Annotated in this window: 64 protein-coding genes, 1 tRNA gene and 2 pseudogenes (2 of these 67 cut by a window edge); 22 read left to right on the top strand and 45 right to left on the bottom strand. The window is 65.7% G+C overall.

The features are described 5' to 3' along the window. The 4 genes and pseudogenes from PRN20_RS03385 to PRN20_RS03400 form a co-directional block, all read right to left on the bottom strand. Positions 1–35 (bottom strand): annotated as a pseudogene (locus PRN20_RS03385) (chromate resistance protein ChrB domain-containing protein) (it extends 786 nt beyond the left edge of the window). Positions 36–139: 104 nt separating this feature from the next. Then, positions 140–448 (bottom strand): hypothetical protein, encoded by a 309-nt coding sequence (locus PRN20_RS03390; protein WP_273956799.1) that lies wholly within the window; start codon positions 446–448, stop codon positions 140–142. 6 nt (positions 449–454) lie between these two features. Then, positions 455–1798 (bottom strand): sensor histidine kinase, encoded by a 1344-nt coding sequence (locus PRN20_RS03395; RefSeq protein ID WP_273955645.1) that lies wholly within the window; start codon positions 1796–1798, stop codon positions 455–457. Continuing rightward, positions 1795–2454 (bottom strand): response regulator transcription factor, encoded by a 660-nt coding sequence (locus PRN20_RS03400; RefSeq protein WP_273955646.1) that lies wholly within the window; start codon positions 2452–2454, stop codon positions 1795–1797. The genes PRN20_RS03395 and PRN20_RS03400 overlap by 4 nt, the downstream gene beginning before the upstream one ends. 148 nt (positions 2455–2602) lie before the next feature. Between PRN20_RS03400 and PRN20_RS03405 the strand changes: the two genes are divergently transcribed. Together PRN20_RS03405 and PRN20_RS03410 are read left to right on the top strand one after the other, a co-directional pair. Further along, the gene (locus tag PRN20_RS03405) at positions 2603–2869 is read left to right on the top strand and encodes a PepSY domain-containing protein (protein ID WP_273955647.1); all 267 of its coding nucleotides are present in this window, start codon (positions 2603–2605) and stop codon (positions 2867–2869) included. After that, positions 2853–3401: a cytochrome b/b6 domain-containing protein gene (locus tag PRN20_RS03410; RefSeq protein ID WP_273955648.1), complete on the top strand. Its 549-nt coding sequence runs from the start codon at positions 2853–2855 to the stop codon at positions 3399–3401. The genes PRN20_RS03405 and PRN20_RS03410 overlap by 17 nt, the downstream gene beginning before the upstream one ends. Before the next feature lie 504 nt (positions 3402–3905). Here the strand turns inward: PRN20_RS03410 and PRN20_RS22830 are convergent. The 8 genes and pseudogenes from PRN20_RS22830 to PRN20_RS03450 all read right to left on the bottom strand — a co-directional run. After that, positions 3906–4160, bottom strand: a pseudogene (locus PRN20_RS22830) (transposase); the annotation flags it as partial. Between the two features lie 261 nt (positions 4161–4421). Continuing rightward, the gene (locus PRN20_RS03420) at positions 4422–5645 is read right to left on the bottom strand and encodes an NAD(P)/FAD-dependent oxidoreductase (protein WP_273955649.1); all 1224 of its coding nucleotides are present in this window, start codon (positions 5643–5645) and stop codon (positions 4422–4424) included. Then, on the bottom strand, positions 5638–6558 hold the full coding sequence (locus tag PRN20_RS03425; protein WP_273955650.1) for a CobW family GTP-binding protein: 921 nt from the start codon (positions 6556–6558) through the stop codon (positions 5638–5640). Before PRN20_RS03425 ends, PRN20_RS03420 begins: the two co-directional genes overlap by 8 nt. Further along, complete coding sequence (locus PRN20_RS03430; protein ID WP_273955651.1) at positions 6555–8048, bottom strand: amidohydrolase family protein; 1494 nt, start codon at positions 8046–8048, stop codon at positions 6555–6557. Before PRN20_RS03430 ends, PRN20_RS03425 begins: the two co-directional genes overlap by 4 nt. Positions 8049–8131: 83 nt before the next feature. Beyond that, positions 8132–8947, bottom strand: coding sequence for a serine hydrolase (locus PRN20_RS03435; RefSeq protein WP_273955652.1), 816 nt, complete (start codon positions 8945–8947; stop codon positions 8132–8134). Between the two features lie 68 nt (positions 8948–9015). Next, a complete protein-coding gene (locus PRN20_RS03440) occupies positions 9016–10146 on the bottom strand; it encodes a sugar ABC transporter substrate-binding protein (RefSeq protein ID WP_273955653.1) in 1131 nt (376 codons plus the stop codon). A 35-nt stretch (positions 10147–10181) separates the two neighbouring features. Next, complete coding sequence (locus PRN20_RS03445; RefSeq protein ID WP_273955654.1) at positions 10182–11198, bottom strand: ABC transporter permease; 1017 nt, start codon at positions 11196–11198, stop codon at positions 10182–10184. Beyond that, positions 11195–12721 carry a sugar ABC transporter ATP-binding protein gene (locus PRN20_RS03450; RefSeq protein ID WP_273955656.1) on the bottom strand — a complete coding sequence of 509 codons (1527 nt, stop codon included), beginning with the start codon at positions 12719–12721 and terminating at the stop codon, positions 11195–11197. The genes PRN20_RS03445 and PRN20_RS03450 overlap by 4 nt, the downstream gene beginning before the upstream one ends. A gap of 104 nt (positions 12722–12825) precedes the next feature. On the opposite strand from PRN20_RS03450, the gene PRN20_RS03455 reads away from it, so the two are divergent. Then, positions 12826–13740 (top strand): LysR family transcriptional regulator, encoded by a 915-nt coding sequence (locus tag PRN20_RS03455; RefSeq protein WP_273955657.1) that lies wholly within the window; start codon positions 12826–12828, stop codon positions 13738–13740. A gap of 445 nt (positions 13741–14185) precedes the next feature. Here PRN20_RS03455 and PRN20_RS03460 read toward each other — a convergent pair whose 3' ends face one another. The 5 genes from PRN20_RS03460 to PRN20_RS03475 all read right to left on the bottom strand — a co-directional run bounded on the left by PRN20_RS03460 (position 14186) and on the right by PRN20_RS03475 (position 15971). Continuing rightward, positions 14186–14425, bottom strand: a complete 240-nt coding sequence (locus PRN20_RS03460; protein ID WP_273955658.1) for a hypothetical protein — start codon at positions 14423–14425, stop codon at positions 14186–14188. Next, complete coding sequence (locus PRN20_RS03465) at positions 14422–15045, bottom strand: hypothetical protein (protein ID WP_273955659.1); 624 nt, start codon at positions 15043–15045, stop codon at positions 14422–14424. The genes PRN20_RS03460 and PRN20_RS03465 overlap by 4 nt, the downstream gene beginning before the upstream one ends. Before the next feature lie 221 nt (positions 15046–15266). After that, on the bottom strand, positions 15267–15644 hold the full coding sequence (locus PRN20_RS03470; RefSeq protein WP_273955660.1) for a hypothetical protein: 378 nt from the start codon (positions 15642–15644) through the stop codon (positions 15267–15269). Beyond that, positions 15548–15778 carry a DUF6538 domain-containing protein gene (locus PRN20_RS22835; RefSeq protein WP_443112539.1) on the bottom strand — a complete coding sequence of 77 codons (231 nt, stop codon included), beginning with the start codon at positions 15776–15778 and terminating at the stop codon, positions 15548–15550. Before PRN20_RS22835 ends, PRN20_RS03470 begins: the two co-directional genes overlap by 97 nt. A gap of 103 nt (positions 15779–15881) precedes the next feature. After that, positions 15882–15971 (bottom strand) — tRNA-Ser (locus PRN20_RS03475). A 198-nt stretch (positions 15972–16169) separates the two neighbouring features. Between PRN20_RS03475 and PRN20_RS03480 the strand changes: the two genes are divergently transcribed. The 3 genes from PRN20_RS03480 to PRN20_RS03490 all read left to right on the top strand — a co-directional run bounded on the left by PRN20_RS03480 (position 16170) and on the right by PRN20_RS03490 (position 17169). Beyond that, a complete protein-coding gene (locus PRN20_RS03480) occupies positions 16170–16493 on the top strand; it encodes a hypothetical protein (RefSeq protein WP_273955661.1) in 324 nt (107 codons plus the stop codon). 3 nt (positions 16494–16496) lie between these two features. Then, complete coding sequence (locus PRN20_RS03485; protein ID WP_273955662.1) at positions 16497–16727, top strand: MmcQ/YjbR family DNA-binding protein; 231 nt, start codon at positions 16497–16499, stop codon at positions 16725–16727. A 175-nt stretch (positions 16728–16902) separates the two neighbouring features. Continuing rightward, positions 16903–17169 carry a hypothetical protein gene (locus PRN20_RS03490; RefSeq protein WP_273955663.1) on the top strand — a complete coding sequence of 89 codons (267 nt, stop codon included), beginning with the start codon at positions 16903–16905 and terminating at the stop codon, positions 17167–17169. A 63-nt stretch (positions 17170–17232) separates the two neighbouring features. On the opposite strand, the gene PRN20_RS03495 is transcribed toward PRN20_RS03490, so the two are convergent. The 7 genes from PRN20_RS03495 to PRN20_RS03525 all read right to left on the bottom strand — a co-directional run bounded on the left by PRN20_RS03495 (position 17233) and on the right by PRN20_RS03525 (position 21512). Then, a complete protein-coding gene (locus PRN20_RS03495) occupies positions 17233–17868 on the bottom strand; it encodes a peroxiredoxin (protein WP_273955664.1) in 636 nt (211 codons plus the stop codon). 184 nt (positions 17869–18052) lie between these two features. After that, positions 18053–18241 carry a hypothetical protein gene (locus tag PRN20_RS03500; protein ID WP_273955665.1) on the bottom strand — a complete coding sequence of 63 codons (189 nt, stop codon included), beginning with the start codon at positions 18239–18241 and terminating at the stop codon, positions 18053–18055. Positions 18242–18343: 102 nt separating this feature from the next. Continuing rightward, on the bottom strand, positions 18344–18916 hold the full coding sequence (locus PRN20_RS03505; RefSeq protein WP_273955666.1) for a CreA family protein: 573 nt from the start codon (positions 18914–18916) through the stop codon (positions 18344–18346). Between the two features lie 66 nt (positions 18917–18982). After that, positions 18983–19798, bottom strand: a complete 816-nt coding sequence (locus PRN20_RS03510; RefSeq protein WP_273955667.1) for an amino acid ABC transporter permease — start codon at positions 19796–19798, stop codon at positions 18983–18985. Between the two features lie 46 nt (positions 19799–19844). Next, entirely contained in the window at positions 19845–20636 is a 792-nt protein-coding gene (locus PRN20_RS03515) for a substrate-binding periplasmic protein (protein ID WP_443112540.1), read from the bottom strand. A 136-nt stretch (positions 20637–20772) separates the two neighbouring features. Beyond that, positions 20773–21084, bottom strand: coding sequence for a SelT/SelW/SelH family protein (locus PRN20_RS03520; RefSeq protein ID WP_273955669.1), 312 nt, complete (start codon positions 21082–21084; stop codon positions 20773–20775). Next, positions 21081–21512 carry a Crp/Fnr family transcriptional regulator gene (locus PRN20_RS03525; protein WP_273955670.1) on the bottom strand — a complete coding sequence of 144 codons (432 nt, stop codon included), beginning with the start codon at positions 21510–21512 and terminating at the stop codon, positions 21081–21083. Before PRN20_RS03525 ends, PRN20_RS03520 begins: the two co-directional genes overlap by 4 nt. A gap of 221 nt (positions 21513–21733) precedes the next feature. Here PRN20_RS03525 and PRN20_RS03530 point away from each other — a divergent pair, with 221 nt between their 5' ends. Next, the gene (locus tag PRN20_RS03530) at positions 21734–22729 is read left to right on the top strand and encodes a DUF1624 domain-containing protein (protein ID WP_273955671.1); all 996 of its coding nucleotides are present in this window, start codon (positions 21734–21736) and stop codon (positions 22727–22729) included. A gap of 23 nt (positions 22730–22752) precedes the next feature. Here PRN20_RS03530 and gnd read toward each other — a convergent pair whose 3' ends face one another. Then, positions 22753–23814 carry a phosphogluconate dehydrogenase (NAD(+)-dependent, decarboxylating) gene (gene gnd, locus PRN20_RS03535; RefSeq protein WP_273955672.1) on the bottom strand — a complete coding sequence of 354 codons (1062 nt, stop codon included), beginning with the start codon at positions 23812–23814 and terminating at the stop codon, positions 22753–22755. Positions 23815–23904: 90 nt separating this feature from the next. Here gnd and PRN20_RS03540 point away from each other — a divergent pair, with 90 nt between their 5' ends. After that, complete coding sequence (locus tag PRN20_RS03540) at positions 23905–24777, top strand: NAD-dependent epimerase/dehydratase family protein (RefSeq protein ID WP_273955673.1); 873 nt, start codon at positions 23905–23907, stop codon at positions 24775–24777. A 102-nt stretch (positions 24778–24879) separates the two neighbouring features. Continuing rightward, a complete protein-coding gene (locus PRN20_RS03545; protein WP_273955674.1) occupies positions 24880–26178 on the top strand; it encodes a PQQ-dependent sugar dehydrogenase in 1299 nt (432 codons plus the stop codon). A gap of 8 nt (positions 26179–26186) precedes the next feature. On the opposite strand, the gene PRN20_RS03550 is transcribed toward PRN20_RS03545, so the two are convergent. Beyond that, positions 26187–26657: a Crp/Fnr family transcriptional regulator gene (locus PRN20_RS03550; RefSeq protein ID WP_273955675.1), complete on the bottom strand. Its 471-nt coding sequence runs from the start codon at positions 26655–26657 to the stop codon at positions 26187–26189. 185 nt (positions 26658–26842) lie between these two features. Here PRN20_RS03550 and PRN20_RS03555 point away from each other — a divergent pair, with 185 nt between their 5' ends. After that, positions 26843–27370, top strand: coding sequence for a tetratricopeptide repeat protein (locus PRN20_RS03555; RefSeq protein WP_273955676.1), 528 nt, complete (start codon positions 26843–26845; stop codon positions 27368–27370). A 54-nt stretch (positions 27371–27424) separates the two neighbouring features. Here the strand turns inward: PRN20_RS03555 and PRN20_RS03560 are convergent, their stop codons facing one another. The 3 genes from PRN20_RS03560 to cpaB form a co-directional block, all read right to left on the bottom strand. Further along, positions 27425–27688, bottom strand: a complete 264-nt coding sequence (locus tag PRN20_RS03560) for a hypothetical protein (protein WP_273955678.1) — start codon at positions 27686–27688, stop codon at positions 27425–27427. Continuing rightward, the gene (locus tag PRN20_RS03565) at positions 27688–29037 is read right to left on the bottom strand and encodes a type II and III secretion system protein family protein (RefSeq protein WP_273955679.1); all 1350 of its coding nucleotides are present in this window, start codon (positions 29035–29037) and stop codon (positions 27688–27690) included. Before PRN20_RS03565 ends, PRN20_RS03560 begins: the two co-directional genes overlap by 1 nt. 133 nt (positions 29038–29170) lie before the next feature. Then, positions 29171–30328: a Flp pilus assembly protein CpaB gene (gene cpaB / locus PRN20_RS03570; RefSeq protein ID WP_273955680.1), complete on the bottom strand. Its 1158-nt coding sequence runs from the start codon at positions 30326–30328 to the stop codon at positions 29171–29173. A 147-nt stretch (positions 30329–30475) separates the two neighbouring features. Between cpaB and PRN20_RS03575 the strand changes: the two genes are divergently transcribed. Continuing rightward, complete coding sequence (locus PRN20_RS03575) at positions 30476–31645, top strand: THUMP domain-containing class I SAM-dependent RNA methyltransferase (protein WP_273955681.1); 1170 nt, start codon at positions 30476–30478, stop codon at positions 31643–31645. A 3-nt stretch (positions 31646–31648) separates the two neighbouring features. Here the strand turns inward: PRN20_RS03575 and PRN20_RS03580 are convergent, their stop codons facing one another. From PRN20_RS03580 to PRN20_RS03590, 3 genes are all read right to left on the bottom strand, one after another. After that, a complete protein-coding gene (locus tag PRN20_RS03580; protein WP_273955682.1) occupies positions 31649–32809 on the bottom strand; it encodes a GGDEF domain-containing protein in 1161 nt (386 codons plus the stop codon). A gap of 81 nt (positions 32810–32890) precedes the next feature. Then, positions 32891–34024 carry an NAD(P)/FAD-dependent oxidoreductase gene (locus PRN20_RS03585; protein WP_273955683.1) on the bottom strand — a complete coding sequence of 378 codons (1134 nt, stop codon included), beginning with the start codon at positions 34022–34024 and terminating at the stop codon, positions 32891–32893. A gap of 846 nt (positions 34025–34870) precedes the next feature. Continuing rightward, positions 34871–35470, bottom strand: a complete 600-nt coding sequence (locus tag PRN20_RS03590) for a hypothetical protein (protein ID WP_273955684.1) — start codon at positions 35468–35470, stop codon at positions 34871–34873. A gap of 120 nt (positions 35471–35590) precedes the next feature. Here PRN20_RS03590 and PRN20_RS03595 point away from each other — a divergent pair, with 120 nt between their 5' ends. Both PRN20_RS03595 and PRN20_RS03600 read left to right on the top strand, forming a co-directional pair. Beyond that, entirely contained in the window at positions 35591–36694 is a 1104-nt protein-coding gene (locus PRN20_RS03595; RefSeq protein WP_273955685.1) for a thymidylate synthase, read from the top strand. Further along, on the top strand, positions 36675–37613 hold the full coding sequence (locus PRN20_RS03600; protein ID WP_273955687.1) for an alpha-glutamyl/putrescinyl thymine pyrophosphorylase clade 3 protein: 939 nt from the start codon (positions 36675–36677) through the stop codon (positions 37611–37613). Before PRN20_RS03595 ends, PRN20_RS03600 begins: the two co-directional genes overlap by 20 nt. Here the strand turns inward: PRN20_RS03600 and PRN20_RS03605 are convergent. The 3 genes from PRN20_RS03605 to lepA form a co-directional block, all read right to left on the bottom strand. Then, positions 37610–38719: an ImmA/IrrE family metallo-endopeptidase gene (locus tag PRN20_RS03605; protein ID WP_273955688.1), complete on the bottom strand. Its 1110-nt coding sequence runs from the start codon at positions 38717–38719 to the stop codon at positions 37610–37612. The two genes, PRN20_RS03600 and PRN20_RS03605, sit on opposite strands and share 4 nt — an antisense overlap. Next, entirely contained in the window at positions 38716–39039 is a 324-nt protein-coding gene (locus tag PRN20_RS03610; RefSeq protein ID WP_273955689.1) for a hypothetical protein, read from the bottom strand. The genes PRN20_RS03605 and PRN20_RS03610 overlap by 4 nt, the downstream gene beginning before the upstream one ends. A gap of 173 nt (positions 39040–39212) precedes the next feature. Next, positions 39213–41018: a translation elongation factor 4 gene (gene lepA / locus PRN20_RS03615; RefSeq protein WP_273955690.1), complete on the bottom strand. Its 1806-nt coding sequence runs from the start codon at positions 41016–41018 to the stop codon at positions 39213–39215. 196 nt (positions 41019–41214) lie between these two features. Between lepA and PRN20_RS03620 the strand changes: the two genes are divergently transcribed. The 6 genes from PRN20_RS03620 to PRN20_RS03645 all read left to right on the top strand — a co-directional run bounded on the left by PRN20_RS03620 (position 41215) and on the right by PRN20_RS03645 (position 44959). Further along, a complete protein-coding gene (locus tag PRN20_RS03620) occupies positions 41215–41847 on the top strand; it encodes a DUF4389 domain-containing protein (protein ID WP_273955691.1) in 633 nt (210 codons plus the stop codon). A gap of 161 nt (positions 41848–42008) precedes the next feature. Continuing rightward, a complete protein-coding gene (locus PRN20_RS03625) occupies positions 42009–42476 on the top strand; it encodes a DUF1579 domain-containing protein (RefSeq protein ID WP_273955692.1) in 468 nt (155 codons plus the stop codon). An 84-nt stretch (positions 42477–42560) separates the two neighbouring features. Beyond that, complete coding sequence (locus PRN20_RS03630) at positions 42561–42779, top strand: hypothetical protein (RefSeq protein ID WP_273955693.1); 219 nt, start codon at positions 42561–42563, stop codon at positions 42777–42779. Between the two features lie 71 nt (positions 42780–42850). Next, a complete protein-coding gene (locus tag PRN20_RS03635) occupies positions 42851–43327 on the top strand; it encodes a DUF1203 domain-containing protein (RefSeq protein WP_273956770.1) in 477 nt (158 codons plus the stop codon). Between the two features lie 68 nt (positions 43328–43395). Beyond that, positions 43396–44130: a class I SAM-dependent methyltransferase gene (locus PRN20_RS03640; protein ID WP_273955694.1), complete on the top strand. Its 735-nt coding sequence runs from the start codon at positions 43396–43398 to the stop codon at positions 44128–44130. Positions 44131–44170: 40 nt separating this feature from the next. Beyond that, positions 44171–44959 carry an extensin-like domain-containing protein gene (locus tag PRN20_RS03645; RefSeq protein WP_273955695.1) on the top strand — a complete coding sequence of 263 codons (789 nt, stop codon included), beginning with the start codon at positions 44171–44173 and terminating at the stop codon, positions 44957–44959. Between the two features lie 7 nt (positions 44960–44966). Here PRN20_RS03645 and PRN20_RS03650 read toward each other — a convergent pair whose 3' ends face one another. From PRN20_RS03650 to PRN20_RS03660, 3 genes are all read right to left on the bottom strand, one after another. Then, complete coding sequence (locus PRN20_RS03650) at positions 44967–45509, bottom strand: GNAT family N-acetyltransferase (protein ID WP_273955696.1); 543 nt, start codon at positions 45507–45509, stop codon at positions 44967–44969. Further along, positions 45506–45649, bottom strand: a complete 144-nt coding sequence (locus PRN20_RS03655) for a hypothetical protein (protein WP_273955697.1) — start codon at positions 45647–45649, stop codon at positions 45506–45508. The genes PRN20_RS03650 and PRN20_RS03655 overlap by 4 nt, the downstream gene beginning before the upstream one ends. A 73-nt stretch (positions 45650–45722) precedes the next feature. Then, positions 45723–45875 carry a hypothetical protein gene (locus PRN20_RS03660; protein WP_273955698.1) on the bottom strand — a complete coding sequence of 51 codons (153 nt, stop codon included), beginning with the start codon at positions 45873–45875 and terminating at the stop codon, positions 45723–45725. Between the two features lie 96 nt (positions 45876–45971). Between PRN20_RS03660 and PRN20_RS03665 the strand changes: the two genes are divergently transcribed. Beyond that, positions 45972–46889 (top strand): LysR substrate-binding domain-containing protein, encoded by a 918-nt coding sequence (locus PRN20_RS03665; RefSeq protein ID WP_273955699.1) that lies wholly within the window; start codon positions 45972–45974, stop codon positions 46887–46889. 9 nt (positions 46890–46898) lie between these two features. Here PRN20_RS03665 and PRN20_RS03670 read toward each other — a convergent pair whose 3' ends face one another. Together PRN20_RS03670 and PRN20_RS03675 are read right to left on the bottom strand one after the other, a co-directional pair. Continuing rightward, positions 46899–47261 (bottom strand): hypothetical protein, encoded by a 363-nt coding sequence (locus PRN20_RS03670; protein ID WP_273955700.1) that lies wholly within the window; start codon positions 47259–47261, stop codon positions 46899–46901. A 231-nt stretch (positions 47262–47492) separates the two neighbouring features. Continuing rightward, a complete protein-coding gene (locus PRN20_RS03675; RefSeq protein ID WP_273955701.1) occupies positions 47493–48347 on the bottom strand; it encodes an ATP/GTP-binding protein in 855 nt (284 codons plus the stop codon). Positions 48348–48521: 174 nt separating this feature from the next. Between PRN20_RS03675 and mbfA the strand changes: the two genes are divergently transcribed. Beyond that, complete coding sequence (mbfA, locus tag PRN20_RS03680; RefSeq protein WP_273955702.1) at positions 48522–49505, top strand: iron exporter MbfA; 984 nt, start codon at positions 48522–48524, stop codon at positions 49503–49505. Positions 49506–49550: 45 nt separating this feature from the next. Here the strand turns inward: mbfA and PRN20_RS03685 are convergent, their stop codons facing one another. The 5 genes from PRN20_RS03685 to PRN20_RS03705 form a co-directional block, all read right to left on the bottom strand. Further along, complete coding sequence (locus PRN20_RS03685; RefSeq protein WP_273955703.1) at positions 49551–49688, bottom strand: hypothetical protein; 138 nt, start codon at positions 49686–49688, stop codon at positions 49551–49553. 70 nt (positions 49689–49758) lie between these two features. Next, the gene (locus PRN20_RS03690) at positions 49759–49890 is read right to left on the bottom strand and encodes a hypothetical protein (protein WP_273955704.1); all 132 of its coding nucleotides are present in this window, start codon (positions 49888–49890) and stop codon (positions 49759–49761) included. A gap of 48 nt (positions 49891–49938) precedes the next feature. Next, positions 49939–50577, bottom strand: coding sequence for an FMN-binding negative transcriptional regulator (locus PRN20_RS03695; protein WP_273955705.1), 639 nt, complete (start codon positions 50575–50577; stop codon positions 49939–49941). A gap of 59 nt (positions 50578–50636) precedes the next feature. Next, a complete protein-coding gene (locus PRN20_RS03700; RefSeq protein WP_273955706.1) occupies positions 50637–51080 on the bottom strand; it encodes a GyrI-like domain-containing protein in 444 nt (147 codons plus the stop codon). Further along, the gene (locus PRN20_RS03705) at positions 51077–52702 is read right to left on the bottom strand and encodes a GMC family oxidoreductase (RefSeq protein WP_273955707.1); all 1626 of its coding nucleotides are present in this window, start codon (positions 52700–52702) and stop codon (positions 51077–51079) included. The genes PRN20_RS03700 and PRN20_RS03705 overlap by 4 nt, the downstream gene beginning before the upstream one ends. 223 nt (positions 52703–52925) lie before the next feature. Here PRN20_RS03705 and PRN20_RS03710 point away from each other — a divergent pair, with 223 nt between their 5' ends. Further along, positions 52926–53260, top strand: partial view of a hypothetical protein gene (locus PRN20_RS03710; RefSeq protein ID WP_273955708.1) — the 5' portion only. The gene runs 586 nt beyond the window's last position; 335 of the gene's 921 nt are visible here — the first part of the coding sequence; it begins with the start codon at positions 52926–52928; the stop codon falls past the right edge of the window.

Consider the following 53260-nt stretch of genomic DNA (forward strand, 5'->3'; position numbering starts at 1 on the left):
AGTTTTCCCGGCGAAATAGAAGCATATGAGGGCATGGTGCGTCCTTTGAGGTGTCGTTGGACGCGAACTTCGGCGTGACGCCTCGTGGGGAGGTCGCAGTCCCCATGGCAATAGTGATGCCGTGCCGTGGCCGACTATGTCAATCGAGAGTGTCTGCTAGTGATGCGGTGGACGGCTCCTCCGCCGGCATCGCGATGTGCCACGTGGCGGTGTGTCGAGGACCGCACGAGAGGAGGCGCCCATGGAGGAGATTGGCATAATCGGATTGGACATCGCGAAGTCGCTGTTCCAGGTCCATGCCATCAGCGCTGCCGGCGAAGTGATGGTTCGCAAGAACGATCGAGCCCTTGTCGGCCGAAGCGGCGGCGATGCCGATCAGCAGTCGCAGCCCGCAACCACCCGACCGGCCGACAAAGGGCACTTCGGGATGTGTCTTGAGCCTCGACATGACGCGTTAGCCCCCTTGTTCGCGTTGGGGAAATGCGACGCGTGCGGTAAATCCGCTATCCCTGCCTATGGCCGGTGAGCGCAGCTCAAGCGTTCCCCCGACCTGCTGCAGGATGGTGTCGACGATGGCCAATCCGAGGCCTGAGCCGTCCGACGTCGCGTCGCCGCGCTCGAAGCGCCTGACCAGCATGCCAAGCCGTTCCGGACTGACGATCGGACCCTCGCTCGATATGTCCAGCACGTTCTCACCGATCGTCACGGTGATCGGGCCGCCGGTCGAACCGTGTTTGACGGCATTCTCGATCAGGTTACGCATGACGATACCCAAGGCATCCAGATCGAGCGCCCCGGCCAGATGAGCTTTCGGCCGCCGGACGACGATCAAACGGGCGCCCAGAGTGCGCGCCGCGTCGCCCAGGGTTAGATCGACCGCAGGTATCAGGTCGATCGGCGAAGGAAGTCGCGCGACGCCGGACTCGGCCCGCGACAGGGCGAGGAGCTTGGAGGCAAGAGCCGAAAGGCGATGGAGAGTGCCTTCGACATTGCGGGCGCGAGCTTGGGCAGGATGCCCATCCAGCTCCTCGACCAGGCGCTGGGTTTGCGCGAGACTACCGGCAATCGGCGTGCGCAGCTCATGGGCACTGTTCGCCGCCAGGGCACGTTCGGCTTCGAAGGCCGCACGCAGGCGCAGCAGCAGCCCGTCAATGGCCCGGATCATCGGCTTGAGTTCGGTCGGTGCGTCCGGCATGCCGACGAGTTCGAGGTTGGCGACGTCCCGCCGCCCGACCTCCTCGCCAAGCAGGCGGAGGGGTGCGAGGCCGCGGTCGACGGCATACCGGATGCCGAATATGGACGCCGGAATGAGCAGCAGAAGCGGTATCAGCAGGGCGGCAACGCTGCCCCAAAGGGCCGTGTTGCGACGATCCTCGGACTCGGCCACCTGAATGAAGAGGCCGGAGCGGGCATCGCCGGTGGTGTAGATACGCCAGGGCGGTGCAGTCACAAATCCTTCCGCGAGGGGCGCCGCAAAGGGCTGCGTGGGCGCGTCGTGTGAGCGCATCAGGACGTGTGTCGGCGAACGAACCTGATAGACGACATACTCGCCGCGTCCGGACTCCAGCATTGGCTCGTGATAGCCCTCGGCATCGCGGTCACCATCGCCGTCATCCGTGAGTCCATCGACCGCGAGAGGTAGGAGGCGTTCCGCGGTTTCGCGGAGCCCACCGTCGAGTGTGCGCTGCAGCGCATCCTGCACGAGCAGGATCGTGACCAGACTCCCGATGAGCCACAGAGCGGTGGCGCCTATGGTCAGGGTCACCACAAGTCGGCGCGTGATGCTGGTAGTGCTCACTGCGGCGCCAGCCGGTAGCCGAGGCCACGCACGGTGTGGATTACGCCGGCATCCAGCTTCTTGCGCAGGCGGCTGACGTAGACCTCGACGGCGTTGCTTTCGATCTCATCACCGAACCCGAACAGCGCCTCCTCGAGTTGCATGCGGGACACCAGTGTTCCGGGGTGTTGCGCCAGGCGCTCCAGAACCGCCCATTCCCGGGCGCTCAGGTCCAGCTTCCGGCCATTGACGGTCGCCAGCTTGTGCGGCGGATCGAGTTCCAGCGGCCCCACCACGATCAGCGGGTTGGGATTGCCGGCATAGCGACGGCCGACAGCGCCGACCCGGGCGAGCAACTCCCCGAGATCGAAAGGCTTCACCAGATAGTCGTCGGCGCCCGCGTTCAGGCCTTCGATCCGCATGGTGAGCTGGTCCATCGCGGTGACGATGATAACCGGCGTGGTGTCGCCCCGGCGCCGCAACCGCTTGAGGAACTCCATGCCCCTGCCGTCGGGCAAGTTCAGGTCGAGGAGCATCGCGTCATAGGCGACGGCGAGCTGGGCGGCGTCGGCATCGTCCAGTCTACGGGTCCAATCGGCGGCGTGGCCGTGCGCGACCAGGTGATCCCGTATCGCCTGACCCAGCATTTCGTCGTCCTCGACCAGCAGCAGGCGCACCAATTGCTCCCAAAAACTTGCTCAGTGCCAGCTTCGCCTTACACGGACCTTACGACGGCCGAGCCTGATCGTCAGCGGGCTGTAAGCGGGGGAGGCCAGTTTCGCCCTGCCGGCATCGAGCTGGCTCCCATGCAAAGGACGAACCACGATGAACTCGAAACTGATCGCTACACTGGCCCTTGCACTCGTGATCGCCAGCCCGGCGCTCGCCGCCGATACCTGCAACGTGCCAGCCGACAAGGCTCAGCCCAAGGACACCCTCAAGGCCCAGCTCGAAAAGGACGGCTGGACCGTCAAGCAGATCAAGGACGACCAAGGCTGCTACGAGGTCTACGCCAGCAAGCCGGACGGCACCCGGATGGAGAAGCTGTTCGACCCCGCTACGCTCGAGATGCTCGATGTCGAAGCTGACTGACAAGGTCACCGTGTGGGACCCGCTGGTGCGGGTCTTGCACTGGGCGCTGGCTGGCAGCATCGCGGTGGCGTGGTTCACTTCGGGCCATCCAAAGGGCCTGCATCAGTGGGCCGGCTACACCGCCGGCGCACTGATCGCCATCCGGCTGGTCTGGGGCTTCCTCGGCCCCGGCCACGCCCGCTTCACCAGCTTCGTGCGGCATCCGCGCACCGTGCTCAACTACCTTGGCGATATCTGGCGAGGCCGGGAGCGCCGGCACCTGGGACACAACCCGGCTGGTGGCGCGATGATCATCGCCCTCATGACTGCAGTCTCTGCGCAGGTGACGATAGGCTGGCTCCAGACCACTGACATGTTCTGGGGTGTCGAGTGGATCGAGGAACTGCATAGCGCTCTCGCCAAGGCGATCCTTCTGTTGATCGGCCTGCACCTGATCGGCGTACTGGTGGCGAGCATCCGCCATCGCGAGAACCTGCCGGCGGCGATGATCACCGGGTTGAAGCGCAGCGCTGAGGGTGACGACTTGAGCTAGTGTCGAAGCTATGAAGGTTGTTCATTCGAGGAGGTGCTGAGACGCTGGAGTTGCGAAGCCAACCAACCTTCAACGGAGCCCCTCGAAATCGACCCGGACAGGTTAGAGCTCGACGGTGAGGAGGACCAAGAGGAGGAGAGCGTTCAACTCCAACAGCTGTTCTTCAGCCTGGACGGGATGTCGGGGCGGATGGGGACGGCTTCGTAGTCTGGGTCGTCGACGTCGATGGGGAGACAGTGTTCATTCGAGCAAGCGAGCGGGTAGCCGGCGGCCGTCCTAGGCAACGGCCGCGATCCAATCCCGGCGCCGCCAGCCGCAGCGCCTGCGGCTCGAGGAGGGCACGAATATAGTATAGTGCTCGGCGGGCCGAACGCCCACCTCCGAAAGGAACCTCGAGGACATGAAGTGCGGTGAGCTTCGATGGAGCTCCGTTGAAGGTTGGTTGGTGTCGCAACCCCAGCTTCTCAGTCCCTCTCCGAATGAACAACCTAGCAACGACACCTAGATCAGCATCACGTAGCGTGAGTGACGCTCGACCAGCGTCGCCACATAGCTGGTCCGGGAGCCGCCGATGAGATCGCCTTCCCAGTGGCCGGGAACGGCTCGATCTTCGACGCTGGCGGGTCGTTCGCTGATCGAGACGGCGTCCTTGATCTGACCTTGGCCGCTTGCTTCATGCTGGCATGCCGGGAACGGGAGGATCGTCCGCCTCGCCCTAAAATGCTCCAGCAGTTCCTTTTTGAGCACTTCGCGGCCCTGACATGCCTGAGTGTTTCGGTAGCGGAGGTCCGCTACCGCCAATCCCCCCGACGAACAATTCCTATGCGCGTTCGGGTGTAGGAGAGGCAAACGGTCAGCTGGCTCAGCGCTCGCCTGCAGCAGAACTCGCTACCGCCACAGGACCGCGTTCGGGCCCTGTACAGGCCTCGTCAAGAGGCGGCTTCTCCTATGCGTTCGTTTATCCACGCCGTACGAATGGTCAGTACATGCGAGCATGCCCTCTGGTGCGACCGGAGGGTCTTAGTAGCGAGCGAACGCCGCGAGTGCTGCGACGGGGGACGCACCGACCATTGCATCGGCGAGCATTTGCGCCGTTGTCGGTCCGAGGGTGAACCCCTGGTGGCCGTGGCCGAAATTGAACCAGAGACCCTGGTGCCTGGACGCGGGACCGATCACTGGGAGCATTTCAGGCATGCAGGGGCGGGCGCCGCGCCAAGGTTGAGACTCAACCGCTTCGCCAAGCGGGAACAGCGTCTTGGCGACCATGGTCGCGTGCCGAATCTGCCGGAGATTGGAATTTGCGTCGAGGCGGTTGAGTTCCGCGCCGGTGAGCACCCTCACGCCGCGGTTCATCGGTGAGATCACCGTGGCATTCGCCACATCCATGAATGGCTGCAACGGCTCGGCTTCGCCCGCAAGATGCAAGTGATACCCTCGCTTCAGTACCATGGGAATTCGGTATCCGAGCGGCGCCAGGAACTGCGGCGTCCACGGGCCGAGCGCGACGACGACGTCGGGCGCATCGTGGGTTCCCGCCGAGGTCTGGACAGTCCAGCCGCCCCCTGATCGTGCGAGCGACTGGGCGTTTGCCGTTTCGATGCAGCCGCCTCGTTCAATGAACAGGCGGGCATACCGCGACACCAGTTCGCCCGGGTCGCGACAGCTCCAGGGGCTGGTAAAATGAATGGCGCCCGTCATCGGCACGCGCAGCGTCGGCTCGGCCTTCGCCAGCCCGGCGGCATCGAGTGCGATGGACGGCACTCCGAATGCACGGTTCTCCGCATCGGCCTCAGCCACCGCCGCTTCGAGGGAAGCGGCATCGCGATAGGCCTGGATGAAGCCGCGCCGCGCGATCAAGTCATCGGCGCTGGCCGCGGTGATCAGGCGGGCGTGGTCGTCGGTGGCGCGGAGGATCATTCGGGCGTATTCGGGAACGATCCGCCGGTAGTTGGGCGGCAGGCTGTGCCAGAAGTAGCCGAGGACGGGGGCGAGCCAGGAGGGCATGCCTCTGAGGTTCCAGGCGACGTCATGCGCGCGTCCGGCGGCGATCCTCAGCAGCCGGTCGAACGCCAGCGGGATGGCGTAGGGCGCAACGGCCTCGGCCTGGATGATCCCGGCATTGCCGTAGCTCGTTTCCTGACCGGGTCGCCGGCGATCGAGCAGGAGCACGTTGCGGCCGCGCTCCTGCAAGGCGAGGGCGGTTGCGACGCCCACCATGCCGCCGCCAATGACGATGCTATCCATTTTGGACCAGGATGCGCATGTCCGCGAATGTCTCCAGCAGTACGTCGCGTGCGTCCTCGACATCGAGGCGTCCGCGCTCTCCGATCAACACGAGGCGGCAGGCCTTATGAAGGCGGGCCAGCGGTTCCATCGTGGCGCGCCGGCCGACGAGATTGAAGCTGAAGCTGCCGTCGCGATCCAAAAGGTTGACGATGCCCTTGGCGCGAACGAGCTGCGGCGCCAGCCTGCCGATACAGGCCTGGAAGCGCTCGGCGCCGACTGCGCCCATCCACTCCCATTCGAGCGAGACGAACCGGTCGGCGGTCACTTTGGGTCGGTCGGCAGGCGCCGGGTGCGCGCTCGCCTGGGCCACCAGCAGGTCGAAGGCCCCCGGCTCGGAGGCGTCGAAGATCAGCGCCTTGTTGTAGGACGCGAGGCGTGCCCGCAGCGCGAGGGTATCGCTCGCACCGGATTTGGCGAGGCCGATGAAATCGGCGGCCTGCACCTGCGCGGTCCAGAGGGGGTCGTCGAGTCGCCCGGGCGCGTCGGTGATATCGGGCACATCGACGATGGTGACGACGGCGTCGAGCCGGACGGCTTCCCGCAGCACCGGATCCATCAGTGTTTCGATGATCCCTCGCGGGTCGGCCACGCCGCTCGCCTCGATAAGGATATGGCCGATGTCGCCCCGCTTGACGACCTGGCGGAGCGTGCGCAGGAGGTCGCCCTGCAGTGAGCAGCAGATGCAGCCGTTCTTCAGTCCTACGACGGTGTCGGCAGTATCGGCGATCAGGTCGGCGTCGATGTTGATCGAGCCGAAATCGTTCACGATCGCCGCGAGCTTCACACCCGCCGCGTCGCGGAGGGCGCGATTGATGAACGTGGTCTTGCCGGCCCCCAGGAAGCCGGTGACCAGCGTAACCGGGATGCTCACGCGTCGCCCCGGCGGATTGGGCGCCCCGGCGCGGCGGCTTCGATGAGTTGGCGGTCGGCGATGACCGGCGTGCCGTTGACCAGCACGTGGACCATGCCGTCGGACGGCCGGTTCATCTCTGAGAAGGTGGCCCGGTCGACGAGCGTACCCAGGTCGAACACCACGATGTCGGCATCGCTACCCACCTGCAGCCGGCCCTTGCGCCTGAAGGCGGGGGCAGCCGACTCAATGATCTGGGCCGGGATCAGCGTGCACTTGGCGATGGCGTCGATGAGCGGCAGGGCCTGGCGATCCAGCGCCCAGCGCTTCAGGAAGCGTACGAAGGTGCCGGACGAGCGCGGGTGGGCCGTCTTGTCGGCGGCCAGAGGCCATTCCGTGCCATGGTAGAGCGAGCCGTCGGCATTGCTCCACGGCATCGCGTCGGAGGCGATCGCGGAGTTGGGGAACAGCACCGAGACATCGAGCAGGTCACGGTGGCGGTCATTGTGCTCAGTGTCGAGAAAGTGCCACAGCACGAGAGCGGTCGGCTGCTTCTCGCGCTCGGTGACATATTCGGCCCTGTCGCTCATGCGGTGATGGGTCGCGACCAGTTCGATGTCCGAATAGGAGCCGCCGGTACGGTTCGGGAAGGCCGGGTCGGCGAAGAAGGCGGCGCCGAGGAAGGTGGAGCCAGTGCCGTAGGGATAGGCCTCGGTGGTGACCTTCAGCCCCGCCGCCTGTGCCTTGGCAATGAGCTGGGCGGATCGCTCGATATCCTGCAGGCTGGTCGAGTTGAGGTGGCAGATATGCATGTGTGCCCCGGTAGCGGCGGCCAGGCCGATCAGGTTCACATAGGCCTCGACCGAGCTCCTGGGGTCGATGTTCGACATTTGCGCCACATGGGTATAGGTCGGCACGTCGCTCGCTGCGGCAAGGTCGCAGATGAGACTCATCTCCTTGGTGCCGGCGCCGGGGGCGTAGGCGTAGGGAATGCCGATGCCGAGGCCGCCTTCCTCGATGCCCTGCTTGGTCATGGCGACGATGCGTTCAGCCTGTTCGGGGGTGGCGGCGTCCTGGGACCATCGGGAATCTTCGCTGTTGCGGCTCATGGCGCTGACGGCCGGATCACCGCCCACGAGTTCGACGCCGGCTATGACGTTCTTGCGGGCCATCACCCAGGCGGCGGCGGTGCCGTAGTTGAGGACGCGAGGCACCCGGGCCTGTGCCTCATACCAGGGCGCCACCGGCAGCACGCCGACTTCGAGTTCGAGCGCGGTGGTGACGCCGTCGAAGGCCTGCATGCGGTCGGCGGGCACGGACTGGCCATGGGCGTGGAGATCGAGGAAGCCCGGCGCAACGACGAGGCCGACGGCATCGATCGTCCGACGCGCCTCCCCCAGACTCTGGCCGATCGCGGCAATGCGCCCGTTCTTGATCGCCACGTCGGCAATGCCGTCATGGCCGGTTTCGGGGTCGATGACGCGGCCGCCTGTGATGAGGACGTCGAACATGAAACTTAGTCCCGAAAATGTTGTCGGACGTCCTGGCGCGCGAGGCGCCAGGTCTTGGGTGGAATGAGGACAGGCGGTGCCGGTCAGTTGGTCAGTTCATGGAACAGCGCCTGGCCGAGGCCGCCCATGAAGGTGGCGATGGCGTTGTCGGCGAGGAAGGACTGGTCGTCGCCGTACACGAACGCGGCCATCACCAGCGTCTGGCCGTTGGCGTCGACGATGATGGTGTCGGCGCGGAAACCAGGGAAGAAACCGGTCTTGCCGGCGACGGCCAGGTCGGTCTCCGTGCCGAGGTCTCGGGCATAGGGGTTGGCGGGCAGGTATCGCGGCAGCAGGTCGAGGTAGTGCTGGCGGGACATGATATCCTTTATCGCCGCCGACGCCTTCGGGCTGATCAGCCTGCCCTTGGCGATGCCTTCGAGCAGGATGGCGAAATCGGCGACGGTGCTCTCGGCGAGGTTGCGCACCTCGTTGCCGATGGCGCCGAAGTCGATCCTCGTTTTCAGCGTGGTGCTGGAAAGGCCCAGCTCGGCCATCGTTGCATTGATGAAGTCAATGCCTACACGGTCGGCGATGATGTTGGTGGCGGTGTTGTCGGAGAGGACGATCATGAGCGTCGCGACGTCCCGCAGCGACAAGGTGAGCCCTCCGGTGAGATGCTTCAGCACACCCGAACCACCAATCTGGTCGATGGGCTGCATCGTGATCATTTCGTTCAGGTCGATCTCGCCGCGCTCGGCCTTGTCGTAGAGCGCCACCAGCATCGGCAGCTTTATGCAACTGGCGGTGGGCATCAGCTTGCGGGGCGCGAACGCAATGGTCTTGCCGGTGCCGAGGTTCTTTCCGATGAACGACAGCGGGTGAGGGTAGCGCTCGGCGATGGCGGTGGACTGGGACATGAACTCGGCTCTTGGGGGAGGGGAGGTGGGAGGCGGTCGGGTCCAGCCGCCTCCCGGGAGATCAAAGGTCAGAGACCTTCGATCTTGGCGTATTTCTGCAGGATGCCCGTATCGGCGAGGTAGCGGTTCTCTTCGACCAGGGGTGGGAGCAGGATGGCAGTGCCTGCAGCGTCGTAGAACTTGTCGACGTCGGCCTTGGTGATGACAGCCTGCGGCGACTTGGTCAGCGCGGGCGGAGTGACGCTTTGGGTGATGGCGATGCCCATCGCAACGAGATAGACGCCCCAGTTGGCAATGAAGATGGAACCTTCTGCCACCCACTGTGGATTCTCGCGTAGTTCCTTGAGCGCTGCGATCGAGCCGCCGAGGCCACCGATCAAGGTCTTTTCGCCACGGCCGGATTCCTGCACGGCGCGCCACGCGCCCACTGCGCTATCGTCGTTGACGGTGAACAGCAGCAGGTTGCGGTCGGCCGGGATGGTCTGCAGCACGTTCTTGACGCTGGTGTAGCTGTCCTCCAGCGTGGCCTTGCCGTCCACCTGCACGCCGGCCGGCGAGATCACGGTGGTGGTGGCGCTGATCGCCTCGGGGTCAACCTGCGGGAAGCCCATCAGCTCCGCGGCGCGGACATAGAAATAGCGCACGCAGTCGTTCACTTCGACGCCCGAGGCCGACGCTTGGACGATCAGCACGGTAGTGTCGTCGGCGGTCCAGCCCTTCTCCTTGGCGAAACCGACGACCGTGTCGGCCGCTTCGATGCCGAGGTCCTTGTTGACGAGGTTGAACCAATGGCCACCCGGCACCGGCACGTTGATTGCCACGAACGGGATGTTGGCCTGCTCGAAGGTTCGACGCAACGCCGGCCCGATGCCTTCCACCGCGTTGTACTCGAAGATGACGTCCGGCTGCTCCTGCACCATCAGGCGCGCGTTGTTGGTAGCGGTGACGCCATCGAACTTGTTGTCGTAGCGCGAAACCGTGATGCCGGCCTTCTGGGCCACATCGACGAAACCGTCCCCCAACTGCTTGAACAGTTCACCCGCCTCGGTGACGTTGGCGAAGGCGAATTTCAACGGTTTGTCCTGCGCGAACGCGGCAAGGATGGGCGCCGTGAGTGCGGTGCCGCCGAGCGCGGCGGCCGCGGCAAGGATGTGGCGCCGCGTCGCCATCACTGTGTTGCGGTCGTAGGTCTTGGTCATTCGGTGTATCCCCTTGGAGTCGAAGCCGTTCTTGGTCAGGTAGTCTCGCGGCCCAGTACTTCCCGCAGCCGGGCAAAGCCGACGCCCATGAGCAGGATGAGTCCGGTGGCGATCTGCTGGTAGAAGGCCGGCACCTGCAGCAGGGCCATGCCATTGGCGACGGTGCCGAGGATGAGGACGCCGATCAGCGTGCCGGCAATGCCGCCGACGCCGCCCGAGAGCGAAGCGCCGCCGAGCACGACGGCCGCGATCGAGGAGAGTGCCGCGTCGGAGCCAACAGTGGCCGAACCGGCCAGCAACTGGCTCGCGACGACGATGCCGGCCACCGCGGCGAGCGCACCACAAAACAGGTAGACACCGATGGTCACGAGGTCCACGCGGATGCCGGCGAGGCGACTCGCCTCGGCATTGCCGCCGACCGCGTAGATCATGCGGCCGAAGATCGAGAAGCGCAGCAATGCTGCGGTGGCAATGGCGATGCCTACGAAAAGCAGCACGTACCACGCGACGCCCGGCATGAAGTGCTCGGCGAGGATGCCGGCGTCGTAGTTAGCGAACGGCAGGGTGACGCCATTCGACACGGTGTAGGCAACCCCACCCGCGATTGACATTGTGCCCAGGGTCACGATCAGCGGGTTGATCTTGATCTTGGTGATGATCAGTCCATTGATCAGCCCGACCGCAGAGCCAGCCAGCACCACGACGAGCATCGCCACCGGGATAGGCACACCGGCGTTGATCAGCACCGCGTAGACCACGGCGCCGAGCGGCAGCGTTCCGGCCACCGACAAGTCGAACCCGCCCGAGATCACGGCAAGAGACTGGCCCATCGCTACAATGCCGATCACCGCCACGTTGGTCAGGATGTTGGTGGCGTTGCTGTAGGTGAAGAAATACGGGCTCGCGAAAGCGAAAAAGACCAGTACCACCAGGTAGAAAGTGCCGATCCCGAACACCTGTAGCAGAATGCGTGTGAGCTGCTGGCGACGGATCGCGGCGTCGATCTCCGGCTTGCCGGCCGGGGCGGTCGCGCTGGTGGGCGTGTCAGTCAATGCTTGTCTCCTGCAGCCAGGGTGGCAGCCGATTGCTGGGTCTTGTCCGTGCCGGTGAGCTCGCCCACGATGCGGCCTTCGCGCACCACGATCAGCCGATCGCAGAGGTCCACGGCCTCCTCGATGTCGGAGGTGACGACGAGGGTCGGACAGCCGCCGCGGGCGATGCCCCGAAGGAAGGTGTGTATCTGGCCGCGCGCGCCGACATCGACGCCACGCGTCGGCTCGTGCAGCACGAGGAAGCGCGGCTTGGTGGCGACGCGGGAGGCAAGCAAAATCTTCTGCTGGTTGCCTCCCGACAGTTGCCCGACCGCTTGGTCAAGGGCGCTGAAGCGCACATCGAAGCGTTTCGCCAGGTCCGCGGCAAGGTTGCGCTCGCGGCGAGAGTAGAGGATGCCGAAGCGGCTCAGTGACTTCATCACCTGCATCACCAGGTTTTCCTGGATCGAGCGCTTCAAGACGAGGCCCTCGCGTTTGCGCTCGGCCGGCACGTGGGCGATGCCGAGCCGACGGGCGGCGATCGGATTGCGCGGGATATCGGTGCGTGCGCCGAACAGCGTCATTGCGCCGCTGATGTCGGGACGCACCCCACCAAAACCCTCGGCGACTAGGTCCGCACCCGAGCCCCGCAGGCCGTAAATTCCAAGGACCTCGTCGGGTGCCAACGAGAAGCTGACCCCGGCGAGGCTGGGCAGGCCGCTGCGGTTCCAGTTGTCGACTTGAACGGCAATGGGAGCGTCGGCAGCCGTGCTTGGGGGCGCGGCGCCGACGCGAGGCGCGCGATCGTGACCCAGCATGTGGACGATCAGCTGCGCGTGGGTCGTTTCCTGGGTAACGAGATCGGCGACTTTGCGGCCGTTCCGCAGTACTACCACGCGATGGCTGAAGTCGTAGACCTCGTCCATGCGATGCGAGACATAGATGATGCCCACGCCATCGCGGTTCAGTCGCTCGACGATTGCGAAGAGCCGCCGGCTCTCGTCTTGGCTTAGCGCCGCAGTGGGCTCGTCGAGCACGATGATCCGGGCATCGCGGGTGATCGCCTTGACGATCTCGACCAATTGCCGCTCAGCGAGTCGCAGCCGCGTCATCGGGCGCGAGAGATCGCCCAGATCGATGCCGACTTTCTGCGCTGCCTCCAGCGCGGCGGCTTTGACCCGGCCGGCGGTAAGGAATCCGGCAGTACTCTGCCAGCGGTTGAGCATGATATTGTCGGCGACCGACATCGCCGGCACATAGGCCAGTTCCTGCGGGATCAGCGCGATGCCCTTGGCCAGCGCGTCGCGCGGCGCATGGAACGCCACGGCCACGCCGGCAATTTGCATCTCGCCATCGTGATCAGGCTGCACGACGCCGGTGATGATCTTGGAGAGGGTGGACTTGCCAGCGCCGTTTTCGCCAAGCAGCGCGATGGTCTCGCCAACGGCGAGGTCGAGATCGATACCGGTCAGGACGGTGGTGAAGCCGTAGGTTTTGCCGATATTGCGCAGCCGCAGCAGCGGTGTCGTCATCCCGTCCGTCATCGTCTCATGGCTCGAATTTAAGCAATGTATGCACATGCGAATTGTTTGATCGATGGCAACCAAAAGCGTATGTTGTTGACTCAGAGTCAACGATCGAGGCCGCTGTGCAACTTGACGAACGACAGCTGAAATACGTCTATAGCGTGGTCGCGGGGCATGGCGTACGGGATGCCGCCGAGCAGCTAGGGGTAGATCCTTCCGCTGTCAGCCGGACCATCGCCGGAGCCGAGCGAATCCTCGGAATGACATTGTTCCAGCGGCACGGGCGCTCCATGGAGCCGACCGAGGCAGCCCGAATGCTGCACGACTACTACCGTGAGACGCTGCTGCAGCATGCCGACCTCCAATCCAAGCTCGATGACCTGCGCGGCATCCGATCGGGTTCGATCGGGTTGGCAGTGAGCGAGGGTTTTATTGAGGATCTCTTCGATGGGCCGCTCGACGAATTCCGCCAGCGCTACCCGGCGGTGCGAATTGAGCTGATGCACGCGTCGGTCGATGAGATTTCGCGACAAGTGGCGGAGAGCGCTGTCGATCTGGGAGTGACCTACAACGCCGCGCCACACGAAGGCGTGGTCGTCGTCGCAAGCCGACCGATGCCGATCGACCTCATTGTCCCCGCGGGCCATCCGCTGGCCAAGCTCCGGCGACCCGTGACGATTGACGAGCTGCTCAGCCTGCCGTTGGCGTTGGCGTTGGTGTCGAGTGGCTATGGTCTACGTCGCGCAGTGGAAGTTTTCGAGTTCACGCACCGCGCTCATCTCAAACCGGTGTTCACGACCAACGGCCTCGCCGCACTTAGGGGTTTCGTGGCCCACGGCCATGGAGCAACGCTGCTTTCCCACGAGACCATGCGGCGGGAGATCGAGGCTGGCCTCGTGGCGGCACTCGAGATCGACGACGTGGTGTTCCGTCGGGCCCAGGCGCAGTTGCTGGCGCGCAAAGGCCGACGCCTGTCACCTGCGAGCGCGGAAATGGTAAAGCTGGTGGCAACCGGTCTTTCGATGACGCTCGGATGACCGTACGGCTGCTTCCAGCGAACCGTCCTGATGAGAGGGGCTGCGCTCAGGATGAGTGCCTTGTTCTGCCTCGCCTTTCAAGCAACTCGCTGACTACCTGCGACGCGGCTTCAGCTTGCGCATGTCGCCGATCGAGGGTGGTGCCCCCGGGCTTGTCGTCCCGGCCGCAATCCACGGTTGGAGGTAAGAGGTTGCGGTCGCGGCGAGACGGGCCCTGCAGTCCGATCTCCCGCCCCACATTGTACCAGTCAAAGTACCAGCAGATTCGCAACTGGCGTCCCTGCCGGCCCGAAAGGCCCGGAAACTGGGGGTTTTGACGGTAATTGGCGGAAAGTCCCTCCGTTCCGCCATTCGTCCGTTCCTTTCGCGATCCGCAATGCACTGCTGCCGGACACGCCTCGAAGCTGGCAGCACCCTTGAGGTCTTGTGGCTAGCCTCCAAAATGCTAGTCGAAGATTAGCTTGTCGATCCAGGCCATCTGCTCAGCACTGGGGATGGGCGTCCCGTAGGTGTGGCGGACATGGCGGCCACGCGAGCCGGTCTTCTTGTCGCGACCTTTGGTGGCATCGTCTGGCTCGTGCCCCATGAACTTGTCGCGGATCTCGTAGGGCATGACGACCGCGTCACATGCCTCGGCGAACGAGTGGCGCGCCGAGTAGCCGACATAGTGCGGATCCTCGATCACCTCATCCACCTGCCGGTTGATGCGTTTTGATGCGGCTCCAGGGCGCTTGCCATACTTGTTGGGCTGCTCATCCGGAAACAGCAGCGCCAGAGGACCATCCTCCGGCGTCGTTTCTCGACCAACTCCAAGATCCCTTCATCCAGAATGGATCCGTGGAGTGGAAGCACCCTGCGCCCGGCCTCGGTCTTGATCTCCAGCTGCCTGCGGCGCGCCGCATTGTCTGGATCGCCGTCGTCGTGGTGCAGCAGATCGATGCACATGCGGCCATGATGCATTCGGAAGTCAGCTACCGACAGAGATGTTGCCTCCTCGAGCCGCAAACCCACCTTGCGCCTTAACGGAAACCACCAGCGGTCGATCGACCCGTGCGGCTTGCCCAGCGTGATCGCCTTGAGGGTCAAGATGTGTTCCGGTTTGAACGGCATGCGCTTTTCGCTGTTCAGCAGAGCGTCACCATCGTCCCACTCCTGGAGCGACTTGATGTCCGCAGCCGGATTCACGGCGAGAACCTTCTCCTCCGACACGAGGTAATCAAAGAAGCCGCTGACAGCAGAAAGATACTTTGCATTGACCGTGGTCGCTGAGATCACCTCGTACGGCTCTTTGCGCTTCTTGTTCATTTCGGCGGCCAGCCTCAAATCGTGGTGTTGAACCGGGTGACCGCATTGCAGGGCACATGTCGAGGGTGTTGCGATAGTCCCTGATTACCGATGCGTCGCATTCGTAAACCTGCTTGTCCGCGCAGAAGATCAAGAACGACTCGAGCTTGCTGACAATCTCGTCGAAGTGCTTGTTGCCCTTCAGTTCCTTGTGCTTTTTCGTCAGGTACGCCGGAAGGGCCTCACAGAGCACTCGGCGTGCGCCGGGGGGCGACTTGCGACTCACGGATACCAACTTCAATTGCGTTGCGAATGACCTCCGCAAGGTCGGGCACCGCTGGTGCTACCGGACCAGATGTCACCGGGACTGCCAAGGGCGCGCGTAACGGGAGTTCGTCGTACAATAGGCTGCCAGCGGCATTGTCTGATGACAGGACCGTGTCCTGTTTCACGAGGCGATCGATCAGAAACTGATACTTCGCGCGATTTCCTGCCTGCCGACCGTCCCGATCGAAGTCGTCGATTACAGTGTCAAGGATGTGCGTGAGGGCGAGCCGGACGTCCGGGCCCAGCCCGGCGCATCGCAGCACCTCAAACGCATCCTCGACCACGCGAAACAACAACCACGCCCTTCGCCTTGCCAGCGCCGGTCGCCGGTACGCTGCGAACGACGGATGTCCGAACATCCAAGGCAGGCGGTCAGGTCGGAAGGAATCGCCTTCCTGAACCAGAAGACCGGTCCGCGCCTCGTCACGAAGGGTGTGGTGAAAGCTAGCAAGGCACAAACGCTCCTGTTGCTGTGACGGAATCCGACATCAGATTCGGATTCTACCTTAGCAATATCTAGGAGTTAGAGGTGGCGGAGAGAAAGGGATTCGAACCCTTGAGACGGTTCCCCGCCTACACACTTTCCAGGCGTGCGCCTTCGACCACTCGGCCATCTCTCCGCTAGCAGCGGCCGGGCTTGGGCCCGGAGGTCTGCGCGTCCGGCGGAACCCCGCCAGAGCGGGCGCAATATACTCATCGAAGGCCGGACCGCAAGGCCGAACTGGGCGACTTGTCGAGCGCAGCGCGGACATGGCACAACGGGCGGCGAATGAGACTGCGGGCGCCTGGGACTCGCAGCGATGGAATGCGGGCTTCGGATGCGGCTCTTTCTGCGGATTCTGGGCACCTGGCTACTCGGCGTGGCGCTGATCCTGCTGATCATGGACGGCACGCGCTCGCTCGGCGCCAACCGGCTGGTCTTCACTTCGCTCGAGGCGAACTGGAGCTGGCTGCATCCGGCGAGCCTCGAGGTGGTGCGCGAGTTCCTGTCGACGCGGTTCTTCGGGGTGGTACTCGAGCCGGTGACGGAAGCGATTCTCGCTTTCCCCGGCTGGGCGGTCCTCGCCGTGCCGGGTGCGCTGCTGGCGTGGATGGGGCGGTCGCGCAAGACGCGGCTCTTCGTCCGTCACGATCAGATCTAGACCATGACCATACATGACCGCGACAGCTTCAGCGCTTTCGTCACCGGCCTGCCCGGCGTGACGCTTCACGAACAGTGGGAGGCACTCGTCGCCAAGGTGGGCGGCAAGGTCTTCTGCCTGCTCGGCGATACGAACGGCGGCATCGTCTTCAAGGTCGGCGAGATCGCCTTCGACGGGCTGACCGAGATGGACGGCATCGGCCAGGCCGCCTATTTCGCCAAGCGCCAGTGGTGAGCGTTGAGCCCGGCGCCCTGCCGGTCGACCTGCTGCAAGGTTACATCGGCGAGTCGCATCGGCTGATTGCAAGCAAGCTGACGCGAAAAGTCAGGTTTGAACTCGGTCTCTGACAGCGTTGACTTGCGGCGCTACTGCTCCTTAACTCTCGATCACCATCGAGAAGGGGGCGAATATGGTTGCCGGGCTGCTTTATCTGGTCGGCTTGATTGCGACTTTGGTGACGATTGTCATGGTCGGGGCGAGCGCTCCGGCGATCGTGCAGAACGTCAGCGCTGTCCTTGCCGCGGCTGATCCCGACTATATCGGCCTCCTCGTCGACACGGCGCGCAGCCTCAACTGGGCGCTCGCGCCCTTTGTCGGCGGGCTGGTGCTGATGGCACTGGCGCGGATCGTGATGCTGCTGGGCTCGATCGATCGCGCCCTGCGCGGCAGCGCCTGAAACGACAACGGGCGGCCCCAGGGCCGCCCGCTGCTTCTTCTAGGGGTATCCGCGGGCTGGCGATCAGGCGCGCGGCTGCGGCACGATGCGCAGGTACGGCTTCAGCGTCTTCCAGCCCTCGGGGTACTTCTCGCGCGCCGCCTCGTCGGAGACGGCCGGAACGATGATCACGTCCTCGCCGCTCTTCCAGTTCACCGGGGTGGCGACCTGGTGCTTGGCAGTGAGCTGCAGGCTGTCGACGACGCGCAGGATCTCGTCGAAGTTGCGGCCGGTCGAGGCAGGATACTCGATCTTGAGCTTCACCTTCTTGTCCGGCCCGATGACGAACAGCGAGCGCACCGTGAGGCTGTCATTGGCGTTCGGGTGGATCATGTCGTACTTGGTCGCGACTTCGCGATCGGTGTCGGCGATCAGCGGGAAGTTGAGCGTCGCGCCCTGCGTCTCGGCGATGTCCGCGGCCCAGCCGGCATGGTTCTCGAGCTTGTCGACGCTGAGGCCGAGCACCTTGACGCCGCGCTTGTCGAACTCGGGCTTGAGCTTGGCGGTGTAGCCGAGCTCGGTGGTGCACACCGGCGTGAAGTTCTTGGGGTGCGAGAACAGCACCGCCCAGCTGCCATCGATATGGTCGTGGAAACGGATACGGCCTTCGGTGGTCTCGGCCTCGAAATCGGGGGCGGTATCGCCGATGAGAATTGCCATAGATGAACTCCTTGTTGCGGTCGTTGCCGCTTTTGCGCGTTCAGGCCGCGCCCAGCGCTGGAATATCGGACGGGCGTCCGACGATTGCGACGGTGAGTGGTGGAATGTTTTTATGTTTTGCCGTCAAGGCGAAACATTCGCTTCCCGCGGGACGGCTGCCGGCGGCAAATCCCGGACGAGGGGCCTAGAGGGCGCCGATGAGCAGGCCGCGCTCGAGCGCTACGACATAGGCTATCGGGCTCAGCGCTAGGGCCAGCGACAGGCCCTGGCTCAGCCGGGCGACGCGCGCGATGAGGAACACCACGACGATCAGCAGGACGCTGGCGAACAGCACGGCCACCTCATGCTGCAGCAACTGGTACGCATTGGTCATGGCGAGGCCTCCCTGGCGCCTTGGCCGGCGCATCTCCCGAAGCCTGAGGGGCGCCGATTGCCGGGGGCTTGTCGCGATCGATCGGCTTTGATGCGAACTTTACTAGATGCTGCCGCCTTCCGACCCTGAGGCGGGGGCCGGAGCGGGAGTGGCAGGAGCGACGGGCTGCTGGACTCCCTTGGGCGCGCCGTTGGTCCAGGTGACGTCGACGCCGTTGAGCGGTACGACCGAGAGCGACATCTTGCCCGAGCCCTGCTGCAGTTCGCGCGCATGGGCGAGGTAGACCAGCGCATTGTTCTCGGCGTCGTAGACGCGCGAGACGCGCAGGCTCTTCCAGATCAGCGAGCGGGCCTGCTGGAAGATCTCCTCGCCGCCGCGGTTGGTGTTGATCTTGCCGATGGTGATCGGCCCCGACGCGGTGCAGTCGACCGCCGAATAGGACGGGTCCTCGAACCAGTTGCCCTGTTGCAGCCGGTCGAACAGCGAGCGGTTGAAATAGGCGACGTGGCAGATGACGCCCTTGACCTGCGGATCGGCGACCGCCTCGACCGAGATGTCGTTGCCGGTCCAGTCGACACCGACGCTGCCGACATTGGTGCCGTTATTGTTGCCGCACGCCGCGAGCACACCGGTAAGGACGAGGGCAGTGCCGAGATAGGCGAGGCGCTTCAGCATCGTGGGCAGACCTGGGGTTCGGGTTGCGATTGGCGCTGATGTGGGAACGGCCGGACCGGCACGCAACTACTGCCGATCGGATTGTTTCAGGCGCTGTTCAAGCCAGCGCACCAGCAGGGACAGCGAGATCGTCATGGTGAGGTAGAGGAACGCGACCACGTTGTAAGTCTCGAAGAACTTGAACGTTCCCGACGAGTAGACCTTGCCGAGCTGGGTGATGTCCTGGACGCCCAGCGCCGAAACGAGCGCGGAGTCCTTGATCATCGAGACGAAGTCGTTGCCGAGCGGCGGCAGGATGGTGCGCAGCGCCTGCGGGGCGACGATGAAACGGAAGGTGTGCCACCGCGACAGGCCGAGCGCCCGGGCCGCTTCGATCTGGCCGCGATCCACCGCCTCGATGCCGGCGCGGAAGATCTCGGCGATGAAGGCCGAGTAGCAGACGGTGAGCGCGACGATGGCGCGCCAGGTGAAATCGAAATCGCGCACCGTGACGGCTGCGAGCCAGCCGGCGTCGATGAACGGCGTCAGCAGCCAGTTGACCGCCGCGACCATGGCCGGCGCGCCGACGAAGGCGACGTAGAACAGCGCCACGAGGATCGGGATGCCGCGGATGATCTCGACATAGAAGGTGGCGATCTGGACGAGCCAGGGATTGCCCGAGGTCCTCGCGATGGCGACGACGAGGCCGAGGAGCCCGGCAAGCGCGAAGGCGACGAAGGTGACCCACAGCGTCATCGCGATGCCGCGCTGCAGGGTGATGAAGATCTCGTTGTAGCCCTCGTCGGCGACGATGGCCCAGAGCGTGAACACGCCGATGAGCGCGATGGCGAGCAGCCACCACGGGAAGCGGGCGAAGGCGTTGGTGCGGGACGAGGGCGGCATCAGGCTAGGGGGACGCGCAGGCTGCCCGCGCGTCCCGATCAGATGACTACGAGTTCTGCTGGCCGTACTCGAAGAACCACTTCTTGATCAGGGCATCCAGCGTCCCGTCCGTCCGCATCTGGTCGAGCGCGGCATTGAACGGCGCGACGAGGTCGGAACCAGGCGTCAGGATGAAGCCGAGCGGCTCGGACTTGATCGGTTCGCCCACCTGCTTGAAGGCACCCGGATCTGCGCCGATATAGCCCGCCGCCGCCGACTGGTCGGCGATCACGGCATCGACGTCACCCGACTTGAGCGCTGCGACCGAGGCGCCGAAGGTGTCGAACAGCTTCACCCGCGGATTGGCCTCGTCGCCGTCGAGCACATCGTAGATGGCGGTGTAGAAGGCCGAGGTGCCGGGCTGGGCGCCGAACAGGAGGCTCGTGTCGTCCTTGAAGCTTTCGACCCCGGTGATGCGGGCTTCGTCGGCGCGCACGAGGAAATACTGCTCGACGGTGATGAAGGGCTGCGTGAAGTCGATCTGCTGCTCGCGCTCTTCGTTGATGGTGATGCCGTCGGCGCCGATGTCGTACTGGCCGGTGCGGACCGCCTCGATCATCACGTCCCAGGCGCTGAGGCCCCACTCGACCTTGGCGTTGAGGCGCTTTGCCGCCTCGTTGATCACGTCGTACTCGAGCCCGATGCCTTCACCCGACTTGGGGTCGGCGAAGTTGAGCGGATAATAGGCATTCTCCGTCACCGCCCTGATGGTGCGGCCGCCGAGGTCCGGCAGCGCCTGGGCGTGGGCGGGAAGTGCAAGGCCGAGCGCCAGTACCGGCGCGGCGAGAAGGGTCAGCATGGATTTCATGAGGCGGCAATCTCCCGGAGTGCATCCGCCGGTCCAAATCCCCTGCCGGCGCGGCGGGACCTTATCCGCTAACCTCTCGCGCCCTCAACCGGATTGTTGGAAACGTCCTTGCCCGGCGGTGGCCTGGTCAGGAATGGCCGTGCCGCGCCGCCGGTCCGCGCGGATGGTCGATGTGCCCGAGGTCGCGGTCCGGATCGATGCGGTCGCGCACCAGTTGCTTGATCTGCTTGGCGTCGGGGAAGCCGCCATCGCGCCTGCGCTCCCAGACGAGCGCACTATCGAGGTGGATCTCGAAGATGCCGCCGGTGCCCGGAATGAGGCTGACCTCGCCCATCTCGAGGCTGAAGGTCGAGAGCACTTCCTGGGCCAGCCACGCCGAACGGAGGAGCCAGTTGCACTGCGTGCAGTAGGTGATGGTGAGACGGGGCTTGTCGGTCATATCTGCGGGTCGGACCAGGAAGAAAAGACGTTGCTGGGAAGCACGAGCACATCTTCCTCCGCTTCGGAGCCCCGCTGCTTGAGCTCGACGAGCTGCGCCGTGGTGGCGTTGACGCGCTGGGCGAGCAGCCGGGCGATCTGCAGCAGCCAGGCCGGATGTGCCGCGAGCACCTTGAGTGCATCGTCGATGACGTAGAGTTGCACGTCCGAGACGGCACGAACCGTGGCGGAGTGCCCGCGCTCGAGCAGCACGCTCATCTCGCCGAATATGGCGCCGGACTGCTTGATCGAGGCGACGAACTTGCCGTCCCTCAGTACCTCCACCTCGCCCTCCTTCAGCACCATGATGCTGCCATTGGCCTGGTTGCCCTGCGTGATGAGCTCGGCACCTGCCGGAAAGTAGTCGAACCTCAGCCAGTCCTGATCCACGATGACACCTCGCCCCCGATTGCGGGGCTGATGGTAGCGGAGGATGTGGCGGATGCGAAGCGGGTCGCAAGGGGGCCGCAAAGGGGCCGCCCGGACGGGGGAGGGTCCGGGCGGCTGGACCGGCGGTCGAGGGCGCTTCCGCCGACTGGGGACGCACCACGAACGCTTGAGGCTGCCTGCCGTTCCACTAATGTCGTTCGCGACTCGCGTGGGGGGATGATTTGACTATCGATGTGGCCGGCGCCGGTCAGCGGCCGCGGTATCAGTTGCTCGACATCCTGCGCGGGGTCGCGATCCTCGCCATGATCGTCTTCCACGTGGCCTGGGACCTCTACTATTTCGGCTATTCGTCGGTCGACCCGACGAGCGACCTGGGCTGGGTGATCTTCCAGAAGTCGATCCTTTCGAGCTTCCTGCTGCTGGTGGGGGCGGGGCTCTACCTCGCCCATGGGCGAGGCATCCGCTGGCGGAAGTTCTGGCGCCGCTTCGCCCTGATCGTCGCCGGTGCCGTGCTGGTGACGGCCGGCACCTACTGGATGTTCCCCGACTTCTTCGTGTTCTTCGGCGTGCTGCACGCGATCGCGCTGTTCTCGCTGATGGGCCTCGCCTTCCTGCGCCTGCCTCCGCTGCTTGTCGCCGCGATCGGCGCGGCGGTGATCGCGGCGAACTTCCTGTGGAGCGATCCGGCCTTCTCGAGCCGCGAGCTCGGCTGGATCGGCTTCTGGACCAGCTCGCCGCCGACCAGCGACGTGGTCCCGATCTTTCCGTGGTTCGGCGTCGTGCTGCTCGGCATCGCCGGCATGAGGTTGCTCCTCGCCTCGCCGCTGGAGCCGAGACTGGCGGCGTTCTCGAGCAATGAGCCGCTCGCCCGGGGGCTCGCCTTCGCGGGGCGCTGGAGCCTGCTCATCTATCTCGTCCATCAGCCGGTGATCATTGCCGTGCTGTGGGGGGTGAGCCAGGTCCAGCCGGCGGTGGTAAGCCCGCCGGTTGCCTCCGTGTCGGAGAGCTTCCTGCAGAGCTGCAACCAGAGCTGCGAGGCGACCGGCTCGGCGCCGGGCCGCTGCGAGCGCTACTGCCAGTGCGCCATCGAACAGGTCGAGAAGGACGGCATGTGGGACATCGTCATCGCGACCGACCCGACTGCCGAGCAGCTCGCCCGGATGAACCAGGTCGCGAACCTCTGCACCGCCATGGTGGATACGCCGCCGGGTCCCTGACGGCGCACCCCCTGGTCGATGACCTAGGCGGTCTTGTCGCCTTCATCGCGGACCAGCGTCGGTCCCTTGGCCCGCCGCTGCGCGATGATCTCGCCCAGTTGCTGTGGCGCTTCGGCCTCCCGGTGCCCTCCGAACCCGAGCCGCATCGCCGAGAGCATCTTCTCGGCGAAGTTGTGATCCTGCCGCGAGCGGAAGCGGGTGAAGAGGGCGGCGGTCAGCACTTCGGCCGGCACGGCTTCCTCGACTGCGGCTTCGACCGTCCAGCGACCTTCGCCGGAATCGGCGACATAGCCGGTGAAGTGCGCGAGCTCGGGATCCTTGGCGAGGGCCGCCGCGCTGAGGTCGAGCAGCCACGACGTCACCACCGAGCCGCGCCGCCAGACTTCGGCGATGTCGGCGATGTTGAGGTCGAACCGCTGGTCGATGGGCAGGCTGTCGCTGTTCTTGCTCGCGAGGATATCGAAGCCCTCGGCATAGGCCTGCATCAGGCCGTACTCGATGCCGTTGTGGATCATCTTGACGAAATGGCCGGCGCCCGCCGGACCGGCATGGATGTAGCCCTGCTCGACGCGCCGGTCGTGGCTTGTGCGGCCGGGGGTCACGGGAATGTTGCCCCGGCCCGGTGCGAGGGCGGCAAAGATCGGGTCGAGATGGTCGACCGCATCCTTGTCGCCGCCGATCATCAGGCAATAGCCGCGCTCGAGCCCCCAGACGCCGCCCGACGTGCCGACATCGACATAGCGGATGCCGGACTTGGCGAACTCTGCGGCGCGGCGGATGTCGTCCTTGTAGTAGGAGTTGCCGCCGTCGATCAGGATGTCCCCTGCCGCGAGGCACGAGGCGAGATGCGCCAGCATGCCCTCGGTGATCTTGCCGGCCGGCAGCATCACCCAGATGGCGCGGGGGTGTTCGGTCAGGGCGTCGGCGAGGGATTCGAGTGTCTCGGCGGGATGGGCGCCCTGCTGGCCCAAGGCGTTCCGCACGTTGGTGTCGATGTCGTAGACGAAAACATCGTGTTTGGCCTGCATCAGCCGTTTGGCGATATTGCCGCCCATGCGGCCTAACCCGACAATGCCGATCTGCATTACGCTCTCCACACTTGTATCGACTGCCGCGGAGAGTGTTATACGCCACCCAACCAGGAGGGGTAATCCCCCGTCGCTAGAGGAGAAAATATGCGCGTTGTGATCACCGGCGGCGCCGGCAATCTGGGCACCAAGCTGAGGCAGCACCTCGAAGCCGCCGACTGGGTCGATTCGATCGTCGCCATCGACGTGAAGCCGTTCGAGGTCGGTGCGAAGTCGAGGGTCGTGATCGCCGACCTCGCCGATCCCAACGACGAGCGCTGGCGCCAGGAAGCGCAGGCCGCCGACGGGATCGTGCACTATGCCTCGGCCAATCCTGCGCCGAACTCGAGCTGGGCCGAGTCGGCCGCTTCGTTCGACATGACCGCCAACCTGCTCGAGCAGGCCGGCGGCGGCACGAAGCCCTGCCGCTTCATCTTCGCCTCGTCCAACCACGCCATGGGCGGCTACAAGGATGCGCCGCTGCCGGCCGACGGCAGGCTGCGCATGTCGACCCCGCACATCAGCGGCACCCGCTACTACGACGTCGATGGCTACAAGTGGGGCGCGGCCTACGGCGCCACCAAGGCACTCGGCGAGCGTGTATGCGCCGCTCGCGCGGCGGCCACCAACGGCCGCATTACTGCCGTCTCCACCCGCATCGGCTGGTGCCAGCGCGGCGAGAACCTCGCCCACACCATCGCCGGCAGCGGTGGCGGCGATCGCGGCGAGACCGACCCGGCCGTGATCGAGCGCAACGCGCTGTGGTACCGCAACATGTGGCTCTCCAACGGCGACCACAACCGGCTGATGGAAGCGGCGCTCCGCGCCGACGCCAGCAAGTGGCCGGCGCCGGCCATCGTCGTCTCCGGCATGTCGAACAATACCGGCATGGCCTGGGACCTCAGCGAGGCCAAGGCCTGGATCGGCTACGAGCCCAAGGACGATATCTGGGCGGATCTCAAGAAGGCCGGCCTCGCCTGATCGTTGTAGGTGTTGCCTTCGGCAACCCCGACCAGTATTGCGCATAGACTTGGACCGGCGCGCCAACGGGTGCGCCGGCGACATTCTTGGGGGAGACTGATCATGACCTTTGCCGACCTCTACGCGCGCCTGGTGGCCTGGATCGGAGCGGGCGCCATCCTGGCCCGCCAGTTCAACGAGCCCAAGCGTTCGCCGATCTATGGCGGGACCCCGGACATTCCCGAGGCGCGCCCTCAGTCCATCCCGACCCTGAAGATGCCGACGGCACGCGGCTGGTCCGGCGACAACACGCCGGTGGCCGCAGCGGGCCTCAAGGTCAACGCTTTCGCCAAGGGCCTCAACCACCCGCGCTGGATGCATGTGCTGCCCAATGGCGACGTGCTCGTCGCCGAGGCGCTGAGCGTGCCGGGCGGCATCAAGAACGCCTTCGACTATGCCATGTACACCACCATGCGGCGCGCTGCGGCGGTGGGCGAGAGCCCCAACCGCATCATCCTTCTGCGCGACGCCGATGGTGACGGCGTCGCCGAAACCCGGCACATCCTGCTCGAAGGGCTGAACCAGCCCTTCGGCATGCAGCTGATCGGCGAGACGCTCTATGTCGGCAATACCGACGGCGTCTACGCCTATCCGTTCAAGCCGGGCGAGACGCGGATCACCGCGCCGGGCAAGAAGCTGATGGACACCAAGCCGGGCGGCCACTGGACGCGCAGCCTCCTCGCCAGCGCCGACAAGACCAAGCTCTATGTCGGTGTCGGCTCGCTCTCCAACATCGCCGAGCATGGCTTCGAGGCCGAGGAGGGCCGCGCCTGCATTTACGAGCTCGACCTGACGACGGGCAAACACCGCATCTTCGCCGGCGGCCTGCGCAACCCCGTCGGCCTCGCCTTCGAGCCCACGACGAACGTGCTCTACACCGTGGTCAACGAACGCGACGGGATCGGCGACGAGACCCCGCCCGACTACCTGACCTCGGTCAAGGACGGCGGTTTCTACGGCTGGCCCTATTCCTACTGGGGCAAGATCGTCGACGATCGCGTGCCGCAGGACCCGGCCAAGGTTGCCTCGGCGACCGCGCCGGACTTCGCGTTGGGCGGCCACACCGCCTCGCTCGGCCTCTGCTGGCTGCCCGAAGGCACGCTGCCCGGCTTCCCCGACGGCATGGCCATCGGCCAGCACGGCTCGTGGAACCGCTCGACGCTCTCCGGCTACAAGCTGGCCTTCGTGCCCTTCTCGGGCGGCAAGCCGACGGGGACGCCGCGCGAAATCCTCACCGGGTTCCTGTCGCCCGACGAGAAGGACTCCTACGGCCGCCCCGTCGGCGTGGTGATCGGGCCGGATGGCTCGGTGCTGCTCGCCGACGACGTGGGCGATGTGATCTGGCGCGTCACGGGCGCCTGAGGCGTCCGCTACTCGTGATCGACCCAGTTGCCGCGGGATCCCCGCGGCAACGCCGTCAGCGCCCCGAGGATACGGCGCACCAGTGCCTGCTCGCGCGGCTGGTCCGTCGCCTGATGCTGCAGCTCGACCAGAAGAGCCGAGGTGGTGTCGAGACGGGCACAGGCAATCGTCGCGATGTGCAGCAGCAGTTCCGGATACTGGGTCAGCGCGTCGACGGCATCGGCGAGGACTCGCACCTGGCATTCGCTCTCGGCCTCGACGGTTGCGCTGTGCGGCTTGCCGAGCAGGACCGCCATTTCCCCGATGATCGCGCCCGGCTGGTCGATCGTCGCCAGCGTCACTCCGCCCCGCGTCACGATGAGCCGGCCACTCTCGAGAATGTAGAGGTGCCCGATCCGGGTGCCCTCCGTGGTCAGGTGCGTACCTGGCGCGATGCTCTCGAGCGGCAGCGAAACGGTGAGCGCGGCGATCCCGGTCATGGCAGGGGCTCCATGGCAATGCCGCCCGAGTTTGCACGGGGCGGGCAGGCAACGGAAGTGTCCGCTAACGCACCGTTAAGCCTACCACCATGCGACCGCTTCACGTTCACCAAAAGTAACCATCCCACTGCGTAGCGTTACGGCATGTCGGCGGAGAATACCGCAGGCAACGAATGGGGGCATAGATGGTTCTGGGCCGCTTTGGCAGGTCGGTGCGGGTTGGGCTCGTGGCGGTGACGCTTGTCGCCGGAGTATCGGTGCTTTCGGCCTGCAGCACGGCCGGCATCGGCGCCTTCGGCCAGAACAAGCTCGAGGTCGCCGAGCTCTCCAACATCGGCGATTACACCGCAGATCGGGCGCTGGGCGAGGCCAAGGCCCATTTCCGCAATGGCAATTACGGGCACTCGGCAGCGCTCTATAAGCGCGCCGTGGAGCTGTCGCCCAACGATGCCCAGGCCTATGTAGGGCTCGGTGCATCCTACGACCGGATCGGCCGCTTCGAGCTCGCCGACCGCGTCTATGCCTCGCTCTACAAGATGACCGGCGGCACCACGCAGTACTACAACAACGTGGGCTACTCGCAGATGCTGCGCGGCAACCTCAGCCAGGCCCTGACGAATTTCCAGAAGGCCCAGGCGCTCGACCCCGACAACCTGGTGGTCGCCAACAATATCCAGATCCTGAAGGACGCGGCGGCCTCGTCGCGGGCCTGACCAGCCGAGTAGCTAGTCGCTCCGGGCCGGGCGCTGACTGCGCCGGCCGAGGCGTCAGTTCGCGGGCGTCGCCGCGGCTCCGCCGATCACCACGTCGGACTCGCTGGCAATGACGCCGTTCTTTCCCAGGCCAGTGGTCGAGTACATCGTCTTCTTGGACGGATCGACGGTCTGCTTGGCCATGTTCGCCTTGACGGCATCGCCGGCGCTGTATCCGACGCGGTCGGTGCGCTGCAGGTAGTCGTAGGCGCAGCCGCCCACGAGGGTGAGGGCGCCAAGGGCCGCGATCGCCGCAGCCGCTCTGATCGGGCTCGCCATCAGCTGCCGCTCCCCAGATCGATGATGTAGCCATAGGGTCCGACGATGCCGGCGCCGTTCTGGAAGCTCTTGATCATCTTGGGCGTCACTTCCATCTGGCCGAGCGCGAAGAACTCGAGGTCGTTGGCCGGCACGGTCTGGTCCATGGGTGTCGAGGCCACCTGGCCCGGGGTCAGCGGCTGGACCAGTCGCGGCGTGACGATGACGACGAGCTCGGTGTCATGCTTCTGGTAGCTCGACGACTTGAACAGCGAGCCGAGCACCGGCACGTCGCCCAGCCACGGCAGCTGGTTCTGGCTGAGCTGGGTGTCGTTCTGCAGCAGGCCAGCGACGGCGAAGCTCTGCCCATCACGCAGCTCCACCGTGGCATCGAGGTTGCGGGCATTGAAGATCGGGTCGCCCGCGGCGGTGAAGCCGTTGATGCCGCTCACCTCGGGGGTGAGATGGATCTGGATGCGGTCGCCATCGAGGACGACCGGGGTGAACACCAGTCGCACGCCGAAATCACGGTAGGTCAGGGCCGAGTTGCCCTCGTTGTCGACGACGCGGATCGGCACCTGGCCGCCGGCGAGGAAGCTGGCGTTGACGCCCGACAGCGTCGTCAGGTTGGGCTCGGCGAGCGTGCGCACCAGCGCCTTGCCCTCGAGCGCGTTGATGGTCGCCGACAGGTTGATCCCCGAACCCGAGATCACCTGGGTGATGAAACTGGAGAAGGAAGCCGCTTCGCCCGCCGGGTTGGACGGACCGCCGTTCACCCTGGCCTGGACGCCGCCGATGCTGCCACCCCACTGGATGCCGAGCTGCCGGCCGGCATCGCGTTGCGCCTCGAGAATGCGCACCTCGAGGTTGACCTGGCGTCCGCCGGTGATGGTCATGGTGTTGATCACGGCCGGGCTGCCATATTGCTCGACGATGCTGAGCACCTTTGCCATGGCCACTTCATCGGGCACCGTTCCGCCGATACGGACCCGGCCGTTGACGGTTGAGACCTTGACGTCGGCATTGGGCACCGCGGCGCGGACCGAGCGGTTCATGTCGGCGACGTCAGCGCCGACCTCGACCGCCAGAAGGCCGACCGGGGCGCCCGTCTCGGAGAACAGGTTGACCGTGGTCGTGCCAAACGACTTGCCGACGAGATAGATCGAGCGATCCGTGATCGGCTGGGCATCGGCGATCGCCGTGTCCGCCGAAACGACCTTGCCGACGGCGTCGGAGACGACGACCGTCACCGCTTGCGACACCGGCAGGTTGATACGCATGACCGAGGTGGTCTTGAGGTCGTAGTTGACAGTCTGTGCCGTGGCGGGAGTGGCGGCCAGCGCCGTCAGTCCCATCAGCATGGCGGCCATTGCCGCACACAACATCGCTCGGGCCATGGGCCCCCAAACTACCGACGTCACTTCCGATTGCCCGCCCGAGAAACCAAGCCCTGTTCCAAATGGTACCGCCCTTCGGTCAACGCGCGCTTAATGGCGCCGCCGTTCAGTTCGCCCAGAACGGGCTCGAGATACGAATGGCCTCGTTGGTTGCGGCCTGCCGGTTCTCCGTGTCCGCCGCGGCGACATCGGCAGTGGGGCGCAGCACCAGCGTCAGCCGGCCGGTGAGGGTTGCGGCGATCACCACTTCGGCCTCGCGCGGATCGAGTGCCAGCGTCGCCAGCGCGGTCGCGAAGGTCGTCGGCGCTGCGGCCTCTTCGGCCTCCTCGTCGGGCCTGTCGCTCTTGCCGCTGTCCTTGGCGGGCTCGCGCGTGCCAGCGGTCTCGCCCATGCGGCTGTTGATGGCGAGGACGCGGACGTTCTTCAGGATGGTGTCCGACACCTGCCGGTTGGCCACTGTGGTTGTCAGCACGACATCCACGCGGTCGTTGGGCAGGATGAAGCCGCCCGATGCCGATTCCGCGCCCACCTGCACGGCGACGGCGCGGGTCCCCGGATCGAGCACGGCGGAGAGGAACCCGTGGTCGGCGCGGGCGAGCTTCGCCTCGCGGATTGGCTCCCCGGGGAAGAATTCATAGCGCGCCACGGCGCCACTCATTTCGGTGACAGCCTCGGGCATCGCGGGCTGGGTGAAGAACTCGGCGCGCGCCGCGTCCTCGGGCCACTCGCTCCATTCGAGCACACCCGGCGTCAGGCGCTGGCCGACGGTGAGCGCAGTCTTGGCGACGAGCACCTGGACCGTCGGCTCCTCGATGACCTGCGTCACGACTTCCGGAGCGGCGGCGACGACCGTCGCAGGGCCCGGCGTTGAAGGCGCCTGGTTGAGGGAGAGGAACGCGGCGGTGCCGCCGGCGACCAGCGCAACGGCGAGCAACGCGATATTGGCGGGCTTCAGCAGTTGAGCCCAGCGGCCCCTGACCGCGCCCTCATCCTCGGCCGCCGCAACCGACTGCAGAACTTCGGCTCGCCAGCGCTCGATATTGCGTCGATGCTCCGGCGACATGGGGGGTGGCTCCTGCTCGGCCTGGCTGCGCCACCGCTCGGTGTTCACTTCTTCGACGACGGGCTCCGGCTGGGGTTCCGCAGCAGCACTCTCGGGCCGCAACGCGCCAAGGCCGCGACGCTGCGCGACGGATCGTGCAGCGTCCTGAAGCGTGCTGTCGCTGTCTTCCTTGAGGACGATGGATTCTGAGCGCCGAAGCAAGTGTCCCTCCTGGGAGCCGTCGAAACCGGGGGCGCCATCGGCCACGGACCTCAGTGAACCCCCTTATCCATCTAAGGGGAAAAGCTTCACTGCTTCGTCCCATACCGCACATGCGAGTTTAGCGATCGTCGCAAGCAGTCATTAAGGATGAGCACGGCAACGAAGGGCTCGCTGAACGCCATGTTTTCCGGCTATGGAGCCGCCATGGACAAAACCTCGCCATTCGAAATCTTCCTCGTCGCCACCCCGGGACTCGAGGCGCCATTGTATGCCGAGGTCGTGGAACGGGGATTTCCCGAGCCCAGACTGGTCGAGGGTGGCGTCACCATTGTCGGCGACTGGCACGATGTCTGGCGCGCGAACCTCGAGCTGCGCGGCGCCAGCCGGGTGCTGGCGCGCATCGCCAGCTTCCGCGCCATGCACCTCGCCCAGCTCGACAAGCGGGCGCGTCGCGTGGCGTGGGGCGACTATCTCAAGCCGGACGTGCCGGTTTCGGTGGAGGCGGTGTGTCGGCGCTCGCGCATCTACCACTCGGGTGCAGCGGCGCAACGCATCGCCAAGGCCATCAGCGAGGAACTGGGCGCGCCGATCTCGGACGGAGCCGAACTCGCGATCAAGGCCCGCATCGAGGACGATCTCGTGACGATCAGCATCGATACCTCCGGGGAGATGCTGCACCGGCGCGGCCATAAGGAGGCCGTGAACAAGGCCCCGATGCGCGAGACGCTGGCGTCGCTGTTTCTCCGCCAGGCCGGCTATCGCGGCGGCGAGCCGGTGCTCGATCCCATGTGCGGCTCGGGCACCTTCGTCATCGAGGCCGCCGAGATCGCGGCCGGGCTGAAACCGGGCCGGACCCGGAGCTTTGCCTTCGAGACGCTCAGGAGCTTCGACGCCGAGGCCTGGCGCGCGCTGCGCGAACATGTGCCCGCTGCGGCTCCTTCGCTCACCTTCTTCGGCAGCGACCGCGATGCCGGTGCCATCGAGATGAGCCGCGCCAACGCCGAACGTGCCGGGGTCGCGGGCCTGACCCGCTTCCAGCAACTGCCGGTCGAGGAGGTGGCGGTGCCGGAAGGGCCGCCCGGGCTCGTCATCGTCAATCCGCCCTATGGCGCCCGCATCGGCGAGCGCGGTGGGGTGACGCCGCTCTATCGCACGCTGGGACAGACGCTGCGCCGCTTCAGCGGCTGGCGCGTCGCGCTCATCACCACCGACAAGGCGCTGGCCAACGCCACCGGCCTGCCGTTCTCGACGCCGTTCCCGCCCGTGTCGCATGGCGGCATCCGGGTGAACCTCTTTGTTACCGAGCCGCTGAAATAGGCCTCAGGCCGCGGCGAGCGGCTGATCCTCGACCTCGTCCGGCTGGGCCAGTGTCCCGAGCGCCACGACGCGGTTGCGGCCGGCTTCCTTGGCGCCGTAAAGCGCGCCGTCGGCCATGACGAAGGCGCTGACCGGCGGTGCGCCGGCAGGATAGGTGGCAACGCCGAAACTGGCAGTGGGGCGATCCTCCGGCGCGATCCCGGGGTGGGCGATGAGTTGGAAGCGCTGGCGGATCATCTCCGCAACCTCGGCCGCTTCAACCGCTGACTTGCCCGAGAGCAGCAGCACGAATTCCTCGCCGCCGATGCGGGCCGCGCGGTAGCCCGTATGCTCGATGAGCGTCGCGAACGCGCGGATCACCTGGTCGCCGACCTGGTGGCCGAAGCGGTCGTTGACCCGCTTGAAGTGGTCGATATCGCAGAATATCACGGCGCCGCCCGCCAGGTCGGGGACACCGGCCATTTCGTCGAGCGCGCGGCGATTGTAGAGCCCGGTGAGCCCGTCGCGCTCGGCCCGGCTGCGATAGGTGGAGATGACGCTGCCGATGATGCGACCGAGCAGCAGGAACACCGCCGGCGGGGTGAGCAGCCCGGAGGTGGTGAGCAGGGTCTTCTCGAAGCCGCTCTCGCGGATGGTGACGAAGCTCGCGTCGAACCCGAAGATCACCGGATAGAGCGGGATGCGGATGAGGAACACTGTCGCGATGCCGCCGAGCACCGCCATGAGCAGCATGTCCCACAGGCCACGGTCCGATCGCGACAGCCGGTAGATGCTCTCGGCCAGCGCCAGTGCACAGGCGAGCTGGAACGGCACGGTCTGGATGGGGAAGGGCACGCCGAGCGCGAGCAGGGCGAGCGACAGTGCCGACAGGCTCGCGACGGCCCCGATCAGCACCCGATGCTGCGCGGTCTGGCCAAGCAGGACACGGACCGCCTGCGCAATGCTCAGATAGGCCGCCGGTACCAGCAGGGCAGCTGCGGCGAGCTCGAACGCCGTGCCGTCCGAGGCGCTGATGATGATCATCTCGATGCTGCCCAGCAGCATCGCGAGGGCCAGCCAGGCGAGCGAGGACTGGCGCCGGAGGCCGACGAATACGGCTCCGCACAATACCGACAGGAACGCGAACATCACCACATGGACAAGGGTGAGGCTGACCATGATCATCCGGAACGGCCCCCGCAAACGCCGCTGTCTATCGCACCAGTCTTAGGCGACGGCGGTTAACGGGGGCTTCCGAAACGGCAGCTAGAGGCCGAACCAGCGGGCGCGCCGGCTCGAGCCGAAATGCTCCTTGTCGCCGCGCAGCGCCGTCGAGGGCTCGTAATAGCTGCCGGTCGGCTGCGGGCCTGAAAAGAAATCGACCTCGACCTTGCCAATGCGGCCGGCGCCGAACTCGATGTAGCAGGTGCCGAAGCCGTTGTACTGGACGGCCTCGCCGCTCTGGCGGAGCCTCGCAACGAGCGCGCTCGCCACGGCCTTGGCCGCGCCCTCGGCGAACACGCCGGCCTTGGGCGTGCCGGTCGCGGCGCCATCGCCCACGGCATAGACGTTCTCGTATTTGGTCTCGAGCGTGCGCGGATTGACCGGGATCCAGCCGTTCTCGGACATGCCGCTCTCGAGCACCACGGGCGGGACGCGATGCTTGGGCACGCCGAGGAACAGGTCGAACGCCATCTCGCGGCCATCGTCGAGCACGGCGACGTTGCGGGCATTGTCGACCGAGGCGACGCGGCGGCTCGGGATGAACTCGATCCCGCGCTCGGCGAAGGCCTCGAGGAGGGCCCGCGACGTCTCGGGCGAGGGCGGCACGGGGCTCGACAGCGGCAGGACCAGCGAGATCTGGCAGTTGTCGCGCACGCCGCGCTGGACGAGATAGTCGTGCAGCATCAGGGCGCATTCGCTGGGCGCTGGCGGGCACTTGTAGGGGGCGCCACAGACGCCGATGAGGGCATGGCCCGAAGTGAAATTCGGCAGCACGTCGCGCAGCGCGATCGCGCCGGGGATCGAATAGAATTCGTTGGTGCCGGCGAGCCCGGGCGTGGCGTCGAAATCGTACTCGGCGCCGAGCGCGACGACGAGGTAATCGGCATCGAACACGCCGTCATCGGTGGTGACGCGGCGGGCCACGGGGTCGATGGCCGTGATGGTGCGCTTCAAAAGCTGCACGCCCGGCTTGGCGTAGTTGGAATAGGGCATGCGCACCGCGTCGGCCTCGGCATGGCCGAACATCACGTCGAGCTTGGAGAAGCCGAACATGAACGAGTCCGACTTGTCGATCAGCGTCACGTCGATGCTGTCGCCCATCTGCTCGGACAGCAGTGTCGTCAGCTCCAGCCCGCCGAAGCCGGCCCCCAGTACCACGATGCGCGGCTTGCCCATGCTCAATCGTCCCCCAATATGCGCGGCTCGATTGATTAGCGGATAAGTGCCGCGAGCAACACGGTTATTTCCATCGCAGCCGCCGTTCGGCGCACGAGGGGCAAGCCACAGTACGGAAGTGCACGGGAAAGGTTGCTCTGCGACTAGGTAGAAACCGGCATCAATACAGGCAAGAAGTGCTGAAATAGTGCCCTGGGCGGGACGTGTTACAATAGAGTAAACGACCAATACGGTAGTACATCCAATTGTGGGCGGCTCTGGTTCGCTTTACAAAGGTGATGCTGATCGCTGCCCCCAAAACCTGCGATCGGCCACGTCAGGGGGCCTCCGGGGTCCGCCGCGCCGGAGGCCCTTCTGCCTTTCAGCGGCACCAGTCAGACATCGTGAGCCACGCCGAAGCGCCCGGCCGCCATCAGGGCGCCGGGATAGCGGCAGGCAAGGACGTCGCGCCGGTGGAGTTTTGCCCCTGGCGGTAGTCCGCAGAAGTGGTGGAGCAGCACTCCACCGGCGCGGCCGGGGTTTTGGGCTTATGGCACGATGGCCCGGGCGCATCCCGTGCCGCATCGCGAGGAACCTGCCGGCTGCGAACGGCCGGAATCCACCGGAACCGCCCCGCCTCTGCGGCCGCCTCATGCGTGGCGGCCTCGTCCCCTCGTGCCACCCTGCATGGAGCGACACATCGCGTTGCCAGCGGCGTCCCCGGCGAACCGGTTCATGCCGTCGTGCTTTCGGCCTGGTGCAGGGCGACCCCCACACCACCCGGTCGCCTCCCCGCAGCCGTTCGTCTCGACTCCGTCCCGTGCGTGAAGGCCGGGGCAGTATGCGGCCGGCGGAGGTGAGGGGGGACTAGTCTATCTCGGTGCTCTCGTTGACCGGCCCGATCCGGGTGAGCGGCTTGCGCGGCGGCTTGCCGGCGCGGCCATCGCGATAGCCTTCGAGATAGACGGCATTCTCGCGCTGCAGGATGCGCTTCAGCACGGTTGACCGCATTTCCGCGTCGGTGACCTCGAGCGGATCGCGCCACTGGGTGGAAGGCTTGGGGGCAGCAGTCGCAAAGCCGGGCCGCGCCATGCGCAGGCGCGTAATCGGCACCGTTTCGCCGCCCGGCAGCTGCCAGACGGCATTGCCGCTGAAATCGCGCCCCGAATGCGCCGCCTCGAACTGCTCGAGCCCGGCCAGCGCCTGGCCGAGATGGATGGCGAGCCCGCCCTGGTCGAGCGGCGCACCGCCGGCCGGCTTCGGCGCCCCGATCCCCCGCCCCTCGCGCCCCAGCAGTCTTGCCGCCTCCCGGCAAAGCTCCCGCGCCAGCTTGAGGCTCGCCTCCGGCACCGCCATCGTCGGCCGCCGCGAAGCGGTGCGCTCCACCTGCTTCAGCAGCGAGGCGAGGCGGGGGTGGAGCCGCTCATGGGCGGCGATGAGGTCAGGGGTGAGGGCAGGGGTCGGCATGGGCGTATCTCCGCGAAGTGGGTTTGGGCGGAGGATACGGTGGGTGCGGGGGGCGGGGATAACGGCGGTCCGTCGCCAAGGAATGCTCTGGGATTGGACTTGCAATGCGAACCAAATCAAATGCAATTTTCGATCGCATTTCATTCGAGCCTTTACGTGTTTCACCAATCCGCCAGCAATGTCGACGACCTGATGCGCAAGGTGCTGACGCGGCTCTTGTCCGGCAACAAAGCCAACTATCGGGTCAATGCGACTAGGAAGCCCGGCAGCACAGAGGTGTTCGGGGCTCTTCTGGAGTTGACCGACCCGTTGGCGCGGCTGGGGCGGTCAACGACGCGCGCGCGTGTGTTCAGTCCACTCGGCGAACTGCTTTGGTACCTGTCGGGCAGTAACGCACTCGATCATATTGCCTACTACCTGGACGAGTACGGCAAGTACTCCGATGACAACAAGACCCTGAATGGAGCATATGGCCATCGCATTTTTGGCGAAGCGCGGCTGAGAGGGGACCCCGATCCCGGCGACCAATGGCAGCGAGTAATCGACACCTTGCGCGAGCGCGAAGGATCGCGGAACGCCGTCCTTCAGATCTACGCGAACGAAGACGGCGCCAAAAAAAGCAAAGACATCCCCTGTACGTGCACGCTGCATTTTGTGATCCGCAGGGGGCAACTACACCTTCACGTTCACATGCGGTCGAACGACGCGTACTGGGGCATGCCCCATGATGTGTTCGCGTTTTCGATGCTACAGGAGATAGCGGCCCGGGAGCTAGGAAAGGAACTGGGCACATACCAGCATTCGGTCGCGAGCCTGCACCTTTACGACGACACCGAGGACTTCGACGCTCGAAGTCGGGCGCAGAAGTATCTCGATGAAGGTCTGCACGACACCGTTCCAATGCCGCAGATGCCCCCTGGCGATCCGTGGCCGTCGATCAGGAGGGTGCTGGAAGCAGAGCGCGAAATACGGAACGGCAACGTAGAGTTCCAAACGCCAGTCGACCTGGACCCATACTGGCGCGACCTGGTCACGCTACTCCGCGCCTACGGTGCTAGCAAACACCACGCCGGTCCCTCGGAGGAGGAACTGGTACGGCAGTTGGTTCATGACGGCTACCGGCTATACGTGCTCGACAAGATCGCCAGACGCCGACCCAAGACCCCACCTGCGATGGGGGATATTTTCACCACGGAAGAGATCGATGCGCCACGGAATCCATAGGAAGCGTCATGCCGCACTGATGGCGGGTCTTGCAACCTACGAGGCGGCCAACGGCGCCCTACTCGGTATCGTCAACCCAGCGGCGAGAAGCACGCTAGTCGAGCAGATGGTGTCGAGCCTGCGGCGCATCGAGTATGTGCGGGCCTTCCGTCAGCGTCCCGTCATGTCACCATCGCGCGTTGACCCGCATTCCGATCTGTTCGATCCGCTCAAGGGCGCCTACTACCTCGACAGTAGGGGTGAGCGGGACGAGGCGGTGTGGATAGCCTTCATCGGTACCCACTTCGGAAAACACTCGGAGGATGGATGGAAGCTGGCGGCCAACGTGATGGGCTCCTTCGGCCGAGGGCCAGTATGGACGCTGGCGGAGTACAGCGCCAGGACCGCCGCTTTCGAGGCGATGCTTGCCTCGCATCAAGCCGACCTGGACGCCAAAGCCATATCCGGTCGCTTCTCCAATCACCGACAATATCAAAGCAAGGGTGCCGGCGTGATTTCGAACGTGTTTGCGACGTTCCACGAATGGCTAACCGGCCCTGGCGGCATAAATGCAAGAGTGCGGAGGGTTCACAACGCGGTAGGCCAACAGCCCACTGCCGTATTCGCGCAGCTCTACCGGTCAATGAAGGACGTCTACGGTTTCGGTCGCCTGGGGAAGTTCGACTTCCTGACCATGATAGGCAAACTGGACTTGGCGCCAATCGAGGCGGACAGCGTGCATTTCGTCGGTGCGACTGGACCACTGTCCGGCGCGAAGCTGCTACTTTTCGGTGCAACCAACGCGCAAGGCACCCCTAAGCAGATCGAAAGGATCGTTGACGACCTGGACAACTATCTCCAGGTCGGCAAGCAAGTGCTCGAGGACAGCCTTTGCAACTGGCAGAAAAGCCCTACCAACTTCGTCTATTTTAGGGGCTAGTCGATAAGGTCAGGTACGTGGGCGTCCTCATTCCAACGATAGCGCCGCTTGAGGAAATTTAGCTTGCTGTGATCCACGGCGCGGGCGCGTTGTAGCTGACCCACAATGATACCCGGTGTGACGTCAGCCTCCCGGGCAATCGCGATAATTGCCTTAGGCCGGATTGCCAGATCATTCAGCTCCTCCCGCAGGTCCGCCGGGAAAAGAATATCCTGAGCGAACTCGTTGGCTTCGCGCTCCTGCTTCTCGACATCGGTGCCCATTACCTGCCCGCCGTCACCATCGATGTGGTTCTTGCCGTGCAACACGACATGGCCCGCCTCGTGGAAGAACGTGAACCAGAAATGATCCTCCGCCATGTGGCGGAAGCTGAGCAGAATCACCGGATTCCCGCCTCGGTCGAACCATGATGCGCCACTAGCGCGACATCCGTCAGGCGTGCGTGCTGTTGCCACGGCCACGCCAACTGCACGACAGGCTTCGATGAGACGCGGCAGAAACACCGACGGGCGTTTGAAGGCCGAGAGCTTCTTCAAGCCCGGAAGCATCTTCTCGAAGGCGGTGCGGTCAAATTTAGGAAGGTCGCGGTCAGCAATAGCCAACTCGCCGGCGCGCAGCCAGACTAGCGTCGCCATACCATCGGATTCCAGCGTCACGGACGTACGGAAAGCAACTGCGCCGACACCCGACGAATAACGCTGACCCCATTCCTGCAGTGTCGTGCATCCGAAGAAACCAAGGATTTCGTGCTTGAGCCTATCCGGAGCTCGGATGCCCTTGGGCAGCCAGCCATACTTGCGCATTGACGACGTCGGCATGGATTCGAGCCAAGAGGCCTCTGAATCCTGTGAGTTCTCATCAAGACGAGCTCTGTCCACAACATAGGCTGCGTCGCGGGCCAGCCAGAACCGGGCGGTCGAACCCAGATTGGCGGCGAGTACTGCGGCATCGCCTTCTGTCACGCGACGCTGTCCCGTGATCAGGCTGTCGAAGTCGCCCTCGGACAGGCCCATAGCGTCCGCTAGCTCGACAGCGTCAATTTCCTTGCTGCTCATGAGGCGAACGATGGTTTCACCCGGCGGTGACGACCAGTTGGGTTCAGTCATGCCAGCACCTTCTCTTTGTCGAGAATTCGCAAAAGCTTGACGCGGTGAACATCGCCCCAATTGCTCCTGTCGATCACGCCGGTACCGATCGGCTCCGCGACCAATACTGCCGAATCTCCCAACGGATAGTTTAATACGAGCTTGCCGTCCGCCTGTCCAAGCACGGGCACCTCCGGCACTTCACCAAGAAGAATGGCGTTCCGCATATCGGCGACCAGACTCCGAAAGGAGCGCGCCAGGCTATCTCCGAGCATCTTCTGAGCCGCCTTTGCGTCATTGGTTGCCGATCGAATTTCCGGCGTCGCGTAGGTTAGTTCCAAAGCAAATCGCCCGCCGGTTCACCAGATGACGATGGTACGAATATCCGCCCAACTTGCATGGAACAATGCGTCTCGCCGGATACGAGGGTCAACTGAGTATCCTAGGCTCATGGCCAAGTCCAACACATCAACGAATGTCTACCATGGCGCCGCTGGTGGGCGTGGATTTACCCTCACTCATCCCCCATCTTCAGCGCCTGGATGAACGCCTCCTGCGGGATCTCCACGGACCCGAACTGCCTCATGCGCTTCTTGCCGCGCTTCTGCGCTTCCAGGAGCTTCCGCTTGCGGGTGGCGTCGCCGCCGTAGCACTTGGCCGTCACGTCCTTGCGGAGGGCGCGGATTGTCTCGCGCGCGATGATCTTGCCGCCGATGGCGGCCTGGATCGGGATGACGAAGAGGTGCGGGGGGATCAGCTCCTTGAGCTTCTCGCACATCTGGCGGCCGCGGCTTTCCGCGGCGTTGCGGTGCACCAGCATCGAGAGCGCGTCGACCGGCTCGGCGTTGACGAGGATCGAGAGCTTCACGAGGTCGCCGGGCCGGTAATCGGAGAGCGTGTAGTCGAAGCTGGCATAGCCGGCCGAGATCGACTTCAGCCGATCGTAGAAATCGAACACCACCTCGTTGAGCGGCAGGTCGTATTCGATCATGGCGCGGTTGCCGACATAGGTCATGTTGCGCTGGATGCCGCGCCGGTCCTGGCAGAGCTTGAGGATCGAGCCGAGATACTCGTCGGGCGTGAGGATCGTCGCCTTGATCCAGGGCTCGCGGATTTCCTCGATCTTGACCACATCCGGCATGTCGGCCGGGTTGTGCAGGTGCATCGTCTCGCCGCTGGTGAGCTCGATCTCGTAGACGACGCTCGGCGCGGTGGCGATGAGATCGAGGTCGAACTCGCGGCTCAGCCGCTCCTGGATGATCTCGAGGTGGAGGAGGCCGAGGAACCCGCAGCGGAAGCCGAAACCGAGCGCCGCCGAGGTCTCCATTTCGTACGAGAAGCTCGCGTCGTTCAGCCGGAGCTTGCCCATGGCCTCGCGCAGTTCCTCGAAGTCGGAGGCATCGACCGGGAAGAGGCCGCAGAACACCACCGGCTGGGCCGGGCGGAAGCCGGGCAGCGCGTGCTCGGTGGGCTTGCGATCGTCGGTGATGGTGTCGCCGACATTGGTATCGGCCACCTGCTTGATCGAGGCGGTGAACATGCCGATCTCGCCGGGGCCGAGATTATCGACGGTGACGAGCTTGGGCGTGAACACGCCGACGCGGTCGAGCTCGTAGGTGGCGCCCGACGCCATCATCCGGACCTTCTGGCCCTTGCGGATGGTGCCGTCGACGACGCGGATGAGGACGACGACGCCCAGATACGTGTCGTACCAGCTGTCGACGAGCAGGGCCTTCAGCGGGGCGTTGATGTCGCCCTTGGGCGCCGGCAGGCGGTGGACGATCGCTTCGAGCACGGTGTCGATGCCGATGCCGGTTTTCGCCGAGATTTCGAGCGCATCGGAGGCATCGAGCCCGATCACGTCCTCGATCTGCTGCTTGACGCGCGGGATGTCGGCGGCGGGCAGGTCGACCTTGTTGAGGACGGGCACGATCTCGTGGTTGGCATCGAGCGCGTGGTAGACGTTGGCGAGCGTCTGCGCCTCGACGCCCTGGGAGGCATCGACGACGAGGAGCGAGCCCTCGACGGCCGACATCGAGCGGCTGACTTCATAGGCGAAGTCGACGTGGCCGGGCGTGTCGATGAGGTTGAGGATATAGGTCTCGCCGTTCTGCGCCTTGTAGGTGAGGCGCACGGTCTGGGCCTTGATGGTGATGCCGCGCTCGCGCTCGATATCCATCGAGTCGAGCACCTGCTCCTTCATCTCGCGCAGGTCGAGCCCGCCGGTCGTCTGGATCAGCCGGTCGGCAAGGGTCGATTTCCCATGGTCGATATGCGCGACGATGGAGAAATTGCGGATGTGGTCGAGGGGCACGCTCATACTATCTTCCCGGTGCGCGCTACGCGCCGCTGGCTGGGCTGATAGCAGAGCCGTGTGGCGGGGCAAAGATGGTTTATCGGGCGTGAACAGCGCGTGAAGTGCGGGTCTCGCGGCCATATCGTGGCATGGGCGCCGGTCGTGCTATGCTGACGGCGCCCAAATGCGGCGGCTTCCACGGCGATCGAGGACAAGGACGATGGCAGACGAAGGCGGTTACGCAGCGCGGTTCGACGTCGACTATCCCGGCCCGATGAACCGGCTGACCACGTTCTTCCGGATCATCTGGGCGATCCCGATCCTGATCCTGCTGGGCCTCATCACCAATGCCGGGGTGACCCAGTACACCGACGCGGCCGGCAACATGGTGCAGACCGGCGGCGGCATCTCCGTGGGCCTGTTCATCGCCACGGTGCTGATGCTGGTGGTCCGGCGGAAATATCCGCGCTGGTGGTTCGACTTCGCGCTCGAGCTGGGCCGCTTCAGCGCGCGGGTCAGCGCCTACCTGTTCCTGCTGACGGACAAGTATCCCTCGACCGACGAGACGCAGTCGGTGCACCTCGATGTCGACTATCCCGACGCGATGGCGCTCAACCGCTGGCTGCCGCTGGTGAAATGGCTGCTGGCCATCCCGCACTACATCATCCTCGTGGTGCTGGCCGTCCTCGCTTTCTTCGCCACGATCATCGCCTGGTTCGCGATCCTGTTCACCGGCAACTACCCGCGCGGGCTGTTCGATTTCGTCGTCGGCGTGGGCCGGTGGGCGGCGCGCGTCTGGGCCTACGCATATCTGCTGGTGACGGATGTGTATCCGCCGTTCAGCCTGAAATAGCCGGGCCGTTCTCGTCGCGTCGCCGGCGGGCCAGTCTGGCCCTCGCCGGCAGGTTTCGTATCCACTCCCTTAAACCCTGACATGGTTTGGCAGCCTTAGTGTCGTATCACCGGGGCACGCCATAGCCGCGGAGGGCCGCCGGGTGGTGCGAGGAGGTCGAGATGAGCACTGAGACGCAGCGCGGGTTCGCGTTCAATCACGGCGACTGGGTGATCACCAACCGCCGGCTCAGGGAGCGCGGCGTCGGCTCGACCGAGTGGGACGAGTTCATCGGCAATGCGAGCGCGCAACTGCTGCTGGGCGGCACGGTGTCGGTCGACGAGACCGACTTCCCCGCCAAGGGTTTCAAGGGGATGACGATGCGCGTCTACAACCCCGAGCGCGACGAGTGGGCGATATACTGGATCAACTCGAGCAAGGGCGTGCTGGAGCCGCCGGTGTTCGGCCGCTTCGAGAACGGCCGCGGCAGCTTTGCCGGCGATGACATCGACGCCGGCCGGCCGGTGAAGGTGCTGTTCGACTGGCGCGACACCGATACGGCGACCCCGCGCTGGAGCCAGGCCTTCTCCTATGATGGCGGTGCGACCTGGGAGACCAACTGGATCATGGAGTTCCGGCGGCCGGGCTAGCCGGTTGCCTGCGGCATTCTAGGGCAGCCGCTCGGCTGGCATGACGGGGCCGACGGCAAGCAGCAGTTCGCCATCGACCACTACATGACCGAGCGCGCCGACTGGGTGCAGTGGCGCGGCATCCGCATCCATAACTGGCACCGGCCGCTGAGCCGCTACATGTCGCTGTTTCTCGCCGAGGGGCTGCAACTGCGCGCCTTCCTCGAGCCGATGCCCACGCCTGACGCCGCCGCGGCGGCGATCGAACGGCACCATCGCGTGCCGTATTTCGTGCTGATGGAATGGACGAAACCGGTCGCCTGAGGCCGGTCAAATCCGGGTCGCCGCCGGTACCGCGGCCATGGTTCTTCTCCGTCGTCGAACAGGAGATCGCCATGACGCTGCTCTACTCAGGAATGCCGTCCGAGCTTGCTGCGGCCTACCGGGCCGGGGCGCCCGATGCCAACGGGCAGGTGCCGGAGCGGCGGGTATCGGATGGCGACGGGGTGCCGTGCCGGCATTGCCTCGGCAATGTCGAGGCGGGAGAGCCCTATCTCGTCCTTGCCTATCGCCCGTTCCCGGCGCCGCAGCCCTATGCCGAGGTGGGGCCGGTGTTCATCCATGCCGAGGCGTGCCCGGCGCATGTGCCGGAGGCAGGCCTGCCCGAGCGGGAACGGCGGGCGCGAAGCGGGCGCATCCTGCGCGGCTATGGCCGGGACGACAGGATCGTCTACGGCACCGGGATCGTGGTGGCGAACGAGCGCATCGAGGCGGAAGCGGAAGCCATCCTTGCGCGGCCGGATGTTGCCTATGTTCACATGCGCTCGGCCACCAACAACTGCTTCACGCTCAGGATCGACCGCGCGAGCTGAAGCGTCGCTCTCCTTCGGGTTGCCCCGGTCGCGGGCCCATGGCACCAACGGCGGCGAGGGAGACGGGGATGCTGGACAAGCACTATGTGCTGCCGCGCATGGCGGCCTTCTATGACATCGAATGCGGCTGGTCCGCCGACCGCGATTTCTACCTCGCGCTTGCGGGCCAGGCGCCCAGTCGCGTGCTCGACCTCGGCTGCGGCACGGGCCTCCTGTGCGAGGCCTATGCCGCTGCGGGCCATGCGGTGACGGGTGTCGATCCGGCCGGGGCGATGCTGGCGGTAGGGCGGCGGAAGCCGCATGGCGGCGCGATCGACTGGCTCGAGGCAGCGGCCGGCGAGTTCCGCTCGGACAAGCGCTTCGACCTGATCATCATGACCGGCCACGCCTTCCAGGTGCTGCTGACCGACGCGGATATCGCTGCCGTGCTGAAGGTAATGCACGACCACCTCGCGCCGGACGGCCGCGCCGTGTTCGAGGTGCGCAATCCCGCGCTCGACTGGGAGAGGCGCTGGACCTACGAGCGGACGACCATCGCCTTGCCTGAGGGCGGCGAGGTCGAGAAATGGGGCACGGTGCTGGCCCGCAACGGCGAGCGCCTGCGCTTCGAGCAGCGCTACCGCTTTCCCGACGGCGAGGTCGTCGCCTCGGTCAGCGAGCTGCGCTTTGCGCCGCGCGAAACCATCCTGCGCCTCGCTGCGGAGGCCGGGCTGGAGCTTGTCGAGCTACTGGGCGACTGGGACGGATCGGATTACGATCCCGGGCGGAGCGAAGAGATGATCTTCGTGTTCGGGCGCGCCTGAGACGGCAACCCGAGGCGGGGCGAGGGCGTTGGCAGGGACCATGCGGATCGTTGCAGCCGTCGTCGCCATCCTCCTGAGCCTGCCGGCACTCGCTCAAGAGGCGAGCCCGCCGCTGCCGCGTCCAAAGCCACTGGTGGAGGAGAACGGCCCGGTCGTGCCGCTACCGCGCCTGCGGCCTGCAAAGGAGGCGCCGGCTGCCGCCGCTGAGACAGCCAAGGAAGTCTACGGCCCGCCGAAGCCCGAGCCGCAGAAGCCGCCGGCCCCGCCCCGCGTCTACCAGACCGCCTGCCCGGCGGTACTGCTCGGGCGCGTCGAGGCCAAGGCGCTGCCGCCGATCAGGGATGGCCAATGCGGAACCCAGTCGCCGCTTTCGGTGACGGGCGTGCTGGCCAATGGCCGCATGGTGCCGGTGTCCGGCGGGGTCGAGACCGATTGCGGCATGGCCTCGGCGCTGCCCGGCTGGATCGAGTCCGTCGACAGCTACATCCTGTCGCGCGAGGACACGCGTATCGCCGAGGTGGTCGTCGGGACCTCCTACATGTGCCGCAGGGTGAATGGCGGGAGCGACGGGAACCTCAGCTTTCACGCCTTTGCCGATGCGCTCGACGTGGTCGGCTTCAAGCTCGAGGATGGCCGCATGGTCAGCGTCGCGGGCGGCTGGTCGGATGCGCTGTCGCCCGAGGGGCGGCTGCTGCGCTTCGCGCACGGCTCCGCCTGCGCGCATTTCACCACGGTGCTGGGGCCCGAGGCCAATGCCGAGCACCAGGATCACCTGCATGTCGACCTCGGCTGCCACGGCAAGACCTGCACGGCCCGCCTCTGCGAGTGAACCGGGGCTAGTGGTGGCGGCGCCTCTGCTGCTCGCCGATCAGGCCGAGCGGCGACAGGTCCTTTTCGAGATAGGTGACGACCATGCGCGTGCCGTCGTCGAACACGTGCTCGCCGCGCCCCGTCACCTGATAACCGAGCGCGGTGTAGAAGCTGCGCGCGTTGAGCGCGGCGCGCACCCGGATCACGTGGCGACCGGCGCCCGCCAGCGTCAGCTCCATGGCGGTGAGCAGGGTGTGGCCGACGCCGCGGCGCGCCTGCTCGGGCGCGACGTAGCAGGCCGAGATCTCGTCCCGCGTCGGGTGCACGATGCCGAAGCCCACGATCTGCCCATGCAGTTCGGCGACGAGCGTCATCGCGCCCTCCGCCTGCGCCTCGCGGTAGAGCCGCTCGGCCCGACCGAGGCTGGGCTGCGGCGACCAGCGCTCGAGCACCTCGCGCGGATAGAACCCGGCGGCGAGGCGGTGCACCGAGACGTGGTGGAGGGCGGCGATGTCGCGCGCGTCGGCCAACCGGGCCGGCCGGACGATCACCTGCGGCGCCAGCGTCACAGCGCGTCGTCTTCGCGGCGCGGATGGTGGGTGGGCAGGTCCGCCCAGTCGCGCGGCGTCCAGGTGGAGGTCCAGTCGCGGGACTGCGGCTTGGCGGCGGGGCGTGTCCTGAGCTTTCTGAACAGGTCTCTCATCATCATTTTCCTTCTCCCCTCTTGGGGTGGACGGAAGCGATCTAGGGCCGCCTCGCTGAACCGCTCATGAACCCCGGGCTCAGCACCGGGCGGGGAAGCGATCCGATTGAGGATGGTAGACCGGCAGGTCCGCGAGCTCGCGCGGGCTCATCCGGCCCAGCGGATCCTGCGGCACCTCGGTCGCCAGCATTTCGGCGAACCAGACGCGGATGGTCGTGAAGATTTTGTGCATATCCACATCTCCTCTCGCGGGGGACTCGACTGGATATGGCTGCACGGCGGCGTCCCAACAATCGACAAGACCTGGACGTGGGTATAGAAAAACTATATGGCCAGCCCCTTTCCCATACCGCTCAACGCGCTGCGCGCCATCGAGATCGTGGCGCGGCGCGGGGCGCTGGCGCCCGCGGCCGAGGAACTGGGCGTGACCCCCGGCGCCGTCAGCCAGCACCTGCGGCGCGCCGAGGAGCGGCTCGGGGTCGAGCTGTTCGAGCGCACACCACAGGGGCTGCGGCCGACCGCGGCGCTGCGCCAGGTGTTGCCGCGGCTGACGGGCGGCTTCGATGCGCTGGCCGATGCCGTGTCCGGCCTCGCCGTGCGCGACGAGCACGTGCTGACGCTCACCGTGGGAAGCGTGTTCGCCTCGCGCTGGCTGATCTGGCGCATCGCCAAGTTCAACCGGCTGCATCCCGAGATCGAGGTGCGGCTGGTGGTGACGGGGACGATGATCGACCTCGCCCATTCCGACATCGATGCCGGCATCCGCTTCGGGCGTGGCAGCTGGCCGGGGCTCAGGTCCGAGCTCGTCGGCGGCGTGCGCTATCGGCCGGTGGCAGCGCCGCCGGTCGCGGCGCTGCTGAAGCAGCCGGCCGATCTCGCCCGGGTGCCGCTGATCCGCGACACCTCCTCGATGCTGCCCTGGGAGCCGTGGTTCGAAAAGGCCGGCATCGCACCGATGGAGCTCACCGGGCCGCGCTACGACGACCCCACGCTCGCCTTCGATGCGGCCATCTCCGAGCAGGGCGTGCTGATGGCGGTGGGCATGATGTCGGCCGACGCGGTGAGCGATGGCCGGCTGGTGCGGCCCTTCGACATCCATGTCGACAGCGACGTGGGCTACTGGATGATCGTCGCCGAGGGGCGGCGGGAGCCGAAGAAAGTCCGGCTGTTCCGCGACTGGCTGCGCTCCGAGGTGCCGGATTCGGCGGAAGGCTATGTGGCGCAGGTGCGGCGGGCGAAGGGCTAGCCGATCCGCCTACCCATCGTTGGCCGGTTTGGGCGCGAGGAGAACGCGGGCGCGCTCGTTGCGCTCGCTCGCCATCTGCAGGTCGAAGACCAGACCCCAGAGGAACGTGTGCAGCGGGCGGAGCGCGCTGACATCGTAGCCGAGATCGGTCAGGCGAACGATGAACCAGTCCGGCTTGGCGACCACTGACAGCTCGCCCGTCTTTTCGGCCAGGTCGAGGACCGGGAGCATCGCCGCATAGGTGTCGAAGCCGATGGCATAGGCCAGGGCTTCATCCACGTGGCTGGACTTGATCTGCGGGTAATGGTCACGAACCGCGTGCTTGAGAGCGGTAACGCCGGCGCGCGTGAAAGGCATGATGCCGAAGGGCATGACGAACCTCGCCTGTGGCCGACGTCCGCCGATTACGCATCGACCGTTGCTCGAGGTCGTCGCAGAGGTCCCTGAAATACGATCCCTTCAACCCGGCGGCAGGTTTGGCTGGAACGGCCGACGGGGAGGCTATCCCCGGCGGTGCCGCAAGGCAATCCGTGGGGGCGGCCCCTCCGCCGGCTTCGCCGGTCACCCTCCCCCGTTGGCACGGGGGAGGATCGGCAGGAGTGCTTACTCAAGGGTCAGCGCAATCAGTTCGCCCGTCTGGGTCATGGGCACGTAGACGACGTTGCCTTCGGCCCAGAGGTCGGCGGCGCCGGGGGCGAGGGTGGTGATGGCGGTGGCTGTGCCATCGGCCCAGGCGTAGAGCGTGCCGGCCGGGTTGTCGTCGAAGACGAGGCTGTCGCCGACCCTCGCGACGCCGTCGGTCAGGGCGACGCCCATGCCGCCATCGAGCGGCGCGATGGCCTTGCTGGCGAGGTCGACCGACTGGATGCCGCCCTTGGTCTCGAAGGTGAAGTCGGGCTTCATGCCGGTACCCATGGAGCCGACGATCAGCGCATTGCCGTCGACGAAGAGGCCATTCGGCGTGGCGAGGCCGGGATCGACCAGCCACTGCCCGGCCTTGCCGTCGGCGAACCGGTAGATGGCCGAGCCCATGAGGTCGGAGACGTAGATGGCGCTGCCGTCGGTCGTGACGTCATTGGGGAACTGCGCGCCGTCGAGCGGATGCGTTGCCTTGATGGCACCATCGCCGAGCCCGATCTCGACGAGGCCGTTCGAGTCGGCGACGAACAGGCTGTCGCCCACGATAGCCATGCCCTTGGGGTCGGAGAGGCCCGTCGTCCACTGTTCGGTTACGAGCTCGCCGTCGGGCGAGACGATCGAGAGATAGCCGTCGGCGCCGCCATCGGGCCCGAACGTCGCCATGTTGCCGACGATCAGGCGGTTGTTGGCTTTGTCGAAGATCACCGACTCGGGCGACTTCAGCCCGCTCAGCTTCCAGGTTTCGGTGGCGCTCTGGGCGCTCGCCGGCAGGGTCGCGGCCGCAATCAGGCCAAGCGCCAGGCTCGCTCGCAAAAACATGTCGTCCTCCACTATCGATTTGGCCGGGCTCCGCCGCATGCGTTCCGGCGCATTGACGCTAGCCTGCCCCGGCAAAGGGAAGGCCATTGCTCCACATCACGGAAGGGAATGACGGAGGTTGCCTGAGGTCGCGCCAGTGTTTAGAATAATTCTAAACTGAAAGGCTAGACGGTTATGTTTGCTCGGCTTCTGTCCCCGCAAAGGCGGGATTTCTCCACGCTCGACGAACGCGAGATCCTGTCGCTGGCGGTGGCGGCGGAAGAGGAGGACGGAGCGATCTATGCCGAGATCGCGGTGCGGCTCGCCGACCGGTATCCGGCAACCGCCAAGGTGTTCGAGGGCATGGCGGCCGAGGAGGAGAACCATCGCCGCCGCCTGCTCGATCTCTACATGGAAAAGTTCGGCAAGCGCCTCGTGCCGATCCGGCGCGAACATGTGAGCGGCTTTCTCGCCCGCAAGCCGGTGTGGCTGATGCAGACGATGAGTCTCGAGGCGGTGCGCCAGCTGGCCTGGGAGATGGAGACGGCGGCCGTAAGCTTCTACACCGAGGCGGCGCGGCGGACGACCGATGCCGAAGTCCGAAAACTTCTCGGCGATCTCGCCGTGGAAGAACGCCAGCACGCCGACCTCGCGGAGCGGCTCGAGCAGCAGGCGCTGGGCCCCGAGGAGCGCGAGGCCGAAAAGAGCGAGGAACACCGCCAGTTCCTCCTGACCTATGTGCAGCCGGGCCTCGCCGGCCTGATGGACGGCTCGGTTTCGACGCTCGCGCCCGTCTTCGCGGCAGCTTTTGCCACCGGCAATACCTGGGCGACCTTCCTCGTCGGGCTCGCCGCGGCGGTGGGCGCCGGCATCTCCATGGGCTTTACCGAAGCGGCGGCCGACGACGGCAAGCTCACAGGTCGCGGCTCGCCGATAACGCGCGGCGTCGTGACCGGCGCAATGACCATGGTCGGTGGCCTCGGCCACGCGCTGCCCTACCTGATCCCGCACTTCTGGACCGCGACCACCGTGGCCGCGCTCGTCGTGGTGGTCGAGCTCTGGGCCATCGCCTTTATCCAGAACCGCTACATGCAGACCCCGTTCTGGCGGGCCGCGCTGCAGGTGGTGGCGGGCGGTGCACTGGTCTTTGCGGCAGGCATCCTTATCGGCAGCGCCTGACGGCGCTGCGCGCAAGCAACCCGACCGGCCTCCCGGGGCCGGCCGCTATCTCACCGCGACGACGAAGAACACCACCAGCGCGAGCACCACGAAGAGCGCGGCCAGGTACGGCCACGGCAACAGGTGCAACTCGTGCTGGGTTTCGAGCGGGTGGTCCAGGTTCTCATGGCGGATGACGGCCATCTGAAGCCTCCAGTCCTCAGGACTCTGCCAAGCGGAGATTACCACTCCCGCCCAATTCGCGGAAGCATGCTCAGTCCGCGACGACCGCCACGCCCAGCGCCGCAAGCAGCGCGAGCAGCACGGCCTGGAACGGCCACGGCATGAAGTTGGCGGAGCGCCTGGGCTTGTCGTCAGGCTTGGGTGCATTGTCATGCGTGGGCATGGGGAGCCTCCAGTCCAATCGGCATTACCGAGGTTGGAGACAATACACCTAAACCCCGCCGCGTTGCTTCACGAGTTCGCGCATTGCCGTGGCCTCGGCGTCGGTTTCGGCTGCAAGTCCGTGGGCGACGCCGACCCGGTCGAGCTCGGGGCGGTTCTGGCTCGCCTTGAACTTGGCGTCGATCGCCGCGATCTCGATCTCGATACCGACAATGCCCTTGAGCTGGCTGGCAATGAAGGCGTCCGGTGCGTCGGAAACCGCCCACGGCTTCTGCCGGCTGCCCTCGTGCCGGTCGGTGAGGGCGGAGACGTTGGCGTGGAGCCATGCGGCATCATCGATGATGCGGGCAGCGCCGCGGGCCTGGACGATGGCGTAGTTCCAGGTGGGCACGACCTTGCCGTCGACCGCTTTCTGTGGGTACCAGCTGGGCGTGATGTAGTGCTCGGTGCCCTGGAAGACCACAAGCGCATCAGGGCTTTGGCTCAACGCCTTCCATTGCGGATTGGCGCGCGACATGTGGCAGCGCAGCGTGCCGAACGCGCCTTCGTCCGGATAGAGCAGGAACGGGATCGGGTTCGCCAGCAGCCCCGGTTCGCCACCAGAAACCAGCAGCCCGAGCGGATGGGCGACGATGAACGCCTGCTGGGTGGCGATATCGGTCTCGCGGAAGGCGGGTGGCTGGTACATGGGGGCATCTCCGGTGCTGCTCGCTATGGTCCGGGCGGGGTGAACCCGCCCTCAACGCGTCAGGCGAGCTTCAGCGGTTCGGGTTCGAGCGCGACATGCAGCTCGTGCCGGCCGTCGGGCAGGCCCGGCAGGTAGCCGAAATCGAGCTTGTAGTCGGTGGACTTGAGCCCGGCGACCGCAGCATGGGCGTAGAGCTTTTCGAAGCCTAGCGTGATCTCGGGCAGGGGCCCGTCATGGATCAGCCGGAGATAGCGTTGGGCCGGAATGGTGAGCTTCGTCATCCCCGGCGGCACTTCCGTCTTCTTGGCGGCGAGGTAGCCGACCAGTTCGCGATAGAAGCCGTTCTCGCGCGAGATCGAGACCTCGAGGAAATTCTGCGCGCCGGTGTCGGTTTCGAACAGCCGCGTCCACGCGGCGGGAATGGCCCGCGGCAACTCGTTCCAGTGGGCCTCGACGAGGATGCCGATGGCCGTCATTTCGGGGAGGTCGACGATCTCGATCATTTTCCGTGGTCCGCTGCGATCAGGGTTGCCGCCTTGCTGCCGATGGCCATCGCGATGGCATTGGTGTTGGCGGAGGGAATGGCGGGGATAATGGAGCAGTCGATGACGCGGAGGTTGTCCACGCCGCGGACCTGGAGGCGCTGGTTGACCACCGCCATCGGGTCGTCGTCGCGGCCCATCTTCAGCGAGCCGGACGGGTGGTAGTTGGTCTTCACCGTCTCCTGGGCGAAGCGCGTCATGCCGGCAATGTCGGTGACATCGCGGCCCGGCAGGATCTCTTCCTTGATCCTGGAGAGGAACGGCTCGGTCTCGAGGATGCGTCGCGCATGGCGCATCGAGGCGAGGGTGAGCCGCAAATCCTCGGGGTCGCCGAAGAAGTTGCAGTCGACCAGCGGCTGCGCCGCCGGATCGGCCGAGCGCAGGCGCACCGTGCCGCGCGCCTTGGGGCGGAGGAGGCACGAGGTCAGCGTCACGCCCCAGGTGGGCTTGGCCTTCGACACGTCCCGGTCCTGGTAGACGATGGGCGCGCAATAGAGCTGGATGGTCGGCCGGTCGCCGCCGTCGGGATCGTAGAACAGGCACGACTCGATGCCGGTGGTGGTCACCGGGCCCGAGTTGAACAGCATGTATTGCAGGCCATTGCGGATCATCGGCCAGCCGGTGTCCTGGCCGAAATAGCCGGACCTGCCCTTGGTGGTGGCGATAACCGGGACCTCGTGATGGTCCATGAGGTTCTCGCCCACGCCCTGGAGGTCGGCGACAACAGGGATCTGGAAATCGCCGAGATGGTCGGCGGGACCGATGCCCGAAAGCATGAGGAGCTTGGCCGAATTGTAGGTGCCGGCGCCGACCAGCACTTCGCGCTCGGCCCGCGCCTCGTGCGGATCGCCGCCGCGATCATAGGCGACGCCCACCGCCCGGCCGTTCTCGATGATGATGCGGTCGACCCGGGCGCCGGTGACGATGGTGAGGCGCTTGTCGCGCAGCAGCGGATCGAGGAACGCCTTCTTGGCGTCGGACCGGCGCCGGTAGCGGCCCCACTGGCCATAGGTGTGCTGCATGATGCCCACACCGTTCTGCCGCTCGCCGTTGAAATCGGGGTTGTAGCGATGCCCGAGCCCCTGCGCGGCGAGGAGGAAATCCTCGGTCGTGTCGGAGATGTAGCCGGGCTCGGCGACCCTCAGCGCTCCGCCGATGCCGTGATAGCGGTTGTTGAAGCGGGCATTGTGCTCGAGGCTGGTCCAGTGCGGCAGCAGGTCCTCGTAGCTCCAGTCGGGTGCGTTGCCGAGTTCGGCCGCCCAGCCGTCGTAATCCTCCTTCTGGCCGCGCATGTAGACCATGGCATTGACGGCGCTGCCGCCGCCCAGCGCCTTGGCCACCGGCACGATCGGCGCGCGCCCGCCGAGCTGGGGCTGCGGCACCGTCCTGTGCATCTCGAGGAAGGTGTCTTTCGCGAGATACTTCATGTAGCCCGCCGGCATGGCCATGATCCGGTTGGTGGAGCGCGGCCCGCGCTCGATCATCAGCACCGAAAAGCCGTAGTCGCGCACCAGCCGCATGGCCGCGACCGAAGCCGCCGATCCGCCGCCGCAGATGATGAAGTCGAAAGTGCGCTCGGCCATGTGGAGTCCTGGGAGGAATTGCCCCTCTATTAGCCGTGCGCGCTGCGGCTGGGTAGTCCGGTGCGAAACCGGCGAAACGAGCACGCCATCGTCATCCAACTGCATACTGCAGCTATTCGGCAACTTGATCGTGCAAAACACCTAGTAGAGTAAGTACTGATCTTGCCCGTTTACAGGCGCCGGTGGCACAGTCGCGCCATAGAGTGTTTGGGGCTCAATTCTTATGTCGATCTTGCGCATGACCAAGGCCGCATTGCTGGCCAGTGTGTTTACCGTGTCGTTCGGCTCTGCCATCCGCGCCGCCGACCTCATCCTTTCGCCCGGCCTGATTGCCGACGAGGACGTCGCCCTCGTCGCCCCGGCCGTGTCGGGTCCGAACGGCAAGATCGAGCTGGCGCTCGGCGGCATCACCGACCCCGACAGCGCGATCTTCCGCGCCGGCGGCTCGGTGTCCGTCCCGGTGGGCGACAGCTTCGGCATCCAGGGTGACCTGGGCTTCCAGAGCGTCGATGGCGAGTGGGCCGCCGGTGGCGCGCTGCACTTCTTCACCCGCGATCC

The sequence above is a fragment of the Devosia sp. ZB163 genome, from assembly GCF_028613635.1.
In the GTDB taxonomy this organism is placed as follows: Bacteria; Pseudomonadota; Alphaproteobacteria; order Rhizobiales; family Devosiaceae; genus Devosia_A.

Coding starts and splice junctions, on each gene's coding strand:
- PRN20_RS03390 (WP_273956799.1), bottom strand. CDS start 448: ATGTCGAGGCTCAAGACACATCCCGAAGTGCCCTTTGTCGGCCGGTCG.
- PRN20_RS03405 (WP_273955647.1), top strand. CDS start 2,603: ATGAACTCGAAACTGATCGCTACACTGGCCCTTGCACTCGTGATCGCC.
- PRN20_RS03410 (WP_273955648.1), top strand. CDS start 2,853: ATGTCGAAGCTGACTGACAAGGTCACCGTGTGGGACCCGCTGGTGCGG.
- PRN20_RS03420 (WP_273955649.1), bottom strand. CDS start 5,645: ATGGATAGCATCGTCATTGGCGGCGGCATGGTGGGCGTCGCAACCGCC.
- PRN20_RS03430 (WP_273955651.1), bottom strand. CDS start 8,048: ATGTTCGACGTCCTCATCACAGGCGGCCGCGTCATCGACCCCGAAACC.
- PRN20_RS03435 (WP_273955652.1), bottom strand. CDS start 8,947: ATGTCCCAGTCCACCGCCATCGCCGAGCGCTACCCTCACCCGCTGTCG.
- PRN20_RS03440 (WP_273955653.1), bottom strand. CDS start 10,146: ATGACCAAGACCTACGACCGCAACACAGTGATGGCGACGCGGCGCCAC.
- PRN20_RS03450 (WP_273955656.1), bottom strand. CDS start 12,721: ATGACGGACGGGATGACGACACCGCTGCTGCGGCTGCGCAATATCGGC.
- PRN20_RS03465 (WP_273955659.1), bottom strand. CDS start 15,045: ATGAACAAGAAGCGCAAAGAGCCGTACGAGGTGATCTCAGCGACCACG.
- PRN20_RS03480 (WP_273955661.1), top strand. CDS start 16,170: ATGCGGCTCTTTCTGCGGATTCTGGGCACCTGGCTACTCGGCGTGGCG.
- PRN20_RS03485 (WP_273955662.1), top strand. CDS start 16,497: ATGACCATACATGACCGCGACAGCTTCAGCGCTTTCGTCACCGGCCTG.
- PRN20_RS03490 (WP_273955663.1), top strand. CDS start 16,903: ATGGTTGCCGGGCTGCTTTATCTGGTCGGCTTGATTGCGACTTTGGTG.
- PRN20_RS03495 (WP_273955664.1), bottom strand. CDS start 17,868: ATGGCAATTCTCATCGGCGATACCGCCCCCGATTTCGAGGCCGAGACC.
- PRN20_RS03500 (WP_273955665.1), bottom strand. CDS start 18,241: ATGACCAATGCGTACCAGTTGCTGCAGCATGAGGTGGCCGTGCTGTTC.
- PRN20_RS03505 (WP_273955666.1), bottom strand. CDS start 18,916: ATGCTGAAGCGCCTCGCCTATCTCGGCACTGCCCTCGTCCTTACCGGT.
- PRN20_RS03510 (WP_273955667.1), bottom strand. CDS start 19,798: ATGCCGCCCTCGTCCCGCACCAACGCCTTCGCCCGCTTCCCGTGGTGG.
- PRN20_RS03515 (WP_443112540.1), bottom strand. CDS start 20,636: ATGCTGACCCTTCTCGCCGCGCCGGTACTGGCGCTCGGCCTTGCACTT.
- PRN20_RS03520 (WP_273955669.1), bottom strand. CDS start 21,084: ATGACCGACAAGCCCCGTCTCACCATCACCTACTGCACGCAGTGCAAC.
- gnd (WP_273955672.1), bottom strand. CDS start 23,814: ATGCAGATCGGCATTGTCGGGTTAGGCCGCATGGGCGGCAATATCGCC.
- PRN20_RS03540 (WP_273955673.1), top strand. CDS start 23,905: ATGCGCGTTGTGATCACCGGCGGCGCCGGCAATCTGGGCACCAAGCTG.
- PRN20_RS03545 (WP_273955674.1), top strand. CDS start 24,880: ATGACCTTTGCCGACCTCTACGCGCGCCTGGTGGCCTGGATCGGAGCG.
- PRN20_RS03550 (WP_273955675.1), bottom strand. CDS start 26,657: ATGACCGGGATCGCCGCGCTCACCGTTTCGCTGCCGCTCGAGAGCATC.
- PRN20_RS03555 (WP_273955676.1), top strand. CDS start 26,843: ATGGTTCTGGGCCGCTTTGGCAGGTCGGTGCGGGTTGGGCTCGTGGCG.
- PRN20_RS03560 (WP_273955678.1), bottom strand. CDS start 27,688: ATGGCGAGCCCGATCAGAGCGGCTGCGGCGATCGCGGCCCTTGGCGCC.
- PRN20_RS03565 (WP_273955679.1), bottom strand. CDS start 29,037: ATGGCCGCCATGCTGATGGGACTGACGGCGCTGGCCGCCACTCCCGCC.
- PRN20_RS03575 (WP_273955681.1), top strand. CDS start 30,476: ATGAGCACGGCAACGAAGGGCTCGCTGAACGCCATGTTTTCCGGCTAT.
- PRN20_RS03580 (WP_273955682.1), bottom strand. CDS start 32,809: ATGATCATGGTCAGCCTCACCCTTGTCCATGTGGTGATGTTCGCGTTC.
- PRN20_RS03585 (WP_273955683.1), bottom strand. CDS start 34,024: ATGGGCAAGCCGCGCATCGTGGTACTGGGGGCCGGCTTCGGCGGGCTG.
- PRN20_RS03590 (WP_273955684.1), bottom strand. CDS start 35,470: ATGCCGACCCCTGCCCTCACCCCTGACCTCATCGCCGCCCATGAGCGG.
- PRN20_RS03595 (WP_273955685.1), top strand. CDS start 35,591: ATGCAATTTTCGATCGCATTTCATTCGAGCCTTTACGTGTTTCACCAA.
- PRN20_RS03600 (WP_273955687.1), top strand. CDS start 36,675: ATGCGCCACGGAATCCATAGGAAGCGTCATGCCGCACTGATGGCGGGT.
- PRN20_RS03605 (WP_273955688.1), bottom strand. CDS start 38,719: ATGACTGAACCCAACTGGTCGTCACCGCCGGGTGAAACCATCGTTCGC.
- lepA (WP_273955690.1), bottom strand. CDS start 41,018: ATGAGCGTGCCCCTCGACCACATCCGCAATTTCTCCATCGTCGCGCAT.
- PRN20_RS03620 (WP_273955691.1), top strand. CDS start 41,215: ATGGCAGACGAAGGCGGTTACGCAGCGCGGTTCGACGTCGACTATCCC.
- PRN20_RS03625 (WP_273955692.1), top strand. CDS start 42,009: ATGAGCACTGAGACGCAGCGCGGGTTCGCGTTCAATCACGGCGACTGG.
- PRN20_RS03630 (WP_273955693.1), top strand. CDS start 42,561: ATGACCGAGCGCGCCGACTGGGTGCAGTGGCGCGGCATCCGCATCCAT.
- PRN20_RS03635 (WP_273956770.1), top strand. CDS start 42,851: ATGACGCTGCTCTACTCAGGAATGCCGTCCGAGCTTGCTGCGGCCTAC.
- PRN20_RS03640 (WP_273955694.1), top strand. CDS start 43,396: ATGCTGGACAAGCACTATGTGCTGCCGCGCATGGCGGCCTTCTATGAC.
- PRN20_RS03645 (WP_273955695.1), top strand. CDS start 44,171: ATGCGGATCGTTGCAGCCGTCGTCGCCATCCTCCTGAGCCTGCCGGCA.
- PRN20_RS03655 (WP_273955697.1), bottom strand. CDS start 45,649: ATGATGATGAGAGACCTGTTCAGAAAGCTCAGGACACGCCCCGCCGCC.
- PRN20_RS03660 (WP_273955698.1), bottom strand. CDS start 45,875: ATGCACAAAATCTTCACGACCATCCGCGTCTGGTTCGCCGAAATGCTG.
- PRN20_RS03665 (WP_273955699.1), top strand. CDS start 45,972: ATGGCCAGCCCCTTTCCCATACCGCTCAACGCGCTGCGCGCCATCGAG.
- PRN20_RS03670 (WP_273955700.1), bottom strand. CDS start 47,261: ATGCCCTTCGGCATCATGCCTTTCACGCGCGCCGGCGTTACCGCTCTC.
- PRN20_RS03675 (WP_273955701.1), bottom strand. CDS start 48,347: ATGTTTTTGCGAGCGAGCCTGGCGCTTGGCCTGATTGCGGCCGCGACC.
- mbfA (WP_273955702.1), top strand. CDS start 48,522: ATGTTTGCTCGGCTTCTGTCCCCGCAAAGGCGGGATTTCTCCACGCTC.
- PRN20_RS03685 (WP_273955703.1), bottom strand. CDS start 49,688: ATGGCCGTCATCCGCCATGAGAACCTGGACCACCCGCTCGAAACCCAG.
- PRN20_RS03690 (WP_273955704.1), bottom strand. CDS start 49,890: ATGCCCACGCATGACAATGCACCCAAGCCTGACGACAAGCCCAGGCGC.
- PRN20_RS03695 (WP_273955705.1), bottom strand. CDS start 50,577: ATGTACCAGCCACCCGCCTTCCGCGAGACCGATATCGCCACCCAGCAG.
- PRN20_RS03700 (WP_273955706.1), bottom strand. CDS start 51,080: ATGATCGAGATCGTCGACCTCCCCGAAATGACGGCCATCGGCATCCTC.
- PRN20_RS03705 (WP_273955707.1), bottom strand. CDS start 52,702: ATGGCCGAGCGCACTTTCGACTTCATCATCTGCGGCGGCGGATCGGCG.